This is a genomic window from Caloramator sp. CAR-1 (genome assembly GCF_030546345.1).
Lineage (GTDB): Bacteria > Bacillota > Clostridia > Clostridiales > Caloramatoraceae > Caloramator > Caloramator australicus.
In genome coordinates, this window is the sequence record NZ_JAUONW010000016.1 from 115,343 (window position 1) to 173,013 (window position 57,671).

A 57,671-nucleotide genomic window follows, 5' to 3' on the forward strand; every position below is an offset into this window, starting at 1 on the left:
TTTCTCTTTTTGCTTCATCATTATATACTAAGTTTACATATTTCTTAACATCATCCACATTGTAATATCTATATTTATCTATAAACGAATGAGCCGATGCCCCAACTCCATAATACTCTTCTTCATTCCAATAGGTTAGATTATGAATGCATTCATATCCCGGTAAAGCAAAATTCGATATTTCATAATGCACAAATCCCTTGCTTTTTAAAAAATTTACTGAATAATGATACATTTCTCTATCGATATTTTCATCAGCAACGTTAAGTTGTCCCATATTATATAATTCGTAAAAGGGCGTTCCTTCTTCTATTATCAAACTATAGCACGACAAATGTTCAGGTTTAATTTCTGCAATTTTCTCCAATGTTTCCTTCCAGTCATCCATTCCCTGTCCAGGAATATCAAACATCAAATCAACATTAATATTATTAAAACCTATTTTCCTTGCCATTTCATAGTTTTCTAAAAAATCGCTAAAGGTATGAATTCTCCCTAGACTTTTTAAAATCTTATCTTGAACAGCCTGAAGACCAATAGATAGCCTATTGACTCCATATTCTTTTAGCACTATCAATTTTTCTTTTTCCAAAGTTCCAGGATTAGCTTCAACAGTAAACTCCGTAAATTGAAATTTGCTTAAACTTCTTAACAGTTTTTCAAGGCTATTTTTAGATAAAACGGTGGGGGTTCCCCCACCGATGAATATTGATTTTAATTTGTTGTCTTCAATTCTTTTTATTTCGCTTATTAAAGCATCTATATAATCATCCTGCAAAGACAAATCTGAAATAGAATAAAAATCACAATACAGACACTTTCTTATACAAAATGGGATGTGAATATATAAAGCCCTTTCCATTATTCCACCTTCAATACAGCCATAAATGCTTCCTGTGGAACCTCAACAGTTCCAATTTGCTTCATCCTCTTTTTACCTTCTTTTTGCTTTTCAAGAAGCTTTTTCTTTCTTGTAATGTCTCCACCATAGCATTTTGCAAGAACGTCTTTTCTCAAGGCCTTTACAGTTTCCCTTGCTATAATTTTCGAACCAATTGCAGCTTGGATAGGTATCTCAAAAAGTTGCCTTGGAATAATTTCCTTAAGCTTTTCACATATTGCTCTGCCTCTTTGATATGCCCTTTCCTTTGGAACAATTTGAGATAAAGCATCTACTGGATCACCATTTAGCAATATATCAAGTTTAACAAGGTCTGATTCCTTGTATCCTATAAGTTCATAGTCAAGGGAAGCATATCCCTTTGTTCTAGATTTTAAGGCATCAAAGAAATCATATATAATTTCATTTAATGGCATCTCATAATGAAGCATGACCCTTGTTGTTTCTATATATTCCATATTTTTAAATATTCCCCTTTTATTTTGACAAAGATCCATTACCGCACCAACATATTCTGAAGGAGTTATAATAGTTGCCTTAACATAAGGTTCCTCCATAAATTCTATTTCTGTTGGCGATGGCATATTTGTCGGATTTGTAAGTTCAATTACCTCTCCATCCGTCTTAGTAATTCTATATATAACGCTTGGAGCTGTTGTTACTATATCAAGATTATATTCCCTTTCCAATCTTTCCTGAACTATTTCCATGTGAAGAAGTCCCAAAAATCCACATCTAAATCCAAACCCTAAAGCTACAGATGTTTCTGGCTCAAATATTAGGGCAGCATCGTTAAGTTGAAGCTTTTCCAATGCTTCCTTTAACTCCTCATATTTTGCACTATCTGTTGGATAAAATCCGCTGAATACCATCGGAATGGCAGGGCGATAACCTGGAAGCGGTTCTTTAGCTTCCCTTTCAGCTTCAGTAATAGTATCACCAACTCTTGCATCCCTAACATTTTTTATGCTGGCACAAACATATCCAACATCTCCAGCCTTTAGTTCTGCAACTTCCATATATTGTGGCCTAAAGATTCCTACTTCGGTTACTTCATATTCCTTTTTAGATGCCATAAGCTTAATTTTCATGCCCTTTTTGATAGTTCCCTCTTTAACCCTAATATAACATATAACTCCTTTATATGAGTCATAGTAGCTATCGAATATCAATGCCCTTAGTGGTGCGTCCTCATCGCCCTCAGGGCAAGGTATCTTTTCAACAATTGCCTTTAAAACATCCTCTATTCCAAGTCCAACCTTTGCAGAAATTAATGGAGCATCAGAGCAATCAAGGCCTATTACATCTTCTATTTCCTTTTTAATCTCATCAGGCCTTGCACTTGGAAGGTCTATTTTATTAATTACAGGAATTATTTCAAGATCATGCTCTAAAGCTAAATAGCAATTTGCAAGGGTCTGAGCTTGTATTCCTTGTGTTGCATCAACAACTAAAAGAGCCCCCTCACAAGCTGCAAGGCTTCTTGAAACCTCATAATTAAAGTCTACATGACCAGGGGTATCTATAAGATTTAGAATATATTCCTCACCATCTTCCGTTGTATGAACAAGTCTTATGGCCTGAGCTTTAATCGTTATTCCTCTTTCCTTTTCAAGCTCCATTGTATCAAGAACCTGATCTTCCATTTCTCTTTGGGTTAAAGTTCCTGTTTTTTCAATCAATCTATCAGCTAAAGTTGATTTTCCATGGTCAATATGCGCAATAATACAAAAATTTCTTATCTTCTTTTGTCTATCACTTGGCATATATATCCTCCTCATAGGTAGAGTGCAATCTTTTCTTCGATTTTGCTATTAAATAATTATATATTAAAATTTATTTTATGTAAATAAATGAAAGGAAATTAGTTAATCTATGCATTCTGCTAAAACCCTCGCAATAACCTTTGCAGAATTAATGGCTTCCTCAAGGGAATTTTCGTTTGACCCTACCTCTATCAAAACTATTTTTGAAGATAAATCCTGGTTATAATGACTTTTGGATTGTTTATACATTATTCCCCTTGAAAATCCTGGATATAAATAGTTAAACTTATCATTTATCTTTGTTGCTAAGACATTGTTCCTTGTGTGATTTCTATTTAAAGTATCGACAACAAACATAACCCTCCCATATCTTTCATTACCTATAATTGCAGTAGATTTATTTTTTCCTACATTTGCGTCCCTATGTAAGTCAATTATAATTTTAAAACTATCGTATTTTTTAAGATATTTTTGAACTGTTGGTCTAGACTTAAGATATGCTCCCTCACGTTTGGGAATATCATGAAAAGTCGTATCATGGATTGTTGATATACCATACTTTTCTTCAAGTTCCTTTTTTATTTCTGCCCCAACCCTTATTAAATTTAAATTTGAATCCGTTGTAAAGTTTTGTCCCTTACCATCAGGATTATAGCTCTCTGTGGTATGAGTATGATAGATTAAAATTAAAGGCTTTTTAGGATCAAGTTTTCTCTTTTGGGGCGGATTTGATTTTGCTTCCTCTATTATATTTATAGCAGTTTCCTCTTTTTCTTGTGATGAATTGTTTATTGCTTCCTCATCTTGAATTTCCTCTTCATCCTCCAATGCAACCTCTGTCCTTGGTATTACAACGATAGGTCCACTTTCTTTTATAGCTAAAATTTGTTGTTCAACCTCACCCATCATTGGAATACTACTTATTAATAACGTTTTATAATCATAAAAATCAATTCCAGTTAAATTTTTTGTTATTACAGAAAACCAATTTATGTCTTCTTCGTCATCTTCTTGATACATAGAAAGCATAGGTGTTGCTTGAATTAAAAGGAATTGATATGTATTTAACTTATATTTTGAATTAAAAAATATAAGCATGATGGGTAAAACATAACTTAATAAAAGTTTTAATAGAATAAGAAATACTCCTATTTTCCCTAGATATTCTAATATTAACGTCCAATTTAACCTCTTATGCATCCCCATCTTCCCCTTTACAATTTACTCTTAATATTTATATGTTCAAATTTATAGTATTAAAACAAAAAATAAGACACCTTATCGGTGTCCTTTTAATGAATGTATTTATTAATGTCCTCTAACTCAATACCAGGATGAACGGCAATATTTATCGCATTTGCTATAACTTTTGAAATGTCTTCAATTAAACTATCGATTTCCTTAGGAGTTACCATAAGATCACCAATATAAGGATTTAGTATTTGTCTTATTAAGGCATATTTTTCATCCTTATTGACATTTTTAAGCATATTATAAAAATCCTTATCATTAGACGTCTGTTTAATTAAGGAATCTATCATAAGATCAATAGTATCGTTAGCAAGAGTTGCAGCATCTACAACAGTTGGAACACCAATAGCTATTACAGGGATTCCTAAGGTTCTTTCGGATAATTCCATTCTCCTGTTTCCAACACCTGAACCAGGATTTATACCTGTATTCCCTATTTGAATAGTTGTTACAACCCTTTCCATTTTCCTTGAGGATAATGCATCTATCGCTATTACAACATCTGGTTTTACCTTTTCCACTACTCCTTGAATAATCTCAGCAGTTTCTATTCCAGTTATTCCTAAAACTCCTGGAGAAATTGCACATACTGGATTAATTCCTTCTTCTAAATATTGGGGCATATATTGTTTTAAATGCCTAGTTACAAATAACTTTGACACAACCTTAGGGCCTAATGAATCAGGTGTTACGTTCCAATTGCCAAGACCAACTACTAATACAGTTCCATCCTTCTTTAAATTTATTAGTTCTGCTAATTGTTTAGCCAAAGATTTTCCTAATCTATCATGAAATTCGGCATCATAGTGCCTAATTTTGGGAACCTCCATAGTAATATAGCTTCCTATTGGTTTCCCGATTATTCTTGCTCCTCTTTCATCTAAAACCTTAACAATGGTTATTTTAATATCTTCATCCTTATGATCAACGTCCACCGCAACACCTGGGACTTCTCTATTGCTGCCTTCCCTATAAATTTCCCGTGCTTCTATCGCAAGATCTGTTCTAATATTAAACATCGAACCACCCTCTTTTACAAAATTCTATTTATAGATTTCCCATAATTTTTTTTCATATACTATTTGTGCCTACGAGCAAAATTATTGGACAAAAACTATATATTTTTCTTGAAATACATAAATATTAATGGTATAATATCCTTTGTTGTAATATGTAGAACCCTTCGCAGATTCCCCATCTGCTGGTATAAATAATTTATTTTTGAGGAGGGTAGTCAATGGCAAACATAAAGTCAGCTATAAAAAGAATAAAAATTACCCAAAAAAGAACATTAAGAAACAAAATGGTTAAGTCTTCAATGAGAACAGCTATAAAGAAGTTTGAAGCTGCATTAAACAGCGGCAACTTAGATGATGCAAAGGTTTTACTCGTTGAAGCTATCAAAAAAATCGACAAAGCAGCTGCTAAGGGAGTAATTCATGCTAATGCAGCAGCAAGACACAAGTCAAGACTTACTTTAAAGCTTAACAAAGTTTCAAATCAATAATTAAAACACCCATTTAGGGTGTTTTTTACTTTTATTTGCATATATTTAAAATCAAAAGTTCTAATGCCAATTTACTATCTTGAAGTTTTCCAGACTTTATACTAAAATCCGTTTCCAAGCACAAATTAATATTTTTAATTATCTCATCTCTATTAAATTTTTGGTGCTGAATTCTTAGGTTTTTAATAATAAATCTTTTCTTACCATCCAAGGATAAATTTCTCAATATCTCATCCTCACCCATTCCCTTATGTCGTTCATCTATAATCTTCATCAAATATAACAATCTAAATTGCCTTATTATCATTCCCAATATTTTAAGTTCCGATTCCTTTTGATTTATGAGTGTATTTAAGATAGACAATGCAGTGTGAGCTTCCTTTTTGCCTATACTATCAACCATTTTAAAAATATTGCTTTCTAGTGTTTTAGTAACAATATCATCAATATGCTGAAGGGTTATTTTTGGCTCATCAAGGGTATAATCTATTAGTTTATTAAGTTCATTATAAACCTCCTGAGTTGAATAATTTATTGACTCTAAAAAATAATTAATCTCCGCTCGCCCTGCTTTTTTATATTCTTTGTTTACAAGTTTTTCAACGAAACTTGGTAAATCCTGCTTTGTAATAACAAAATGGGCCAAGCATCCTATTTCAGATACTATTTTACTTATTTGATTAGAAAGATCTATTTGTCCATCTATCGTAAATAATAAAACTGTATCAGAATCAACAATTCTAATAAGTTCAACTAATTCCTTTATTATGCCTTTATCAATATTTATTTTTTCTTCTTCTGTTCTCGCTTTAATTATATTAAAATTTTTAACATGAACCAATTTTGTTGTTACAAAAAAAGTTGAAGTAAAAATAGCATTTTTAATATCATCAATAGATGTATTTTCAAAATCTAAAATTCTAATATCATATCCATTTCCATCATAAAATTTATAAGCTTTTTTTAATGATAAATCAATATCATTTTTATTAGTTCCACCGATAATAATAACTCGGTTTGATTGTAATTCCCTTTCAAAGGATTTTATATCATTAACTATCATCAAAATCACCTTTTATAAAATATTTTTTACCATTAGTATGTATTGTAATATTACCATTTATATCAGTTCTAAAAATTCTAACTCCCCTTTGGTAAAGGTATTCCATCAATAAGTTCGATGGATGTCCAAAATTATTTTTACCAACTGATACAACAGCAACACTAAATTTATATTTTTCAGCCGTATTTATATCAAAGGATTTTATTGAACCATGATGTGGAAGTTGAACTATATCATAATTCTTATTTTCTAAATCTATATTATCTAAATCTACATCCGAAGGCAATAGCATATAAAAATCTTTAAAAGATAATTCTAAAACAATAGCATTTTCATTTTTATCATCCTTTTGTTGTAAAACTTCTGGATATAAAACCTTGAGAACAACTCCATCCACCACAACCTCATCCCCCTTTAAAAGCAGAGTAGATTTTATGTTTTCTATTTTAAATGGTGCAGCGATATTATAAACATTAAAATTATTTAAAATAGTATGAAACCCAGAGAAATGATCCTTATGGGGATGGGTAATAATAAGTAGGTCTATTTTATTATATCCTTTCCGTTTAATAAATGGAACTATTCTTTCTTTTGCAGCAATATAGTCATCAAAACTTGGCCCTGTATCTATCAAAATTACTTTTTTATATGGAGTTTCAATTAAAATGCTATCTCCCTGTCCGACATTAATAATGTTTACTTTTAAATTTTTAGGATTATACAAAATTGAAGATATTAAAAATAAAACCAATATATAGTTAAATTTTCTATATTTCTTTTTTATTAAGTTTATAAATATTAATAAATAATAACTAACTAATGTAATGTAGTTCATGCTAAAAAACATTTGAATATTATATTTACTAATTTTTGTTATAATCTCAAATAACTTTATCCCAAAAAATAAGGGTGGAAAAAGTAAAATGTCCAATTTAAACACTAAAAATATTATAGAGGATAAAAAAGATAAAATCGTTAATATACCAATAAAAGGTGATAATATAATATTCAAAATAAGGCTATATATTGAAAAATAACCATTATAAATTAAGGATATCGGCGTTATAAACAAAAAAGTAGAAAGAGCAGCTGATATATCATTATTAGCATTCTTAATGTAATGTCCTAATATCAGGATTGAAAACGTTGCTAAATACGAAAATATAAATCCTCTATTAAAAATTAAATATGGGTTAAAAAGTAGCATCAATAGTGCTGCTATAAAAAAATTGTTTAATCCTAACGATGGTCTTTTTACTATCTTTGAAAGGCTTACAAAGGCAATCATTATAAACGCTCTTAGAACTGAAGGTTCAAGTGACGAAATTAAAACAAATATGAAACAAATAATTAGGGATAAAATTTTTCTTAAATTTGCTCCAAAGCATTCAAAAATTCTATTAAAAAACAAAAATATAATTCCAAGATTAAACCCAGATACAGCTAAAAAATGCGATAATCCTAAATCATTGAATATTTTGTATTCCTCTTTCATATTTGATGTATATCCAAATAATATTGCAGCTATTAACCCTCCTGCCTTTTTGTCAATTAAAGTTAGTCTATTTATCAAAAAATACTTAATTTTAACTAAAGATGATAAAACTGTTTTTTTATTTATAATTGTAAAATTTTCATTTTCTTTTATTTTTCCTATAATTCCCCTTGAATAATAATTTTTCTTTTTATAAGTTTGAATGGGTTCAAATTTTGAATATATTTTTATATAATCTCCCGGTGAAAACTCCTTAGTAGTATATAACAGAATCTTATAATTTTCTTTATAATTTACAATCAAATAACTATCTGAATTTTTTTCAGCAATATATCCATCAAAAATATTATTATTCCTTAACAATTCCTCCTTCTTCACAAAATTACTGTGTTTAAAATTAGCAACCAATATTCCTAATACTAAAAATGCTATTAAAAAATATATCAAACTCCTCTTATTGATAAAAATCAAAAAAAGTGCAGTTAAAGCTGCACTAATTAAAATAATGCTTCCTGAAAAATAAATCAAAACTCCTAAAATAAAAAATAAAGTCAAATAAGGGATTAGCAAAGCTATTCACCTCTCGCTTTATTGAGCATATCTGGGACAGGACTTGCATCCGTATGATCATTATCAAGATAATGTAGTTCAGCCTTTATATCAACAATATGGCCATTTTTATTATGCTTTATTCTCACATTATCAAATCTTGCATCATCTTGATATTTAGAAAGATAATTTCCTAATATCTCAATTGCATTATATTCCGTCACGCTATCATAAACACTAAAATACTCACTTTCAGGTATTTGAAGGGTTATTTCATAAAGTCCATCCCTTTGAATCCTGGTTTCTCTAATTCTATTTAGCATATTTTCTTCACCTCCAAATTACTATTAATATTTTTTCCTAACTAATCAAAATATAAACAAAAAACCTAAAGGCAATTTCGCCTTTAGGTTCAATTTACTTTATAACCTTCTTTAAAGTCCTTGAAAGTGGAATAGCAACAATGGCACTGACAATCGCCTGAACTAAGTTACCTGGGACAGCAGTCATTGCAGTTGCAAAACCATAAAGAACAGTTTCATATATAAAATATCCCAATACCATCCAAAGACCCGCTATAAAATAAGCCGAATAAATAAAATAAGGATTAAATTTCCTATCAAATATTCTAAGCAATGTCCCTGCAATAAATCCTTCCAAACCCTTAATTATAAATGTTCCGGGTGCATATATATTATACCCTAGGTAAATATCTGAAAAGGCTGACCCTATACCTCCAGAAATAAATCCAATATTACTTCCTAATATACTTGAAATAACAAAAATAAAAATATCTCCAAAATTAATATACCCCTTTACATACGGGATTTTAATAACTATTGTTGCAACAAAAACAAGCGCAATACCAAAACCTGAATAAATTATTTTTCTAAATTTTTCTGTCCTCATAATCCCCCTCCTATTGTATCGATACATTTAATCAATTGTTTATTCATATATATAATATTCAAAAAAATAAGTTTGTCAATACAAAAAAATGAACTATAGCAAAGCTATAGTTCATTCTTTTCTAAATAATTTAACTATCTCAACTACTACTAGTGGAGCTATTGAGCACAATAGGACCACTACAAGTTGTTCTCTATTTAATAATGTTACTTTAAATATCCTTCTTAAGAAGGAAGTCGATAAAACCGTAATTTGAATAAATAAAGATATTAGAACAGCAAGATTTAAGTATCTATTTTTAAATATGCCACTTGCAATTACTGACTTTAATTCATATCTATTATTATAAGCATGAACTAACTGTGATAAACTTAAAGTAAAAAATGCCATGGTTCTTCCAATTAACTCATATTCTTCAAAGGAAAGGCCTTGCTTTTTACCATAGTTAACACCATATACATAAGCAATAAGAGTTAAAGCTCCTATCAATATACCTTGCATCAATATTCTAAAACCCGTCCCTTTAGAAAAAATTCCTTCATTAGGATCTCGTGGCGGTTGTTTCATTACTCCTTCTTCAGCAGGTTCCATTCCTAATGCCAAAGCTGGGAGGCTGTCCGTTACAAGATTTACCCAAAGTATGTGAATAGGCAATAAAGGTTCAGCCCATCCTAAAAGCGTTGCAACAAAGAGTGTAACTATCTCTCCTATGTTACATGATAACAAATAGCTTATGGACTTTTTAATATTAGAATAAATCGTCCTTCCTTCCTCTACTGCCGCTACAATAGTTGCAAAATTATCGTCAGTGAGGACCATATCAGCAGCTTCCTTAGCAACATCTGTTCCGGTTATCCCCATCGCTGCACCAATATTTGCAGTCTTTAAAGCCGGTGCGTCATTAACTCCATCTCCTGTCATTGCAACAATTTGACCATTCTTTTTCCATGCTTCAACGATTCTTACCTTATGCTCTGGTGAAACCCTCGCATAAACGCTATACCTAGTTACATTATTAAACAACTCCTCATCGCTCATTTTTTCAAGTTCTACACCGGTAATAGCTTCTTCATCACTGTTTAAAATTCCAAGTTCTTTAGCAATAGCAATTGCTGTTGTCTTATGGTCTCCTGTTATCATTACAGGCTTGATACCAGCGGTTTTACACTTTTTAACAGCATCCTTTGCTTCTTCCCTTGGAGGATCTATCATACCTATTAAAGCGACAAAAATTAAATCCTTTTCAGCATAATTAATATCCACTTCATTTGTGTTTTTGTATCCTACTGCTAAAACCCTTAATGCCTTAGCAGCCATCTCTTCATTAGCTCTTTTTATTCTTTCAATATCGTCAATTGTTATTTCTCTCACAGCATTGTTATCTAAAATAAACTTACATTTAGATAATAATATATCTGGCGCTCCCTTTACATTAACTTCTATCTTATCTTCATATCTATTAAATGTTGTCATTAGTTTTCTATCTGAATCAAAAGGTATCTCATCAATCCTTACATACTGCTTTTCTAACTCCCTTTTATCAATTCCTGCCTTTAATGCTATATCAACTAAAGCTGTTTCTGTCGGGTCCCCCAAAGTGACTATCTTTCCATTTTCCTCAACAACTTTAGTATCGTTGCAAAGATTAGCAATTATTAAAGCCTTTTTAGCATCTAATATATCATCTGCATAACCGTTTACTGTAAATATTTCTTTTACTGTCATCTTGTTTTGGGTTAAAGTTCCGGTTTTATCAGAACAAATTACAGTAGCGCATCCTAAAGTTTCAACCGCAGGCAATTTCCTTATTATAGCATTCCTTTTTATCATTTTTTGAACACCTACAGCAAGAACAATTGTAACTACTGCAGGTAGTCCCTCAGGAATTGCAGCAACAGCAAGGGAAATTGAAGTCATAAACATATCAAATAATTCATGACCTCTTAATATTCCAATTAAAAACATAACTGCACAGATAACTAATGCCGTTATTCCCATCCATTTGCCTGCTTCTTCTAATTTTACTTGTAAAGGTGTCTGTTCCTCTTCTACATTAGAGAGCATATCTGCAATTTTACCTATCTCCGTTTTCATACCAGTTGCAACAACTACACCCTTGCCTCTTCCATATGTAACCATGGAGGACATAAAGGCCATGTTCTTTCTATCTCCAATTGAAATATTTTCATTATCTAATGCTTCACTACTCTTTTCAACCGGAACGGATTCACCTGTTAATGAGGATTCTTCTATCTTTAAATTTACTGCTTCTATAAGCCTCAAATCCGCTGGAACAAATCTACCTGCCTCTAGCACTACTATATCTCCAGGAACAATTTCCCTAACAGGAATCTCTTTTGAAATTCCATTTCTTACAACTACAGCAAGAGGTGCTGCCATCTTTTTTAGTGCACTAAGAGATTTTTCTGCTTTGTTCTCTTGAATAACGCCAAGAACAGCGTTTAAAATTACTACAAATAAGATTATTATTGAGTCAGCAATCTCTCCAACAAATCCAGATATTAAGGCAGCAACTATTAAAATTATTACTAAAAAGTCCTTAAATTGATCTAAAAATCTTTGAAATAATGATTTTGTTTTTCTTTCCTTAAATTCGTTATACCCAAACTCTGATAACCTCCTTTTGACTTCTTCATCCGATATACCATTTTCATTTGTATTAAGTTCTGAAAATATTTCTTGTTTAGTAAGCATATAGAACGGCTTCATATAATCCCTCCTTAGAATATTTTTTCAAAAATAAAAGACCTTTATCCATGGATATCCATAGATAAAGGTCTTACTCACAAGGTTTCCCTTGCTAACCGACCGGGCTTTCGCCGAGGTGACGATCGGTTAAGGCTTAGGCCGAGTTACTCCCCTTTACATGTATAATTATAGTCACTTTCTTTTTTTTGTCAATCTGTCATTATCCTCCTCAAATTCGACTGCTTTAATTTTAGTAGAATATCTTTTATAAATAAAAGGTATTAAACTCAAAAGCAAAAGTAAAAGTATTGCTATATAAAATTCTTTAGACTTTATATTTTTAAGGGAACTACCAAAGTAGCTATAAATAAAAGTCCCAGGAATAATGCCTATTATAGTTCCTAAAAGGTAATCCTTGAATGTTATGTTAGAAATTCCACAAATATAACTTACAGCATCAAAGGGTAGTATTGGAACAACCCTTAAAATAAATGTAATAATAAATCCGTTTTCCTTTGAATTTATTTTTATTCTGCTGTATCTTCCTTTTAATAACCTATCCACCAAATCCCTTCCAAATTTTTTTGCTAAAAAATAAGCAATTATTGAACCTAAAATACTTCCAACCAAAGTATAAAAGGTTCCTAATAATGCACCAAAAATTAATCCTCCCAATGTTGAAAAAATACCAACTGGTAAAAGTAGAAGTGGTCTTACGGTGCATAATATTAAAAATATAAAAGGTGCAATAACTTTATTATAACCAATTATGCCTCTTAACTTATTTATATCATAGAGCTGATATTTAATTAATAAGAACAATGAAATAGATAAAAACAATAAAATAATTAAAACATTTCTTTTTATACTTTTTTCGCCTATAACCTCTTTATGCATCAGTTTAACCCCTTTACTCATCCTTTTTAGTTAATTTTATCATTTTATGTGTATTATTTCAATTAAATTAAATATTTTTCAATTCATTGTATATTTTTATGTTTATTGGAAATATTATTAACATCACCAATATAAGTTAGGAGGTTTTTTTATGGCAGACAAATCTATAATCTGCAAAGACTGCGGTAAAGAATTTATATTTACTGAAGGTGAGCAAAAATTCTACAAAGAAAAGGGATTTGAAAACGATCCAGTAAGATGTCCAAGATGTAGAAAAGCAAAAAAACAAGAGCGAAGACCTTCAGCAAGATAAGGGGAGTTATCCCCTTTTTTTATGTTACATAATTTTTATTAGATTTTTCATAGATTTAATGTTATAATAACCTTAAAATATTAGGAGGTTAATTTATGGAAAAAGTCGCTCTTGTTACCGACAGCTCATGTGATCTTCCACAAAGGATAATAGACGAATACGGAATTAATGTAATTCCTCTAAGGATCATATATAAAAACAATGAATATAAAGATGGAATGGATATTAAACCTATTGAAATTTATCAAAACTTAGATATTGAGGTTCCCAAAACGTCAATGCCATCTCCTTATGATGTTGTTTCAAAACTAAACGAATTAAAACAAAAAGGATTTACCCATTGCATTGCGTTAACTATATCTTCAGGCTTAAGCGGCACATATGATATGTTCAAACTTGTTAAGGAAGAAATCAGCGATATTTATATATCAGTAGTAGATTCGAAAATTCTTTCCTTAGGACTTGGGCTTTTAGTCTATGAAACAGCTAAAATGATAAAAAACGGATACCATTATGATGAAATTTTAGATAAAATAGAAGTTTTAAAAAATAGAGTAAAAGGATTTTTTACAGTTGATACATTAGAATATTTAAAAAAGGGCGGGAGAATTAGCAGTTTTGCTGCTAAAATAGGATCTTTATTAAATCTTAAACCAATAATTTCTGTAGATGAACATGGCAAATATTATATGTTTTCAAAGGTCAGGGGTAAAAACCAAGCCGTAGCAAAGATGATAGATGAATTACTTTTGTATTCTAAAAATTATAAATCTATAATAGTTGGTATTCCCCATGCAAATGTAGAAAATGAAGCCAATGAACTTGCAAATAAAATTAAAAATATATCTTCTGTTAAAGAAATTATAGTAAACGAAGTAAGTCCTGCTCTTGGAGTGCATTCTGGGCCTGGACTTATAGGTTTAACTTTTTTACCAATAGAATAAGGGGCACAAGCCCCTTAAATTATTTTATTCTTAAAAAAGTCTTTCAAAAATAATCCCTCTACTTTTTTACGTATTTTATCAACATCAGTAATATAAAGATTTAATTCCTTCATCCTTTCAAAGTAAACAGCCCCTGCAAAGGTATATCTTTGCTTTAAACCTTCAATAGTTTGTTTGCTTTCATTTTCAAATTTTATTATATCCCCAACAGCAAGCGAAGTAGGAAGTTCTACCAAATTCAATCCAAGCCCTGCTCTTACTGCATTATATCCTGCCAATGTTCCCGTTACAATAGCTTCTGTATGTCCAACAAAGAGCCCGCTCTTTTCTCCACCTACAAATAAATTGTCAATACCAACTACCTTCATATGATTATCCCTTGGTGCCATTGATAGATACCTTATTGAATTAGCTTTGCCTCCTGAATAGGGGTCTATAAATCTTGCTCTTTCAAATCCAGGAATTTTTCTAAGTTTTTCTAAAGGATAATAGCTTGTCATTAGTTTTGCATGGCCTGTATCTAATAAGACAATATTTTCAGCAAATTCCTTTAGAGCATATTGTTGACAGACTTTATTTTTTAATTTATCTAAATTTATATCTTCTTTAGGAACCGGAATAACTACTACTCCATCTTTATCTAGTTGTTCTTGTAATTCTTTAGAGAGGGAATCCTTTTCTAATTTGCAGGATCCGCTCATGGCACCAAAACTTTCATCCCCTCTAAGTCCTTGAAGATCTTCAACCCCCGCCCTCATTGAAATACTTATTCTTGGTCCATAAGATGGGCAACGCAATATACACATTGAACAACCGTTTCCATATCTTAAACAATTCCCAATAGGTCCCGTAGATCCAGTAGTCTCAATAAAAACATCACCCTCAATTTCGGTTCCATCGTGTAAATAAACAGATTTAATCCTTCTTCCTTCCATTTCTACATCTACAACTCTATTTTCAAACATAATATTAATTCCCATTGAATATAAATATTTTCTAACCTCAGCTTCAATAATATTAACATCATATAAAGTTGCATGTTTGTGGCCTGGGAATTCAACATTTTTGTGCCTTGCACATCTATCAGCTATTTCAAATAGGTCTCCTCCTCCTAGGGCTATCATCTCTTCTGCGGCTGTCCATCTACCATTATTTCTAATTATCCCTCCAACATTTCCAAGTCCCAAAAGCATATCAGTTTTTTCAATAATTAAAACCTCAGCACCACATTTTTTAGCCTGTAATGCAGCTGCACAACCTGCCCATCCTCCACCTATAACAATTACCATCATATATTAACATCCCCTTTTATATTGATGAAAACCTCCGCAGGATTATATTGTTGTTTACATCCCCTAATAACTTGTCCGTTGCAAAGTTTTAATTGACAACTCCCGCATACACCCTCACCACACGTCATCAAAGCATTATTTACCGTTGCAAATTTTAAATTTTTATTTACTGAATAAATATAATTAAGATAAAGTCTATGAAACTCATCGCTGCCACCTGACATAGTTACTTTAAAATCATGCTTCCTCATCAGCTCATTAATTAGTTTCTTAAACTCATCCTTAAGTGTATAATTTGAATAGTCTATCATGTTGACATCGTATACTTTGCATCCTAAATCTAAAAATTCTTTTTTGGCAAAATTTTCGTTACTACGTCCTTTGTCTAATATGACAATTACATTATTATTGTGTTTTTTTAATTTGTTCGCCACCATAACACAGGGCGATGCAGCAACTCCCCTTGCAGATATTAATATTTCACTATTTTTTAAATTTTTTAAAAATATCTGACCTTGAACTCCATTCCAGTATGGACCTTTAATCTCAACTTTTTCTTTGCAATCTAAAATATCTTTTGTTTTTACCCCCAATATTTTAATTGCCATTGTAATTACATTATTTTTTATATCGCTTTTCATAATCGAAACTGGCATTGCAAAACAGTGAGGGGATTTAGGCTTTTTTAAAAATACATATGATCCGATATTATTTAATTGTTTTGCTAAATATGGGTTTACAAATACCTCCATTATAATCAAATCATCTCTTAGAAAATTGATGCTCTTTAGGACATATTCTTTAAAATCTCTTGCTTTTTTGGCTTTATTATTGTTCCACGTATATTCTTGAAATATGCAAGTTCCCTTCCAGTTTAGGCAATCACAAAAGGCCCTTCCTTTTAATTGAGAACAAATAATGCACTCACCCTTTTCTGCTAAATAGCAAGGACAATATTCCGTGCCAGCATCAATGCAGTCTACAAATTTAAACATAACCGTCCCCCCTTCCCATATAATTAAAATATTCATTATTGTTAATTTTGGTTACAAAAAATGAGCTGTTATTTTCTAACAGCTCGTAAAAATACATCCTTTATCATGTCTATAAAGTTTTTTCTTCTAACATCTCTATCACTTATCAAAGGGGACTTTGATATAATAATATCATCAATTTTCACTACAACATTCCCCACTATCTCATCTTTTGCTATAGGCGCAAATAGCACCGAAGGTGAAAAAAGCTCAACTTTGATTTTATTCTTTTCTTCTGGAAGAATAGGTAAATATAAGTCTGATTTTGTTTGGGCAAAGATATTTTTTTCGGTTCCTCCATAAAGCGGAATATTTTTTATTATTTCATTTCTATCAAAAGCTTTTATAAAAATATATTTTTTTGATGCATATTGCACTAACTTCTCTGCATCCTTCCATCTATCCGCACTATTTAAAACTACACAGATATATCTTCCAAACTTGTGTCTAACTGATGCTACTAAACATTTGCCTGCATTACCAGTGTATCCCGTTTTAACACCATCAGAGTTATCAACTCTAAACAAAAATTTATTTATATTGTTATAAGAATACTTAAAAGGTCCTGTAATTCCACTAGAAATTTCTTTTGTTGCAACTATTTTTGCAAATAAATCATTTTTCATTGCATATGCAGTTATTTTTGCTAAATCATTAGCAGTTGTAAAATGATCCTCTGCATCTAGCCCATGGGGCGTAATGAAACTTGTGTTTAATGCCCCAATTTCTAATGCTTTATCATTCATCAGTTTAACAAAATTTTGCACATTACCAGCGATATGTTCAGCAATAGCAACTGCAGCATCGTTTCCCGATTTTAGCATAAGTCCATAAAGAAGTTCTTCTAAAGTCACTTTATCGCCTGCTCTAAGACCAGCTGAACTTCCAGGCACAGATGCTGCTTTAGTTGAAACTGTAACTACGTCTTTTATATTTCCCCTCTCAATAGCCACAATGGCAGTCATTATCTTAGTAGTGCTTGCCATTGGCAATATTTTGTTTCCATTTTTGCTATACAAAATTCTACCAGATTCTTGATCTAATATTGTGGCCGCCACACAATTTAAGTTTAATTCTTTAGAATTTGCTAAAACATTTAAGCAAGGGACTGAAAGAATAAATAAAGAAAAAATAACTAAAAAAATTCTTCTCAATTTTGTCCTACCTCCATAGCCTTAATTTATGTTGCATTAAAACCTCCATCTTCGCTTGAATATGCATTTTTTATATTTACACTTTTATCTTTTTTAAAATAATTTACAATATCTTCAATAAGATCAGGTATTCCATCTATAATTCTTTCAATTGAATTAGCTTGATTTACAGGAAGTAACTTTACCGAATCCTTTGAAACTACTAAAAATGCTACTGGACTTACAGCCATCCCTGCACCGCTTCCACCGCCGAATGGAAATTTTGCTTTTTCATCGATTTTCCCTTCCCTTGCAAATTCACTTCCTCCAGATGCAAAGCCTATGCTAACCTTCGAAATGGGAATTATGACACTTCCGTCCTTAGTTTCCACTGGATCGCCAACTATCGTGTTGACATCTATCATCTCCTTGAGGCTATCCATTGTAGTTCTCATTAATGCTTCTATTGGATGTTCCATACCTAAAACCACCCTTTCCTTTTTTCTTTATGTATTTTGATAAAAAAATTATTGACATCCATATTAAATAAAGATTTTGAATTTTTATTAGAATATCTAATTTAAGATCATATAATTCTTTGTCGAATACAGGAGTAATATTTATTTTTTGATTATAATTTTTAAATGTATCTTTTAGTATTGGATAAAGCGAACCTAAAAAAGAATTCATCATACCATAAAGTATAGCAGTAATATGCGGTTCCTTTGTCCCAAATAAAAAATCTATATCTAAATTTACATCAAGACGGTGAAGTATATTACTTATTAAAGCCCTTACTAATTCTAATATTTCTATATTACCCCTCGTTCTTTCTTTCCTGATAGATTTAGTTTTGTTTTTCTCTTTAATATTTTTTTCAAATAGTTTTATTTTTATAACATATAAAAAATTTAATTTAATATTTAGTTTGTTTAAATCAAAATATATTTCTATATACGTTTTTGAAAATATGACTACAATAATAAAAAAAATCAATAATAATAGAAAAAATTTCATATAATTCACCCCATAAAAAAAGGAAGAATAAATATACCTTCATATATTTATTCTTCCTTTTTTTCCAAATTAAATTCAATTAAATTTGGTAATTCACTTAAATTTTTAAATCCAAAATACTTTAAAAATTCTTCCGTTGTTTCATAAATTATTGGTCTTCCAACTGTTTCTAATCTACCAGCCTCACGAATTAATCCATATTCTAATAAGGTTGAAATTGCCTTATCGCTTCTTACTCCTCTAATCTCATCTATTTCAGATTTAGTTATAGGTTGTTTATATGCAATAATTGCTAAGGTTTCTAAGGCAGCCTGCGACAAATTATGTTTTGATTCAGGCCTAAAAAGCTTTCTTATAAAACTGCTGTATTCAGGTTTTGTAGAAAACTGAAGCTTATCATTAAATTCCAATATAAAAATTCCTCTTTTTTCGTTTTCATATTCATCAATCATTTCCTTAATAATCCATTCAAAATCCTTCTCATCAATATTTAATACATTGATCAAATCCTTTTTTAATACTGCTTCACCTGAAACAAACAATATGCTTTCAATGATACCTTTTATTCTATCTATATCCCTCTGCGTTTTTAAATCAAATAAGTATTCATCCATCAATCTACCATCCCCTCGATTAATATATCTGAAAAATTATCCTCTTGAAATACCCTAATATGTCTTAACTTAATCAACTCCAGCATAGCTAAAAATATAACTACAATTTCCAGTTTTGTTCTTGCACTAGTAAAAAATTCGCTAAATTTCATCCTCTTTTTATTTTTTAAAAGTCTCAATATCTCATCCATCTTATCTTCAATCTTATATTCGTCGTGATCTATGTTTTTGGGAATGCTACTTCGCTTATTATACCTTTTTTTGTATGAATCCATTACCCTTTTAAAGGCATGCATAATATTTTCTAAGTTAACATTTTTTAAAAAGATGTCTTTATTTTCTTTAATGTCATCAATAACTTCAGGTTCCTTGAAATATAATTCATAATCCTGAGTTATTTCCCTTAAAAAATTAGCAAACTCTTTAAATTTTTTATATTCTACTAGTTTTTCAACAAGTTCTATTCTTGGATCCTGATCAGCAGCCTCTTCTTCATTTATTTTTGGCTTTGGAAGAAGCATCTTAGATTTTATCTCCAATAAAGTTGCAGCCATAACTATAAATTCACTGGCTATTTCTAAGTCTAATTCCTCCATAGCCTTAAGATACTCTAAATATTGTTCAGTAATCTCAGCTATTGGTATATTATAAATATCAACTTCTGCCTTTTTAATCAAATGCAATAAAAGGTCCAAAGGGCCTTCAAAAACATCAAGTTTTATATTAATTGACATATAATCACCTGCTAACTAATTGTATTGCAATAACAATTACTCCATTAAATACAAATTCTATTAACCTAGCTATAAAATATTTAAAAGGTGGAAACATCAATAGTAGGAACAAAATAAATATTCCTTTGCCTTCAATTGAATAAATTATTTCAGCTATTTTCCCCCTAAATAATTCAGCAAAAATCTTTGAACCATCAAGGGGAGGAAATGGGAGCATATTAAATACAGCAAAACCAACATTGATCAAGATTAAATCCTTTAAAAAATAAATAACCGCATAAGATTCAGGCTGAAACTTAAAATAAATAATTGCAGCCAAGAATGATAGCAATAAATTAGATACCGGTCCTGCTAATGATGTCAAAATAGTCCCAAGTCTTTGATTTTTATAATTAGAAGGATTTATAGGAACTGGCTTTGCCCAACCGAACTTAAATAAAAATAATGATAAAAGTCCTAATAAGTCCACATGGGAGAAGGGATTTATAGTTAATCTATTATAATATTTGGGAGTTTCATCCCCTTGGGCAGTTGAAATCAATGCATGGGAGTATTCATGAACAGTCAAAGACAAAACTATAGCAATTGCAGTTAATATAAAAGTTCCAAAATCATAATTGTTCATCTTATTCTCTCCCCCAAAATTCCAATAATTTTTCTATTTTATAACTCACTATATCTTCCTTTTCAAATCCTTTAAAGTCATATTTAATCCTATCTATATTTCGAATATAATTGGCAATACTTTCATATTTACTGAATAAACAATATAATACTTTTTTATTGATTTTATTTATATTTATTATTAAATACCTATATAATTCCTTAACATTATCGCCTATTAACTTATTAACCTGCTTTAGCAGTTCACAATTTAATTTAAAATTATTACTAAGGTTTAGGATTTCCATTGATTTTAAGATAGTTTCTTCATCATTTTTATAAAATAAAACAATAAATTTTTCTTCATCTTTAAGAGTGTTGAACTCTTCCACATCAAAATTCATATTTAGTGTAAAATCCTCGCCGATTAAAGTATTAAACAGTTTTAATTCCTGTAAGATACTCAAAGTATATTTAATATTTTTTTCTTTTAATGCTGCAATAATCTCATTTCTAAGTCTATTTCCTGGCAATAAATTAACATATCCAGTAGATAAAGCAAGTTTAATCAAGTCAAAGGTCCTTTTGTCGAAATTAAAGTTAAATCGTGAAGCATATTTTATTCCCCTAAAAATTCTTGATGGATCATCTCTAAAGCTCAAATCATGCAATACCCTTATCCTTTTCTCCTTAATATCCTCTAACCCATTAAAAGGATCAATTAAAATTTTGCCTTTTAAGTCATAGGCTAAAGAATTTATAGTAAAGTCTCTTCTTTTTAAATCTTGATAAATATTTGTAGGAAATACAATTGGTTTAGATGCAGGGACAGGATAAAACTCCCTTCGCGACATAGCTAAATCTATTCTTTTATCTTTATATTGTAAAATTGCCGTTCTATAGTGCTTATGATACTTAAAATCAAAATTTAATTCCTTTGAAAGGCTTTCCACAATATAAAAATAATCATCTTCTTCTGCTTCTACAACAAAATCGTAGTCCACTGGTTCCAAAGTAAGAATTTTATCCCTTATAGCTCCCCCAACTAAATAAAACTTAAAATCATATCTATCAAACAACTTTTTAAAATAACTTATAATTTCATCATTTTCAATATTAATATTCATGTCCATCACCCTAAAAATGAGCATCTACTTAAGTATATAATTTTTATTTAAGAGATTCAAGAGATAATTTAAACGGGTAGAATTGCCTACCCGTTTACTATCTTAAGTTTAAATATATTTTAAACATCTTCTCCAGCAAATCAAAATAAGTTGCCTTATTAATATCTTGGTCTACAATAACTTGTGCTTGAGCATAAACCTTTTCCCCTTCAACTGCTTTTATAATCCCAACAGCATCACCCTTTTTAATCGGAAGCTTTAGATCTTTAAAAAGTTCAATTTTTGTTTCATAATTAATCTTCGTTCCTTTTTCCAATAAAATTTTTAAATCTTCATTAGCTATTAATCTTACTTTTTCAGGCTTTGCCATTGGCAATTTAATTTCCCCAACAATATCACCCTTTTTTACAACGGTAATAGATTCATACTTTGCAAATCCAGTATCCAATAGCTTTGCTGCCATCTCATTTCTTTCCTTTGCTGATGGAGCACCCATTATTACTGCAATGAACCTTATTCCATTTCTTTGAGCTGTTGCTGATATACAATACATAGATTCCTTTACATACCCAGTTTTTAATCCATCACATCCATGATAGCTTTTTATCATTTTATTTCTATTAACAAGAGTAAATGGTTCCTTTCGACCTTCGCTAATAGTTTCCATCCATATTTTGGTATAATCTAAAATTTTGGGGTATTTTAAAAGTTCCCTGGACATTATAGCTACATCCAAAGCTGAGGTATAATGATTTGGATCAAAGAACCCTGTGCAATTTACAAAATGGGTGTTATTCATACCAAGTTCCTTTGCTCTTTTGTTCATCTTCTCAACAAACGCTTCCTCTGTTCCTGCCAAAAATTCTGCAAGGGCAACCGACGCATCATTTGCTGATTCTATTGCAACACCCTTTAAAAGTTCCTCAACAGTTCTTATTTCACCCTGCTCCAAAAACATAGTGCTTCCGCCCATGGATTTTGCTCTTGGACTTACGACGACCTTATCAGTAAGTTTAATATCTCCCCTGTCTATGGCCTCCATAGTTAGTAGCATTACCATTATTTTAGTTACGCTTGCTGGATAAACCTTCTCATTTGCATTCATTTCATATAAAATTTTGCCTGATGAGTTCTCCATAAGCAGAGCTGATCTGCAATCCAATTTTAATCCATCAGGATTTTTAGCAAAAACTTGGGTTGGAGTTAATAGCATTATTAATGATATTAGTAAAGCTATGTATCTTCTCATTAAATTCCCTCCCTGTTTTTTATCTAATTTTATTATTCCCTGCTTGAATCTTTTTATTATCTTACTTAGGAGGTATTCTCAATATAAAAAGCACGATATAAAACTATATCGTGCTTACAGATTCTAGACAAACTCTCATTGGTGTTTAGACTTTACAAGAGCCCCGTGAATGGATTTCAAAAAGGCATCTCTCATGAGTTTTAGCAATTCTTGCTTTTCGACTTTTCAAAAGTCCGTAATTCTGCACACGGAAGTGCAGAGCCGAGTGGCCGACAAGGATGTCGGCTCACGAGGGTAGGACTTTTGAAAACAAAGAAAAGCTTAGAATTGCTTAACGAAATGAGCGAATGCCAGGGAAATCCTTCACGGGGCTTATCAAAAAACAACTTTTTCAACAGTCTGAAAGCACGATATAAAACTATATCGTGCTTAGTATCTTTGTATTCCTTCTTTTGTAACAACACCAAAAATAAGTGGTCTGTGTTCTGGTTTTTCCTTTGTTATTTGGAAGGCCCTCTTTAATCTTTCTTCACAATCCTTTAATTTGCTCATATCGTTTACATGAATATAAGCAAGCGGTTCTCCCTTTTCCACATAATCTCCAACCTTCTTATTTAAAACAACTCCAACTGCAAGGTCTATTTGGCTTTCCTTTGTTTCCCTACCTGCTCCTAAAACAAGGGCAGCTAAACCAACTTCAATTGCCACTATTTTATTTACATAGCCGCTTTCTTCTGCCTTAAACTCTATAATGTGTTCTGCCTTTGGTAAAAGTTCTGGATTATCTATAACTTCAGGATCTCCACCTTGAGCTGCAACAAATTCTTTGAATTTATTTAATGCTGCACCAGTTCTAATTGTATCTTCTAAAATCTCTCTTGCTGTTTCTACATTATCGGCCTTCTTTGCTAAAATAAGCATATATGAACCGAGGGTCATGCAAAGCTCATATAAATCCTTGGGGCCTTTTCCCTTCAGTGTATCAATCGCTTCCTTTACTTCTAAAGCATTACCAACAGCAAATCCAAGAGGTTCATCCATATCTGAAACTATGGCAATAGTATTTCTTCCTACATTAGTTCCGATATCCACCATCTCTTGTGCAAGGGCAAAGGAATCATCTAAAGTCTTCATAAATGCTCCTGCACCAGTTTTAACATCTAACACAATGGCATCAGCACCTGCTGCAATTTTTTTACTCATAATACTTGAAGCAATTAAAGATATATTATCAACAGTTGCAGTAACATCTCTCAAAGCATAAAGTTTTTTATCTGCAGGTGCTAAATTAGCAGTTTGACCTGCTACTGCAAGTTTTACTTTATTTACATTTTCAATAAATTTTTCCTTAGGCATTTCAATGCTAAGACCTTTTATTGATTCAAGTTTATCTAAAGTTCCACCAGTATGTCCAAGACCTCTTCCTGACATCTTTGCAACAGGTGCTCCTGCTGCTGCAACCATAGGCCCAAGAACTAAAGTTGTTGTATCTCCAACTCCCCCCGTTGAATGTTTGTCAACTTTGATTCCTTCAATTGCAGATAAATCAACAACTTCTCCTGAATTAACCATAGCCATTGTAAGGTCTGCAGTTTCCCTTTTATTCATCTTTTGAAAATAAATTGCCATAAGAAGGGCTGAAACTTGATAGTCTGGAATTTCTCCCTTAGTATACCCATTAACTACAAATTCAATTTCTTCTTTTGTTAGTTCTCCACCATTTCTTTTCTTCAAAATAATATCATACATTCTCATAGGATTATCCCCCTATTACATGGATTTGATGATTTCCTTAACTAATTTAACAAATTTTTCTGTTGCCTTTGCTGCTGTAGCAACAACCCTTTCATGATCAAGGGGCTCTAAATTATCTGGAATAGCCATGTCAGTAATACAAGAAATACCAAGAACCTTCATACCACCATGGTTTGCAACAATAACCTCAGGAACTGTTGACATTCCTACTGCATCTGCCCCAATATATCTTAACATTCTAAGTTCTGCCGGTGTCTCATAATTGGGTCCTGATACAGCAACATATACACCCTTTTGAACTTTAACATTTATCCTTTGGGCACATTCTTCTGCAAGCCTAATAAGTCCTCTATTATATGCCTCCGACATATCAGGAAACCTTGGCCCAAGCTCCTCATAGTTTTTACCTATAAGTGGATTAGCTCCTATCATATTTATATGGTCTGTAATAATCATTAGGTCACCCGCTTCAAATTCTGGATTCATTCCACCAGCTGCGTTTGTAACGATTATCTTTTCAATGCCCAATGCCCTCATAACTCTTATAGGCAAAGTCACGTCCTTTAAATCGTGTCCTTCGTAATAATGGAATCTTCCATTCATGGCCATAACATATTTATCTCCAATGTATCCAAAAATAAATTCACCAGCATGCCCTACTACTGTTGATTCTGGGAAATGCGGAACTTCGCTGTATTTAATAACCATTTTGTTTTCAATTTCGTCAGCAAGTTTTCCAAGTCCTGATCCCAATATAACAGCAACATCAGGTGTCCTTTCAATCTTGGATTTTATGTATTCCTTTGCCTCCATTATTTTTTCTAAATAATTCATTCTTATCCCTCCTACATTTTACTTACAATTCCTCTAACAAGCTTTATAAACTTTTCTCTAACCTTCATTGAAGTTTCAATAACTTCCTCATGATTAAGAGGTTGATCTAATATTCCAGCTGCCATATTAGTTATGCAGGAAATGCCTAATACCTTTATTCCTGAATGATTTGCCACAATAACCTCAGGAACTGTTGACATACCAACAGCATCTCCACCAAGCTTTCTTATTGCTCGTATTTCAGCTGGAGTTTCATAGTTAGGTCCTGTTAGCATAAAGTATACACCTTCGACAACAGGAACATCAATATCCTTGGAAACATTTTTGGCTATTTCTATTAATTCCTTATCATAAGGATTAGACATATCTGGAAATCTTGGTCCAAGCTCTTCAATGTTTCGTCCTATTAATGGATTAGCCATTGAAAAATTAATATGGTCCTTTATAATCATAAGATCCCCTGGCTTAAAGTTTGTATTTACCCCACCTGCCGCGTTCGTAACAATTAGCTTTTTAACTCCAAGCATTTTAAATACTCTAATAGGAAGCGTAACTTCCTTCATAGAATAACCTTCATAAAAATGGAATCTACCATTCATGAGCAATACATTTTTATCCTCTAATCTTCCAAAAATAAATTTACCCGCATGGCCTGCAACAGTGGAGACAGGAAAGTTTGGAATATCGCTATAAGGTATTTCAATTTTATCCTCAACTTCATCTGCTAATATTCCTAATCCAGAGCCTAGTATTATAGCAATTTCTGGAACATGTGGGATTTTGCTCTTTATAAATTCTGCTGCTTCCTTGATTTTAGTTAATTCCTGCATGATATCACCTCTTATTTCAATATTTCCTTTGCAAAACTTTCACCGTTTATGTTTGCATTTACATTTAAAAGTTCAGCTATTGTTTTTCCGATATCAGCAAAAGTTTTTCTTGTCCCTAAATTCACTCCACTTTTAATTTTTTTACCGTAAATTAATATTGGAATATATTCTCTTGAATGGTCTGTGCTTTCTGTGGTCGGATCACAACCATGATCAGCTGTTATTATAAGAACATCATCATCCCTTAAATTATCAATTATTTCAGGAATCCTTGCATCAAAATCCATTAAGGCTTTAGCATATCCTTGGACATCATTTCTGTGCCCATAGAGCATATCGAAGTCAACTAAATTAGTGAAAATTAATCCCTTTGTATTCATCTTCATATATTCGATTGTTTTATCTACTCCATCCATATTATTTTTAGTATGCACTGCCTTTGTTATTCCATATCCATCATAAATATCTTCTATTTTTCCAACTGCACATACATCCATTCCACTTTCTTGAATATAGTTTAACAATGTTTTATTAAATGGTTTCAAAGCAAAATCTCTTCTGTTGGATGTTCTTTTATAGTTCCCTGATGTTCCTATAAAAGGTCTTGCAATTACTCTTCCTACGCCATGTTCTCCAACGAGCATTTCTCTTGCAATTCTGCACATTTCATAAAGCCTTTCAAGAGGAATAACCTCCTCGTGGGCTGCAATTTGAAATACGCTATCTGCAGATGTATAAACTATTGGATAGGCTGTCTTAACATGCTCATCTCCTAATTCCTCTATGATAGCTGTTCCAGATGCCGGTTTATTCCCTAGAGTTTTCGTTCCTATTCTTCTTTCAAATTCTTCTATTAACTCTTTTGGAAAGCCATTTGGATATGTAGGGAAAGGTCTTTCAAGAATAAGCCCAGCAATTTCCCAATGTCCTGTAGTAGTATCTTTACCTTTAGACATTTCACCTGATCTTCCATAGCTTCCTTCTGGTGCATCAACAGGCTCAATACCCTTTATGTCATCTATATTTCCAAGGCCTAATCTTTGCATATTTGGAAGTTTTAATCCCCCAATTGCCTTAGAAATATTACCTAAAGTGTCACTACCTTGATCGTTATAAGTATGAGCATCTGGTAATTCGCCTATTCCAACGCTGTCCATAACTATCAAAACAACGCGGTTAATCATAAAATATCCTCCTTCGCACAGCCAGTAAATATTTTTGGAATTTTATTATACAACATTTTTAAAAAAATAAAAAGGGCATTATGCCCTTGGATGCGATTTTTTATAAACTTCACCAATTTTATATTTATAAAGTTCTGCATAAATTTGAGTTGTTGATATATCTGAATGTCCTAATAATTCCTGTAAAGATTTTAAATCCGCTCCATTTTCTATCAAATGTGCTGCAAAGGAATGCCTTATTATATTTGGGGTTATTTCTTTTTGTATATTAGCCAAATTAGCATAATACTTTAATATTTTCCAAAAACCTTGTCTTGTCATCCTTTCTCCTTTATTGTTGACAAAGAGTGCTTTTTCTTCCTTTCCTGCCAATAATTTATCCCTCAATGTCATATATTTTTCTAGGGATTGTAATGCTATTTTCCCCAAAGGTATAATCCTTTCTTTACTGCCATTACATCTTAAATATCCCAATTTTAAATTTACATCATCTACATTAAGATTTATTATTTCTGAGACCCTAATACCCGAAGCATATAAAACTTCAAGCATTGCTTTATCCCTTATTGCTTTAAAATCTTCTCCTTTAGGCATTGCAAGTAACATTTCAATTTCTTCTAAGGATAAAATAGATGGAAGCTTTTTTTCTATTTTAGGGGTTTCAATCTCTAAAGTAGGATCCGATTGAATTAATGATTTTTTATAAAGCATCCTATAAAAGGATCTAATTGCTGCCAAGCTTCTTGATATAGACGAAGTTGCTCTGCCCCTTTTTTGCATATTTAAAAAATATGCTATAATATTCGACTTTTTAATATTCTTATAATCTAAATTATTTTCTTCCAAATACATCAAAAAATTTTTAATATCTCTAACATAAGATTCCAATGTATTTTCCGATAATCTTTTGTTCTTTAAAAATACATTAAACTCCTTTAACAACTCTTCCATCGTAAAATCCCCTTTATTTTAGATTTAAATACATCTATCTAGGAATATTTATTATTTTTTTTACTATATCTAACAACCCTTTATCATCCAAGCCATAGTTTACAACAAAGATAGCATCATCTTTATTGATGTTATGATTTTTTACCAATATTGAATTTATAAGGAGAGGAAATACAACACCAATTGTCAATATAATAATTAGTATCTTTAAAAACAATTTTATTTTTTTCATTCCATCACCTTACTGAATTACTAAATATGTAGATAATGCTTTAATAATCTTTGTTATCACAAAGGATTCTAATATGTTGCCAATAAATATAATGAAAAACAAAGCTAAAATGTTAAAAGAATACCCTATAACATCATTTTGATTTCTAAAACTACTTTGTTTTTTAATTAAGTTTAAGCTATAAGCAAAACTAAAGGAGCAAATAAATAAATAGGCAGGGATATAAAATAAGTTTTGTGGTAAAAATGATAATAGTATAAATAAAAATCCCTTCATCCCAAAGGCTTGAAGTATAAAGGCTACATTAAAGCCAATGATAAATCCTTTAAAAAGGGATACTAAATTTGAAAAAATTAACCCTAAATATGTCAAGCTTAAAATCCATAATATAAAAATTATTATAAAATTATTCTTTAAAAGTTTCAAAAATATTATAAAACTATTAGTATTTTCTTTATTAATTACCTGAAAAAAATTATTTAAATACATTACAAGTTCCTGTTTTTCTGTGTAATTAATTCCCTTTGCACTTAAAGCTCCTAATGCGATACCAAAGGTAAACATTAGGGTTATTATAAAATAAATCCATAGGTTGTCCTTAATATTTGTATATATTTTATAATTTACTCCTTTTCTCGTAACAACCCCCCCTTTATTAAATGTTCCCTACAATAATATATGTGAAAGGGGGGGGTAAAATGATTAAATATAATCTTTAGCTAGTAATATACCAATAATTGTTTTTGCGTCCTTGATTTCTCCTGTTTTTATCATGTTAAATGCTTCCTCCCATGTCACTTCAAAAGTCTCAACATGTTCCCCTTCATCTAAGTTAACCTTTCCATTTTCTAATTTATCACTAAAATAAATATAAAGTATTTCAGAAGAATATCCTGGCGAAGGATAAAATTTAGTCAATAATTTTATTGATTTTGGAATTTTTCCCGTTTCTTCCTCAAGCTCCCTTATCGCACATGCTTCAGGATCTTCATTAAGTTCAAGCTTACCTGCAGGTATTTCTATCAAAACTTCCTCTGTAGGCTTTCTAAATTGTTTTATAAGCAATATCTTCCCTTCATCTGTTATAGCAACAACACCTACTCCTCCATTGTGTTGAATAATCTCCCTTGTTGCCTCTTTTCCATCAGGCAATAATACCTTATCTTTCCTTACACTCAAAATCCTTCCCTTATACTTTACCTCAGATTCTATTGTTTTTTCATAAAAATTCATATATAACACCTCTTTAGAACTACATTAATAAGGCCATTCCTTTCGGAATAGCCTATTTTTTATCCAAGTTTCTGTTTTAATCTTAATTTGTCAGCAATCATGGCTATAAATTCAGAATTTGTCGGTTTTCCCTTGTCATTATGAACTGTATATCCAAAAATTCTATTAATCGTTTCCACTTTTCCTCTTGACCAAGCAACTTCAATTGCATGTCTTATAGCTCTTTCAACTCTGCTTGCTGTTGTATTATATTTTTTAGCTATTGACGGATATAATTCCTTTGTTACTGCACTTAATAACTCTATATCATTTACAACCATTTGTATTGCCTCACGCAAATATAAATACCCCTTTATATGAGCTGGAACCCCTATTTCATGTATAATATTTGTTATTTCTGCTTCTAAAGAATTTGAATTATTTATATGTATGGTTTCTGATACACTAACATTAGTTCTCCTTACTTCTGGTGCTGATCCTGAAGATGCAAAGAGTTGTCTGATTCTTTTGCTAAATATATCCATGTCAAAGGGCTTAACTACGTAATATTCTGCTCCCAAGTTAATAGCCCTTTGAGTAATCTTATCTTGTCCAACTGCAGATAAAATTATTACCTTAGGCATTGGAATATCATCCATCGAATTTAACTTTTCCAAAACACCCAATCCATCCAAATGAGGCATTATTATGTCTAAAACTAAAACATCCGGTTTATTAGCTGCTACAAGCTTAACTGCCTCAATTCCATCCTTTGCAACACCAACCACATCAAAATCCTCTTGAGTCCTAAGGTATTCACTGAGAATTGTTGTAAATTCTTTGTTATCGTCTGCAATTACAATTTTTATTTTTCTATCCTCCATCGAATAACCCCCTCACATTTCCATTATCTAACAATATATCTATTCGACAAATCAAATAAAAATCCTGCTAACAAATTAAAAAATTTTTTAAAAATTGAAATAAAATGAAAAAAAACTGTTAAAAAAATTAAGGGGACTATAAATCATACCCTTGTTCTTTAAGCATCCATTCTATATATATTCCATATCCCATATCAGGTCTATTAATAAAAACATGGGTTATTGCCCCTACTATTTTCCCATTTTGTAAAATTGGGCTACCACTCATTCCTTGAACAATTCCTCCAGTTTTTGCTAAAAGTTCAGGATCTACTATTCTAATTATCATGCTTTTAGGACTTGGTTTTGTTTGTTGAATAATTTTTTCTATTACAATATCATACTCCTTAACTGTATTTCCGTCTAAAGTTGTTAAAATTGTAGCTGGTCCTTCCTTAACTTCATATTGATGTGCTATTGGCATCGGATTTTCGTATATATTATTATTATAAACTTTTAACAATCTTCCGTAAATACCACAAACAGTATTTTTTTCAATTTCCCCTAATGAAGAATCATCCATGAATATCCCCTTTAATTCTCCTGGTTTGCCTCTAAGTCCTTGTTCTATTGCTATTATATTGGCATCATATATCTTTCCCTTTTTTAACGGAAATAGCATCCCTGTATCAACATCATTTATAGGGTGTCCTAAAGCTCCAAAATTTTTGTTTTTAGGATCATAATAGGTTAATGTTCCTATGCCTGAAGTTGAATCTCTAACCCACAATCCTATTTTATAATCATTGTTTTTTGCCTTTATAGGCTTTAATTTTATGATTTTAATATCTCCTTTTCTTTTTATTCTTAGCTTTATTTCTTCTCCTTTTGAGTTTTTAACAATACTTAGAAGGTCATATACGTTTTCTAATTCCTTGCCTTCAGCTTCTATTATAAGATCTCCTATCTCAACGCCACCTATTGCAGCAGGACTTTGTTTAAATCCTTCACTGGTTTCTATATCCGAAAAGCCTACTACTATTAGGCCATAACTATATATCTTAACTCCGATCGGCTGTCCACCTGGAAATAGCCTAATTTCAGGAGTAACATTTACCGTCATTGTTTTAACTGGAATTAACCCTAACAACTTTATCTTAAAATCAATTTTGGGTTGATTTTTATTTATATTCCCCTCTACTTTAAATAAATATTTATTCTTTAAAACATTTTTATAAAGAAATTCACTTGATATTTCGTTTTCTGTAGCATTTATAGTAGAAGGCATATATAAAATTTCACTTACTATTATTAAGGATAGGAATAAAGTTATATATATAAACTTTTGTTTTAAGCTTTTCAAACATTTCAAATTTATCACTCCTTATTCCTTTTTATTCCTCTCACCTTCCTTTCTCTATATCTAAATTAACCTTTTTATTGTCCATATATACTAGAATAATACTGTCATATTGGGCATTCTTGGACAATGTCTATTTTATCTATAAAATTAAAAAAGACTAGTAGAAGATATTAAATTCTTCCACTAGCCTTTATTGTTTGTTTCAATCTATTCGCTATTTCAATCATTTCCTTAGCATGTTTTATAGTTAATTCTGTTACAATCGCCCCACCGACCATTCTCGCGATTTCATTAACCTTTTCGTTATCATTAAGGTGATGAACAGTTGTTGTCGTTTTCTCATCACTTGTCTCCTTATTAATTACAAAATGTTTGTCTGCCATTGCAGCAATTTGAGGTAAGTGAGTAACACAAAGTATTTGATGAGTTTTTGAAATAAGGCACATTTTCTCAGCAACTGCTTGGGCAGTTCTTCCACTTATTCCCGTATCAATTTCGTCAAAAATTAGAGTTGGAATCTCATCTATATCTGCAATAACTGTTTTTATAGCTAGCATAATTCTTGAAATTTCTCCACCTGATGCAACTTTATTTAATTTTTTTAAAGATTCACCTGGATTGGCGCTAAAAAGAAACTGAACTTCATCTTTACCGTTTTGTGAAAATTTATCCATTTCATTAACACAAACAAAAAATTTAGCTCTTTCCATACCTAAATATCTTAATTCTTCTTCAATCCTTCTAGATAGATTTTCTGCTGCTTCTTTTCTTAATTTAGTCAACATATCAGCATAATGAGTTAACTTATTGAAGCATTCTTCACGTTCCTTCAATAGCTCGTCTATTATTTTTTCACTGTTTTCTATATTTTCATATTCATCTTTTATTTTTTCATAATATTCCATTATCTCTTCAATACTTTTTCCATATTTTCTTTTAAGCCTATTAATTAAGTCCAGCCTTTCTTCAATTAAGTTCAATTCATCTGGATTAAATTCGATTTTTTCTTTAAAGTCCCTTAATCTATCTATTATATCTTCAAGCCTATAATAAACATCCTCCAAATCCCTTTTTAAATTTTGGTAGGAATCATCAAATTTACTTATGTTATCTATTTGGGAAAGGCTAAAGGAAATTTCATCAAATGCAGAATAGCCTTCACTTTTTTGATAAAGACTTTCATAAGCATTTGCTAATGAAGAATAAATTTTCTCAGCATTTGAAAGTAAATTTCTTCTTTTAATAAGTTCTTCCTCTTCTCCAATTTTTAAATTAGCTCTTTCTATTTCATCAATTTGAAAAGACAAAATATCTAATTTTTGAAGCTTATATTGTTCATCTCTTTTTAACTCTTCTATTTTTTTGTCTATTTTATTAAATTTTTCATAATGTTCTACATATTTTATTTTAATAGAACTAAGTTCCTCACCAGAATAAAAAGAATCTAATATGTAAATATAATTTTCTTCATTTAAAAGGGACTGATGTTCATGCTGTCCATGGACATCGATTAAATATTGAGCTATTTGCTTTAAAAAGTTTACAGTTATCGTCCTACCATTTATCCTGGATATATTTTTTCCATTAATATTAATTTCCCTGGAAATTATTACATGTTCGTCAAAATCAATTCCGAAATTCCTCAATTCTTCTTGAAGTTTTTCATTATTACATAAAAATACGCCTTCTACATAAGCAAAATCCTTGCCTCTTCTTATTATATCTTTATTTTGTTTTTCTCCCAAAAGAAAATTAATACTATCTATTATAATTGATTTTCCAGCACCAGTTTCTCCTGTTAATATATTTAAATTGTTGGAAAATTCTAATTTTACCTCATCTATTAAGGCAAAGTTTTTTATATATAACTCAAGGAGCATTAATCTACCTCCTTATTTAAAATCCTTTTCATCCTCAGAGCAATCTCCTGAGCCTTTTCGTTAGTTCTTGCAAGAGCAAATATTGTATTGTCCCCCGCTATTGTCCCAACTATTCCATCAAATTTCAAAGAATCAATAGACTCTGCTGCGGCTGAAGCTGAACCTGATAATGTTTTAATCACTATCATATTTCCAACACAGTCTATATCTAAAACAGTTTGTGAAAAGATACTAACAAGTTTATCATAAAGTGCATTGTTTTGATACGAAAAGGGAGCATATTTATATTTGCCATCCTTTGTTTGCACCTTTATAAGCTTGAGTTCTTTAATGTCCCTTGAAACTGTAGCTTGAGTAACATCGAATCCCTCTTTTTTTAATTCATCAACAAGTTCCTCTTGAGTCTCAATATCTTTTTGGGTTATTATTTCAAGTATTTTTGAATGTCTGGTAATTTTCATAATAAAACCCCTTTCTTCCCTCAGCTGGAAAATTCCTTTAATTTTTTTTGCAAAACTTCAAAAAAACTTCTATTGTAAAGTTTTATAAACTCTGCGTTATAAGGAGCCTTTGTTATCAATACCCTATCCCCTCTTTCAAGTTCTAATCCTAATTGGCCATCGGCGGTTAGGCAAACACCTTCATTTGCACTTACAATATTTATTTCTAAAGTTTTATTGCTCCCTATTATTATTGACCTTGAATTTAAGCTATGTGGACATATAGGGGTAACAACAATAATATCAAGCTCAGGATAAACGATTGGTCCTCCTGCAGAAAGGGAATAGGCAGTTGAACCTGTAGGAGTAGAAACGATAAGGCCATCTCCCCTATATGTTTCCATTACCTTATCATCTATAAATGTGTCAAGTTCAATTATTCTTGATAATGTTCCTTTAGTAATACAGATATCGTTTAGACTATAAAGCTCCTTTATTAGTTGCTCTTCTCTGTAAATTTGTGCCTTTAACATCATTCTTCTTTCAATTTTAAAATCATAATTTAGAAGTTTTGAAAGAGCGTCAAACATAAACTCTTTTTCCACTTCCGTAATAAAGCCTAAATGTCCAAAGTTAATGCCCAATATTGGCTTTATAAAAGGAATTTGTCTTCTTGTAACATTTAATATGGTTCCATCTCCGCCTAAAACAACTAAATAATCCGAACTTTTAAAGATATCTTCTTCATTATATCCTAATCCTTCTAGGTTAAGCTCGCCTGCTATATCCCTTTCTAAAATAACATTACAATTTCTTTCTATTAACCAATTAACAAGCTTTCTTGTTACTGTTAAATTGAAATCCTTTGTTCTATTTACTAATACTGCTATGTTCATCATGTTCATCCCATCTTTTCATCTATTTTAATTCACTATGGGCTTCATTTACTATATTTATTATTAATGATTCTAAGTTTTCGATGCCGTTATCGATATTTTTAGAAAGGTAAAGAAGATATTCTATATTCCCCTCCGGACCTTTAATTGGTGAAAATTGCAATCCTTTTATCGTTAAATCGATCGATTTTGCAAAATCGATTATTTCTTTTATCACTTCCCTATGAACATCAGGATCCCTTACTACTCCCTTTTTCCCAACCTTTTCCCTTCCTGCTTCAAATTGAGGCTTTATCAATGCAACTATTTCGCCTTCATCTTTTAATAAACCTTTTACCACAGGTAGCACTAATTTGAGGGATATAAAGGATACATCTATTGATGCAAAGTCGGCAAATTCTCCTAAATCTTCAGGCTTTACAAATCTTATATTTGTTCTTTCCATAACTACAACCCTTGGGTCATTTCTTAAATCCCATGCCAATTGACCATACCCAACATCTATAGCAAAAACTTTTTTTGCACCTTTTTTGAGCATACAATCTGTAAATCCACCAGTTGAAGCTCCAATATCAATTGTAACTTTATCTTTTAGGTTAATGTTGAAACTTAATAAAGCCTTTTCTAATTTAAGTCCACCTCTACTAACATAAGGTATTGCGTTTCCTTTTATTTCAATTTCTGAATCAATATCCACCTTTTCCCCCGCTTTATCAACTCTAACTCCATCAACAAATACCAATCCTGCCATTATATTTTTTCTTGCCTTTTCCCTTGTATCGAAAAACCCCTTCTGAACTAATAATACATCAATTCTTTCCTTGCTCATAATCACCTTACCCTTTTCCTAAATTTCTTTTAAAATAGTGTTGTATAAGCCCTCAACATCCAAATTATACTTTTTGTAAAGTAAACTTATATTCCCATGTGTTACAAACTCATCAGGATAACCAATGTTTCTGATTTTACCTTTATAATTTTTCTTAGCTGCATATTCAAGAACTGCAGAACCAAACCCTCCACTTAAGTAATGATCTTCAATTGTAAAAATTATATTGTAATCTTTAAAAATCTCATCCAACAATCTATTGTCTAACGGTTTTATAAACCTTGCATTAATCAAAGTTGGAAAAATATTATGTTTATTTAGCTTTTCTATAACCAATTTAGCGTTTTGTGTTAATCTTCCTGTTGATATTATACATACATCCTTGCCTATAGTTAATTCTTCCCATCTTCCATAGTTTATCTCATCATACTTTTCAAATTGAACATTTAAATCTCCACCTCGTGGATATCGTATAGCAATTGGTCTATTAAAATCTATAGCCCATTTAATCATCATTTTAAACTCTTCTATATCCTTTGGAGATATTATGGTTAAATTTGGAATTACCCTTAAAAATGATATATCTAAAATTCCCTGATGAGTTTCTCCATCCTCTCCAACAACTCCTGACCTATCTATTGCTAAAACCACAGGTAAATTTTGAAGACATATGTCGTGAACCACTTGATCATATGCTCTTTGAAGAAAGGTTGAATAAACAGCAAAGATAGGTTTTAAGCCCTGCGTTGCAAGACCAGCAGCAAAGGTAGCAGCATGCTGTTCTGCTATTCCAACATCAAAAAATCTGTCCTTAAAATGTTCTGAAAAGGGTTTTAACCCTGTTCCATCAGGCATTGCTGCGGTTATAGCGACTATTCTTTGATCTTCCTTTGCAAGTTTAATTAACTCCTCTCCAAAAACCTCAGAATATGTAATTTTAGATTGAGTAAAATTGTTTCCAGTTGCAACCTCAAAGGGCCCTACTCCATGATAAACATCCGGTTGATCCTCTGCATAAATATATCCTTTTCCTTTTTTAGTAATAACATGAATTAATATTGGCCCCTTTAATTTTTTTGCTCTTTGGAAAACATCAAGTAAATTTTCAATATTATGCCCATCTATTGGTCCTAAATATGTAAATCCTAATTCTTCAAAAAGCATCCCAGGTATTACAAGTTGTTTAACTCCCTCTTTTATTTTTTCCATCGACTTATATATGTTATTACCCAAAGCAGGTATTTTTTTTACTAAAAGCTCTATATCATTTCTTATTGTTATATATTTTGGACTTGTTCTTATCTTACTTAAATACATAGCCAAACTTCCAACATTTTGTGAAATAGACATTTCATTGTCATTTAAAACCACAATAAGGTCGTTTTTTGATGCCCCTGCATCATTTAACGCCTCAAGGGCCATACCTCCAGTTAAAGCACCATCTCCAATAACTGCAATAACATTAAATTTTTCTCCCTTTAAATCCCTCGCCTTGGCAATTCCAAGGGCAGCAGATATAGATGTGCTGCTATGACCAGCACCAAAAACATCATATTCACTTTCTTTTCGAGTAGTAAAACCACTCAAACCGCCATACGTTCTTAATGTATCAAATCTATACTTACGTCCTGTTAAAATCTTATGGACATAACACTGATGACCAACATCCCAAACAATCTTATCCTTAGGTAGATCAAAAATCCTATGTAAAGCTATTGTAAGCTCAACAACCCCTAAATTTGATGCTAAATGTCCCCCTGTTTTAGAAACTTTATCTATTAAAAATTTTCTTATCTCATTAGATAGAATATTTAATTCCTTTAAAGATAAATTTTTTAAATCTTTAGGATAATTTACCTTTTCTAGCACCGCCATTATCCTTACCTCTTTTTCTTTTGATTTTTTTTCTTTTTAGTATTCCTTCTAAAAAATATCCAAAGTAAAAAACAATATTATTAGCTTGAGTAAAAGCAAAATTTTTCCCTATAGCCTTTCCGCCAATTGTCAGTGCTGCAATAATTGAACTTATTATTAATGCTATTAATGACTTATTTATATAAAAAACATAAACTGATAAATTAGCTGCTATAACAGCACCAGTTGCCCCACTTATAATACCTACTATATCACCAATAACATCATTACAAAAATTTGAAACTCTATCTGCATTTCTAATAAGATAAACTGCCCAACTTGCCCCCTTAACCTTCCTCGATGCTAAGGAATGAAATGGTTCTTCATCAGCAGCAGTAACTGCAACACCTATGATATCAAAAAAAACACCAATTGAAATTATAAAAAGTAATAGGACAATCGCACTCAAAATGCTTACATTTGGAACTAAAAATTCAGTTAATGAATTTATAACAAAAGCAATAATGAGAGTCCAAAAAATAATAACCAAAATCCATCTAATATTATTCTTATTATTAGTTTTTTTCTTATAAAGCTTTATTTTTTTATTTTTCCCCATGTCATCACCTTTATTTAATTTAGGTGGCAGCAGGATGAGTTAAGTTTGCGGCTTAGGTCTAGCAGGCTTTCCCATTTTCAGACCCAGGCGTCGCCGCCTAGGCGGTTTCCCTTTAACTGAAAATTCACACCGTTGCCGAATGTGAGGCTAGATTACCACTTAGTCCACACTGCAATCCCCATCCTGCCTCAAAACGAACAGTCTAGGAGCTTTCCTCGACGGCATTATCTATTCCTAGCCTCTTTTGCAAAAATGGTTTCCTATAGCGATAATCCATATTCTTAGGCCCTTATGAATATGGATCTGATCTATCCTCCACCATTCTTGCTCAAGGCAGGCTACGCTGCACGCAGCTTAACACCGCTTTGCAGGTTTAATCCCTTGCCGTAGGTTTCCCCACGCACAAGGGTCTCCGCGGGGGTAGGGTCGATTGCGCATGCCATTGCGGTCGCCCCATCCCCCTTACTCCCAGCACCAACCCACCACTGGGCGTAGCGAGCCAGCACAAGGAACTTCATCGATGTGCCCTTTAGCGGATTTTTAGCCCCGCCTTCAGAATAGACTAGCCGACTAGAATACTGCGCCACCTATTTATAGTATAATCCAATCATTAGCCCCAATATTGCTCCAGCTAAAACCTCAATCGGAGTATGTCCTATTAACTCCTTTAATTTTTCTTGTTTTAGTTTATTATGCATTAGATCATCGATAATTCTATTGAGAATTTCTGCTTGCTTACCTGCAGCCCTTCTAACACCTGCTGCATCATACATTACAACAAGTGCAAAACAAAATGCAATAGCAAACTCAACGCTATCATAACCTTTTAAAGAACCTATTCTTGTCGCTAAGGCAACAACAAAAGCAGAGTGGGAACTTGGCATTCCGCCTGATCCAACCATTCTTGATAAATCAATTTTCCTATGTTTTATAGAAGCAATGATTACTTTTAAAAGTTGAGCAACAAACCATCCTAAAACAGCTGTAAGCAGCACTTCATTTCTTAGAATTTGAAGCAAACCCACTTTTTCCACCTAACTTTCACGATTCAAAAGGTATTTTGTTAAGTCTTTTAGAAATCCTGTATTATCTATTTTATTAGCAAGTTCTACAGCTTTCAAACTAAATTCCTTAGCTAATTCCCGCGATTTTTCCAATCCATATAAAGTTACATAGGTAGGTTTATTATTTTTCGCATCTTTTCCAACACTTTTACCTAATTTCTTCTCATCTCCTATAACATCAAGAATATCATCAACTATTTGGAAGGCTACACCAAGGTTTTTACTATATTCCCTTGTTATTTCTAAATATTCGTATCTATTTGCTATTATTGCCCCTACATTACATGAGGCTTCTATAAGCTTTCCAGTTTTCCTTTCATGCATTGAAACCAATAAATTCTCGTCTATAATATTGCCAACGTTAGTAATATCTATAACTTGACCTCCAATCATTCCCGTAATGCCACTGGCTTTTGCTATCTCGAAGGCCGCATCTACAAATCTTTTGTCATTTTTTCTTTTAAGAACTTTTAGCAATGTCTCAAATGCATAATTTAAAAGACCATCACCAGCTAAAATCGCAATAGCATCTCCATAAACTTTATGATTCGTCAATTTACCCCTTCTATAGTCATCATTATCCATTGCCGGTAAATCATCATGAATTAACGAGTATGTATGAATCATCTCAATGCTACAAGCAACATCCAATACATCCTCCAAATTCCCCTCTAAAGCCTCACATACTGCAATGCATAAAATAGGCCTTATTCTTTTTCCTCCTGCAAACAAACTGTATTTCATTGCCTCTATAATAATTTGAGGAGCATCAACATATGAAAGAAGTTCTTCAAGCCTTTTATTTATAAGTTGTTGTTTATCTTTAAGTGCTTTTTTAAAGTCCATCTTATTCCTCCTCGAGTTTAAACTCCTCTTCTGTTACTTCACCATTTTGACCCTTCAATATAATATTGATCTGTCTTTCAGCTTCATCAAGTTTTTTATTGCAATAATCTGAAAGCTCAATTCCTTCTTTAAACAATTTTAGTGACTCATCTAAAGATAAACTATCGCTCTCTAATTTTTTTACAATATCCTCCAGCCTTTTTATCGCCTCTTCAAAGTTCAAATTAATCTGTTCCTTCATAAATTTACCTCCATCTTCTCTAGAACATCGCAATTTAATTTTCCATCATTAAGATGTAAAACTATTTTATCTCCTATTTCTACTTCATTAATACTCTTAACTATATTATCATCCTTTTGAACAAAGGCATAACCCCTAGTTAATATTTTTAATGGGCTCAAAGCGTCCAGCTTACCAACCAAAGCAGAAAAATCTCCTTTGCGTTTAAACAAAATATTTTTTCCTATATTACTAATTTGGGTCTTTTCCAAATCTAATTTTCTTTTTTGTTCGTCGATTTTTCTAGTTATAACATGAATAATTTTATTATGCAAATTATCAATATACTGGACATTTTGGACAATCCAATTATTGGGTGAATAGCTTAAAAGCTTTTGATTTAAAGTTTCAATAAACATTTGATATCCTTTAATCTTGTTTTTCAAAGACCTGTATAAAGCTTCTTGATAACTATCTATCTTAAATTTTAATTCATCAAATTTGGGAACTGCCATTTCTGCAGCATGGGATGGAGTTGATGCCCTTACATCAGCAACAAAATCTGCAATTGTATAATCAGTTTCATGTCCCACTGCTGAAATTACAGGAATCCTACTTTCAAATATTGCCCTTGCCACAATTTCCTCATTAAAAGCCCAAAGCTCCTCTATTGAGCCTCCACCTCTTCCTATTATTATAACATCTATGTCATCTCGCGTATTAAAATATCTTATCCCTTCAACTATGCTTTCAGCAGCTCCATCTCCTTGAACCTTTGCAGGGTAAAGAAGAATATTAATTCCACAAAAGCGTTTTGAGGATACATTAATAATATCTCTAATGACAGCACCTGTGCTAGATGTTACTACTCCAATCTTTCTTGGGAAAACTGGCAGTTTCTTCTTGTATTTTTCATCAAAAAGTCCTTCCTTTAGTAATTTTTCCTTCAATTGTTCAAATGCAAAATAAAGGCTTCCATACCCATCGGGTTCCAGCTTGCTACAATAAAGCTGGTACTGCCCATCCCTCTCATATACAGTCACAGAGCCATAGGCAATTATGTTCATCCCATCCTCTGGCATAAATTTTAGTCTAGAAACATATCCCTTAAACATAACGCATTTTATTTTTGCTTCATTATCTTTTAAAGTAAAATACATATGCCCTGAAGAATGTAATTTAAAATTTGATACTTCTCCCTTTACTATTACATCACTTAGCACTTCATCAAAATCAAACACTTCTTTTATATATCTTGTTAACTGACTTACACTGAAAATCAAATTATCCATATATTCCCGCTGCCTCCAGAACGTTTTCTATCAGCATTGTTGTAGTCATCGAACCTACGCCACCTGGAACAGGAGTTATCATCGAAGCTTTTTTTGCTACATTTTCAAAATCCACATCTCCTACAAGCTTTCCCTCTACCAAAGTTGTTCCGGCATCAATGACTACAGCACCTTCTTTAATCATATCTGCAGTTATCAATTTAGGTTTACCAACAGCACTAATAACAATATCTGATTCTATTAAAATATCCTTTAAATTTTTAGTCTTAGAATGGCAAATAGTTACTGTTGCATCATTGTGGAGCATCAAAGCAGCAACTGGCTTTCCAACGATATTGCTTCTTCCAACTACTGCAGCCCTTGCACCTTTTATTTCAATTTGCATTTCCTTTAAAATTCTTAGTATGCCTTTAGGAGTGCAGGGCATTAAACATCTTTCCCCTCTATAAAGTTTTCCTGCATTGATAGGGTTAAAACAATCAACATCCTTATTTACTGCTATTGCATTAGCTATTTTGTCTTCATCAATATGTTTTGGCAATGGAACTTGGACCAAAATCCCATGAACAGTTTCATCATCATTCAATTTTTTAATCAAATCGAGTAGTTCTTTTTCTGAGGTACTTTCAGGCAATTCATATGTAATGGATTTTAGTCCTGCCTCAATACAAACCTTTTCTTTATTTCTAACATAAGAAACAGATGCAGGATCTCCGCCGACTATAATAGTCGCTAAGCATAATTTTTGTCCATTCTTATCCTCATACTCTCTAATTTTAACCTTTAACTCTTCCCTTATGTTTTTAGCTATTGATTTACAATCTATTATTAAGGCTGCCATTATATTTCCCCCTTTAATATTTTATTTAATCCAATATATGCTACCCCAACTGCATTATCTGAAGCAAATCTTTTATTGGAAAAATAAATATTATTACCAAAGATCTTTTCTAACCTTCCTCTTAAAAATTCGCTTGAAGCAACACCTCCTAATAAAAGTATAGGCAATTTATATTCAATTATCAAATTGTTTATTAATTTTTCCAAAGTTTTAGCTACACAAGTCATAGCTGCATGTGCTATTTCTTCTTTTGATTTAGCTTCAGCTATATACTTTAACGCTAAGGTCTCTTGCCCCGAAAAATTAAAATCAAATCCATCTACCTTGGATGGTATTCTTAAAGGGCTATTTCTTACACCCATAGCTAATTGATCTAAATATTTTCCTGCTGGAAAATCAAATCCAAGTGCCACTCCTATCCTGTCTAAAAATTGACCTATACTTATATCCCTTGTTCCGCCAATCTTTTTTATTGTATAATCTATAAATCTATCAACCATCAAAACTTCAGAAGTTCCTCCTGAAATATGTAAAGCTATAAAACGTTTTAAATTGAGATTAGCTGTCCTTATTGCAGCTTCAATATGTCCCTCTTGATGGGTGGTAAAAAATAATGGAATTGAATTAGTAACAGATATCACCCTCCCAAAGGATTCTCCTGCCCTAAATACGGGCATATATGACCCCTCCACAGGTCTTGGTGCTATGCTTACACAAACAGCATCTAAATTGCTGCAACTTAAATCTTCAAATAACGTAGGCAAATTCATTACATGTTGAAAAAGGGCTTCAGATTGCCTTAAGCCCCTTTCACCCATCTTAACATTTAAAATTTTTCTTGAATCTAATTCTATTCCATTTTCACTAACGACTGCAATTGAAGTTGTATAATTGCTTGTATCAATTCCTAAAACTCTAACCATACAAGCCAATCTCCTCAACAACTTTAGCTAATACCCCATTAATAAATGCCGGTGACTGGTCAGTTCCATATATCTTTGCAAGTTCAACAGCCTCATTTATTGCAACCGGAGTAGGCACATCTTCTCTTTCCATTATTTCATATATAGCAAGTCTCATTATCGATAGATCCACCTTAGCTAATCTGTTAAGTTTCCACCCATGCGCATGCTTGTCAATCAATTCATCAATTTTAGCTAAATTTTTTTCTACTCCATAAACGCAATCCTTTATGTATTCAATATCTTCATTAGAGAATTTTAATTCATTGTTATCAAAAAAGTCCCTAATTATCTCATCTGCTGGATAATTTGTCAATTCCATCTGGTAAATTAACGTCATAGCTTTTTCCCTTGCATTTTTTCTTCCCATGATCATTCCTCCATATTATCTCCAGGTGTTTAATATATTTTGTATGTCATTTAGAAGATTTTCATTATTATCTATCTTCTTACCTATATAATAACCAAAAAATATGCAAATAACAATAAAAATAGTTTTAAAAAAGCCTATAACAAGGACAAGAATAGAAAATAATAAACCTAAAAGGGTTCCTATAAATTTACCCGTATGGTTTTTAAACAAATTGATTAAATATTCTTTCCACATAACTATCCCTCTATTCCATTCGAAGCTTCGTATTGCTTGCAATTTCATCTACAATTACCTTAACTTCAGCAACAGGGATCTCAGCAACAGACTCTAGGTAGGTTTTTGTAGCCGTTTGAACTTGTAATACTAAATTGGGAATGTTGTGATCCGGAAATACTATGGCTTTAATCATTACACTTAATTTATCTTTGTTGGGTTTTAGAAACACCTTAAAATCCTTTAATCCTTTTACGTCACTTAGTGATTTCGAAATTAATGCTTTTATAGCTTCATTTGATATAATAAGTTCTCCTTCAGAAGTATATCTTGAAACACCAAGCTTAAAATTTTCCCTCTTAAAAAGATTTAATAAAACAATTAAATTTATAACTAAAACTATAAAGGCGAAAATAGTCACATAAAAATTTTTATTAGCTTCCTTAACAAAGCTTACAATAAAATCATTAGATAAAATATTTAAAGGCATCAACCCTACGACAAAAACTAAAATAGAAGTTATTATTAAATAAAAAAACAGAAAAAATTTGTTTAAACTGTTCATTCGTAACACTCCCTATTCATAAATTAACCAAAATTAACCCTCTGCAAGCAGAGGGTTAATTTTGGTTATTTTTTTAACTTATCGTCATCCTTTACTTCTTTTTGAAAGTTTACGCCTTGAATATGGACATTTACTTGAGTTACATTAATTCCTGTCATTGTTTCAACAGAAAGCTTTACCTTCCTTTGAACTTCCTTTGCAAGTTCAGGAATAACCACTCCATATTCAACGATTAAATAAACATCTATTAAAACTTCATTTTCTCCTAATTGAACCTTTATGCCCTTACCTGGTGATTTAACACCTACCTTTTCAAGCATATCCCCAGTAAAGCCAGCAGTTAAATCTGAAACTCCTTGAACTTCACTTACAGCCATAGACGCTATAAGGGATATAACCTCAGGAGCTATTTTTACTTGCCCCATTTCATTCACATTTATTTCTGTTTCCATTAATTACACCTCCTGTCGTATCCATCCTTATCATTAGTTTATTACTATTAAATAAAAAAATCAAGTAAAAATTATTTCTGTCTTACAGTAATTCTTGATGGCGATATTCCTGTAGTTTTTACTATTATATCCTTTATTTGATTAGCCTCTTCACTTGTTAGTGGATTATCAGCTCTTACGCAAACCTCTACACCATTATCATCGATAAAACATAATGCATCTTCAAATCCCTTTTCTTTAATAAGAGTCTCAATCTTGCTCTCCTTAAGTGCTCTGTCGTTAAGCTGCATTAATTTAGTTGTGGCAGCTTCCTTTGCAGACTTTGTTGCCTCCTGGCTATTTATTATTTTTTCAAGCTCTTGTTTTACTACGCTTCTTTCCTGTTGCCTTGTGATCCTGCTTTCTGCAAAATAATTAGTAGCTTCTAATTTTTCAGCATTTTTACCTATTGTAGTTAAATAAGCCGAATCGTTAAATCGCTTAGCTGCCCATCCCGCCACTGCTATTAACATTATTAGCACAGCAATTATAGCAGTTTGTCTTTTTACATCAGACATAGTCCCCCTCCTAAAATATAATCTAATAAATTTATATGATATATATAATTTTTATATAATTAATTTTTCATAGGAAGAACAGATACTTTATTTGCTGGAATGTTTAAACCAGTTTTCACCGCATTTATGATTTGTTCCTTAATTAAAGGACTCTTAGCTCCCTCTGCTACTACAATAACACCTCCAATCCTTGGGCGAATTTCTTTTATAATAAAAGGTTTATTCGAAGTCCCCTCATTCATAAGAACAACATTTATATTTCTGCTATTTTCTGTAGTAATTCTTGTTCCTCCTTGGTTATCTTTTTCTTCTATTTTTCTTATGCTATTATTTTCATTGTAGGCTGGAACTGTGCTTGCACCCTCTTCAAAATAAATCATAGCATTAACTTTTCCTACACCATCTATTTGCATTAATATATCTATTAAATCCTTCTTTAACTTTTCCTCGTATGTAAGCTGTGGAGCATATGTTGAAACCTCAATAACAGACTTTTCCTCCTTTTTCTTTTTGTCTGCTAAATTGATACTTTTATAAACATTTGAGATAAGCATCATCAAAATACCTATCAAAATTACTATAATCATGTTTAAAATAAACTTCTTTGGATTTTTCATATTTTTATCTAAAAGGCCCTTTAAATCCATACCCATCCCTCACTTTATAACAGTTATTTCATCTTGACTTATTTTAAGATACTCAGATAAATATTTTTTTACCTTTATTGTCTCAGCATCTTCCTCATTTGTCCTTCCTATTACTACCTTTTCAACTGGTTTTATATTACTTTTGTAGCTTCTAATTAAAGTTAAGGAATATACCTTACCAAAGCTTAGTGAACTCATGTTTTCATCAATTTTTATATCTTTAACAACATATTCAAGGTTTAACCTATTTTTTATATCCTCTTCTATTCTCTTTGATAAATTATTTTTAAACTCCAAAATTAATTGCTTATTGTATTCATTCAAATTAGTATTATTGCCATCCTCTAAACTATATTTTTCATAATATGACGCGACGGTATTTTCAACATCAATATTTTTGCCTATAAATTGAAATATAGGCATAATTATTGTAATTAAGATTATAAAGCCTAAAACAAACCTAACATATTTTTTAAATTTATTTGTAGGCAAGACTATTTCTACTAAAGTAGCGAAAATATATATACTCAATATCATCTTAACCCAAGAACTTAAAAAACTCAGCATACCCATCACCCAACATTAACAATAACTTTGCCAGCAGAAGCTAAAATAGTTATCATTATAAAAAACATAACAGCAACGGATAAAACAGCGGCAAACACAATCGTTAAAGATTTACTAGCTGCATTTAAACCCTCTACAATTTTTTTGTCTACTATAGGTTCTAAAACTACACAAGTGAATTTATAAATTAAACTAATAACCATTATTTTTATAAGAGGAAAAACACAAATTCCAACAATCATAACTACACCGAATACGCTCAAAGCATCTTTTAAAATTAAAGAATAGCTTGCAACAGTTGCAACAGCATCCGAAAGAGCACCGCCAACAATTGGGACCAACTTATCAACAGCAAATTTAGTGCTTTTAAGAGCCACTTCATCAAAGGTATTAGCTGTTATTCCTCTAACTGTAATAATCGCTATAAAAACCGTCATTAAAAATCCTAATACTAAAGTATTTATTGTATTTATAAAATCCCCTAATTTCCCAATTTTTATATCATCGCTTAAATTATCTACTATATGGACAGCTACCACGATTATCGTAACTGGTAAAACAAAGTTTTTTATTATATCGCTGGAAAACTTTATGAAAAACATAATTATTGGATCTAAAGTTGTTGCTGTTGCTACGCTACCTGTTCCAATCAAAATACTAATCATCGACGGAATCAATGCATTCATAAATTCAACCATATCAGTTATAGCTTTAGCTGCAATTGAAATAGCATATGTAAAACTTTTAATTATAATAGTAGTTATTAAAAGAAATATTGCAAAATTAGCGATTTTAGCTATACTATTTTCATCAAAGGAATTTTGAAGGTTATGCATAAGAGCCGAAATAATTCCAATTACCAAAAGTTCAATCAACAATTTATAATTAATCAAGATTTCTTTAATCGAAAATCCAATAATATTCTTAGTAAAATCCTTAAAAGTTAACTTCAACGATCCAGAACTTTTATAATCATCTAGAATCTTTTTTAAACTTAATTCTGGGAAATATTCATACGTTTGTTGTAACGATTTCGATACTTTTTCTAAAGAAGAAAAATCAGTATAAGTTGGATCTTTATTCATAGAAAATACATATATGTTAATAAAAAACAAAAACAAAAATATTAATGCTGATGTTTTTAACATTATTTTCATATTTACCACATCCTATGGTAGAATTTTAATTATTAAGTCGATTACCGCAAGCATTATAGGCAAGGATAAAATCAATATCAATATTTTCCCAGCAAATTCAATTTTACCCGCAATAGAACTTTGACCTGAATCTTTACAAATTTCAATCCCAAAGGAAGCCAAATATGCTATTCCAATTATTTTAAAGACAATGCTTAAATATGTGTAGTCTATATTAGCCTTTACAGCAATTTGTTGAATGGCTTGTATTACTATAGTAAGTTTAGAAATCATCATAAAAAATATTATTAAACCTGTAACTATACTCAAGTGAACTGCATACTCAGGCCTGTCTTCTTTGATAAATAATATTAATACTGAAGCTATAAAAGCAATTGAAATAACCTTTATTATTTCCATGAAATCACCTTCTAAAATTGGAACATGGATTTTACAGTATCAAAAAGTTTTATTAGCATATTTATTGTTAAGAATAAAATTATAATTATTCCCCCTAGTGTAGTTAAGGTAGCAAAATCGCTTTTACCTTGGCTATCAAATATTTTATCGAGAATAATTATTACAATTCCTATCATTCCAATCTTAAAGATAATATTAACATCAAACATAATCCCCCTCCTAAACTAGTATAACAACTATAAGTATTCCTGAAGCAAACCCTAAGTATTTAACCAGTTTATCATTTCTTTGTCTTTTATCATCCGCCTTCTTTTCAAGCATATCTAGTTTTTTCATAGTTAAATTAAAATTCTTTTTTTGTCCCTCTAAATCGCTTGTCCCTAAACTAGAAAAGAAACTAACTAAAACCTCAATTTCTTCCTTTTCTAGCAAAAAGCGATCCTTGTGTCTGTCAAAAGAATTTATAAATATATCATGCAATGTGTCCTTCTCAAAATCCTTTATTGAATTTGCTAAATCTATGAAAAGAGCTTTTAATGGTTCATTTACTTTTAACGATAAATTTGATAATGCCACATATAAAGGTTCTGCCGAATAAATTATCTCACTTTCTAAAATCTGAAGAGCATATTGCAGTTCCCTAAGCTGCCTTACCTTCTCATAAAGCAAATGAGATATGTAAAAACCTGTTATAGTAGATGCTATAATAATAATTAATCCCCCTATTAACTTTAGCATTTTACCCCTCCTTTATGTTAGGTAAATAATTTTTTCTATTGTGCCCGGTCCCCTTTTATTACTTAAAATTATAACTACATCAAAAAAACTATTTTCTATCATTTCCTTAAAACCAGCTCTTACCTTAATCTCATCAAAAGTTCCTGCATGGGCAGTTGCAATAATTTTTACTCCTGCCTTTAAAGCATCCTGAATTGCTTTTGTATCATCTAATCCACCTATTTCGTCAACTGCAATAATTTCAGGTCCCATAGACCTTAAAAGCATATAAATTCCTAATGTCTTTGGACAGGAATCTAATACATCCGTCCTTAAACCCACATCAAGCTGTGGAACTCCTTGATGACATGCTGCTATTTCTCCTCTTTCATCAACAACACCTATTCTATATCCTCTTACATTTAATCTCTTATTGCCATCACTTAAATTTCTTATTATATCCCTTAAAAGGGTTGTTTTACCACATCCTGGTGGTGATATAATTAAAGTATGCTTTATACCATCTGAATATAATTTTTTTACAATTGCATCAGAGCAACCCTTAATTTCCCTTGCAATTCTTACATTTAATGCAGAAATATTCTTAAGCGTTTTAATACCTTCACTGCCTAAAACCGTTCTCCCTACAATTCCTACCCTATGACCACCTTTTAGTGTCAAATAGCCATTTCTAAATTCATCTTCAAAGGAATACAAAGAATAATTTGTCATCCTTTGAATCGTCCTCTCAATATCCTTAATATTAACTAAAAACGCACTATTACAATCATAAGTAATGCCGCCATTTATCCCAATAAAAAAATCTGAATTGTTTTTTACAATCATGAGGGGCTTATTTGCTCTTAGCCTTATTTCTTGAATGCCTTGCATATCGTTAGGCTCTGTCCTTCTAAAAACTAATGATATTTCTTCAGGAAATATTTCTATTATTTCTTTCGTTAAAATCAAACATATCCCCCCTTTCTTAATATAAAGTTTATTATTGTCCTCAATTTTTTATGATAAAAAGTTACTTATTATTTTACGCATAAAAAAAGAGTCCCTAAAAATTTAGGGACTAACAATTGCAATTTTCATCATCACAGTTGCATTCATCTTTTATAAAAATAGGTTCGCTGCAGTTAGGACATATAATTTCATCTTCATCCTCATCTTCAAAAACATCTTCATCAAGATATATCTTCTCATGGCAGTGTGGGCATTCAACTTCAACAAATCCGTCGTCCTCATCATCCTCATCATATATTTCATCCTCTAATCTTGTTAAATCTTCGTCTATTGCATCAACATAATCCTCAAGATCAGACTGTTCATCGTATATTCTTTCTATTTCCTCTGCGATTTCATCCAAAACATCGATTATAGCTATTAATAGCCTGCCTTCCTTTGTATCTTCATTGATCCCAAGACCATCAGCCAACCCTTTTAAGTATGAAACCCTTTCCTTAACTATGTTCATAAAATCACCCCATTTTAAAATTTAAGCAGTGGTATTTACCACTGCTTAATAATAGTATGCATCAAACTCTGCTCATATATTCACCTGTTCTTGTATCAATTCTTATAACATCGCCAACATTTACAAATAGCGGAACCATAAATGTAGCACCAGTTTCAACTGTTGCTGGTTTTAATGCGTTAGTTGCTGTATCACCTCTAACACCTGGTTCAGTTTCAACAACTTCTAACTCAACAAATGTTGGTGGTTCAACTGAAAAAGCTTCTCCTTTGTAGAACTTGATTATAGCAGTCATATTTTCCTTTAAATATTTGATAGCATCTTCTACCTTATCATAGTTTAATGGAATTTGTTCATAAGTTTGAGTGTCCATAAAGTAATATAAAGTTCCATCATTGTAAAGATATTGCATTTCCTTTCTTTCAATAACTGCTTCTGGGAACTTTTCAGTTGGGCTAAAGGATTTTTCAATAACTGCTCCTGTTACTACATTCTTTAGCTTAGTTCTTACGAAGGCAGCTCCTTTTCCAGGCTTTACATGCATAAAATCAACAACTGTAAAAACTTGTCCATCGAGTTCAAAAGTAGTTCCTTTTTTAAAATCACCAGCTGAAACCATGAATATTATCCCTCCATATTGTGAATTTTATCTAAATTATTAAAAATTACTCGATTTCAATTAAATGCTTTGGTGAATGAGAAAGAACTCTATATCCATCTTTAGTCACAACAACTAATTCTTCAATTCTAACTCCACCAAAGTCTGGAATATAAATCCCTGGTTCATCAGTAATAACCATTCCTGCTTCTAAAACTTCATTGCTTCTAAAGTTAACCCTTGGAAGTTCATGAACCTCCATTCCAACTCCGTGTCCTAAACCATGGCTAAATCTTTCCCCATATCCTCTTTCAGTTATTATATCCCTTGCTATTTTATCAAGGTCAAAGCAGCTAATACCTTCCTTTACTGCCTTTAATGCCGCTTCATTTGCATCTAAAACTGCATTGTATATCTCCTTTTGCTTTTCTGTTGCCTTACCAACAACAATTGTTCTTGTCATATCAGAACAATATCCATTATATATACATCCAAAATCTAAAGTTACAAAATCCCCATACTCTAACTTTTTATCAGTTGGAGTTCCATGTGGCAAGGAAGACCTAGCACCTGAAACTACTATTGAATCAAAGGACAGCCCTTGTGCACCCTGCTTTTTCATAAAGTATTCTATTTCTAAAGCAATATCTCTTTCTGCAACTCCTGGCTTGATAAATTTTAAAATATGTTCAAAGGCCATATCGGCAATTGAAGCAGCCTTTGCGATAAGTTCTATTTCTTCTTCTTCCTTTATCATTCTTATCTTTTCAATAGTATGATTTAGTTTAACTATTTTTATGTCTCCTAATTTTTCTTTATATATTTCTAGATCTTGAAATGTAAACCTATCTTCTTCTACTCCTAAAACCTTTACATCGTTTTCTAACAATATGTTTTTAACGGCATCGTGTATAGGTGGCTTATATTCTATAACTTCGTAGCCTACAACTTCCTTGTGAGCTTGTTCTATGTATCTACCATCAGTTAGAAAGTAAGCTTTATCCTTTAAAATGACTGAAAAACTTTCATGGCCTGTAAATCCACTTAAGTAATTTCTGTTGTAGTCACCAATGATTAAAGCAGCATCAATTCCTAATTCATCAAAATGACTTCTAAAATTTTCTAATCTTTTTAAAATATTCATACTTCTTCCCCCTTTGTAAAATAAAAAATTGCCAAAATATATGAATAATAGCCAAAACCACTTATTTGGCCAACACAAGCAGGAGCAATAACCGACTTTCTTCTAAATTCCTCCCTCGAATAGATATTTGTCAAATGAACTTCAATAGCTGGTATTTGAATAGACCTTAATGCATCATAAATAGCGATACTATAATGTGTATAAGCACCTGGATTTATAATAATCCCATCATAGATTCCCTCAGCAGAATGAATTTTATTTATTATCTCACCCTCTACATTGCTTTGATAAAAATCAACTTCAACATTATGCTGTTTAGCAAAATCAGATATCTTTTGGCACAATTCATCGTAAGTTAATTCTCCATAAAGGTCTACTTCACGTTTTCCAAGCATGTTTAAATTTGGTCCATTGATTATTAAAAGTTTCATAAGATCACATCCTCTTAAACAACAATTGTATTTTATCAAATTTATGCCAACAATGCAATTAATATTTGTCTTTTAATCTGCTTAATGTATCAAGATATATTCTTTTAAGCTTTAATGCATCTTCCGCCATGTTTTTTCTTGATTCACATATTATCCTCAATGATAAATCTTTTTTAACGAGAACTATTGCAAGATCCTTAAATTCAGGACCAAAGTCTATATCGTCAATCGTCCAATGCTTTTTTTCACCTGCATTTGTCCACTCTATTCTGCTAAAATGGCAATGGATATCTTTAACTCTATCTTTTCCAAGTTTCTCTTCAACTTTATTTATAATATACTCAAAATCATCAACGCTATTTAATGCTCCTCGTCCTAATGCATGAATATGTCCAAAATCTATTGTGGGAACTATTTTTTCGTCAAACTCACAAATCTCTAAAATTTCATCTAAAGTTCCTATTTGGTTTTGTTTTCCCATAGTTTCAGGGCATATCATTATATCTGGATATAGTCCTTCTTTAATAAGCTCATCTATTGCTTCATATATTCCTCTTTTACAATTATCAAAGGCTCTTTTCCTATCTGTCTTTGCTGAAGAACCTGGGTGAAAAACTACCCTATCTGCTCCCATTATTTTAGCAAAATATGAACTTTTTTTTAAGTATCCTATTGATTTTTGGACAATATCTTCATCTTCGCTTGCAAAGTTAATATAATATGGTGCATGAATAGATAATTGAATACCATATTTTTTGGAATTCTCTCCTATTTTTATTGCTGTTTCTTCCTTTAAATTTATTCCCCTACCAAAGGAATATTCATAAAGTTCCAATCCCATCTTATTTAACCACATTGGATAATCAATAGATGATTTATAACCATCCTCATAAAAAGAATCAGAAATCCCCGACGGTCCAAATTTTGTTGTCATATTAAACCTCCCGTTTAACAATCATCATTATATGCTTTGCAGTTTCATAAGCTGATTTATCATTGATAACTAAAAAGTGTGCACATTTTTCATATATTTTATGCCTTTTGTTATATAGCTCATATATTGCATTAGGATTATCCTTCAGCAAAGGTCTTTTTTCTATATCAATATCCTTTAATATATCCTTTAAATCTCTTTTTATATAAAAGACTAAAGAATTTTCCCTCAATATCTCTATATTTTCTTCAACTGTAATAACGCCCCCGCCTGTGGCTATCACTTTTTTTGATCCTGCTATAATCTCTTTTAAGGATTCTGATTCTAATTTTCTAAAAAATTTTTCTCCAAAATTTTCAAAAATATAATCAATTCTCATCCCACTTTTATTCTCAATGTATTCATCTAAATCAACAAAATAGTATCCTAATCCTTCTGCTAATATTCTTCCAATTGTAGTTTTCCCACAGCCGGGCATTCCTATTAAAGAAATATTCTTCACTCGTTAACCTCCTAATCATTTTTAATGGTTATCTGCTCACTTAAATAAGTTAAATAATCATTATAAACTCCCTTAACAGATATATTGTAAGTAATGTATCCTACTCCGTTAGTGCAGATTATCTTTATATAAACATATCTTTTACCAAGTAGGGTCTGTGAAACGTTAATATAGTCACCTTCGAATAATAAATAAAATTGCCTGTTTCCAGTAAAAATCTTATTTTTAATCCCTTCTATTGCATAATTAAGTCCTATTTCAGCATAGTATTTGGATTGAGTTTTATTTTTTATTTGATATATCTCATTGAAATTATTGTAAGCTGTATTTAATGCAAAAAATGATATACTCATTAAGACAGCAAAAATAATTATAAGGATTAGTTCTACAAATCCTTTTTTACCGTTTTTTAATGATAACTTTATTAACATAGTTTCCCGATGATATATGAATTTCATAAACTCCCCTTCCAAGATCTATAACGTTAAAATAATTTATTTTATCTACTACTGGAGTAGAGTTATATTCATAGATTAAAACATCTTTGTTTAGATAAATTTTTTTGTTGTCAACCGTCAAAATACCATTATTAAAGTAAATATTTTTAGAACTAAGTATTTTATCTTGTAAAAATTCGGTAGCAATTCTTGTATTTTCTCTGCCCTCTAGACCTTTAAAAATATTTTTATATAACTTGTTTGAAAACATATAAAATTCAATAATCAGAATAAATATCAAGTTAATTACTAAAAAATACATAATAACTTCAATTAACAAGTAACCTTTGTTTCTCATAATGGTTTAGCATAAAAAAGCTCTACCTCACCCCTTATTCCTTTACATTTAATTTTAAATATTTCAAAACCATAATTATTGAATACTTTTATCATCAATTGATATCTTTTATCTTCTTGAACATTAAAATTTACATTTAAAAAATTTCTAACACCAGATAAAAGTATTTCACTTTTCAATTCATCAAAATCATCAAATGGGACGATAACTTCTAGTGGCCCTATCCTTTCTTCTTCAGATTTATACAACTCAACAATGCTTCTACATGTATTTAGCATATATTCAATTTCATCGGCTTTAAATATATTGTTTAACATTTTATTATTTAAATTAATAAATGACATTAAAAGAATTGATACAATCCCAGCAATCACAATTGTCCTAACAACAATAAACCCCTTTTTCATAATCATCACTACTTATCTGTAATCCTCGTAAATCCAATTGTTAAAGTTATCTTTTTTGTCGTATTAGTTTTTTTATTTATTAAAACAATCGTGCAGGCATAAGGAGAAACACTTCCATTAGAATTAAAGGTTAATAGACCACTAGTTGGAATAGTGCTTAAACTTTTTGAAATAATTATATCCTTCGGAAAATAGGTCTTTTTTACAAACTTAAGTCCCTGTGAAATATTGTAGCCAATGTAGTCGTTGGATTTATCATCTTTAATAAAAGCAAAAGTAACCTCCACTCCCTTTGAATATGCCATAATTTTGCTAAGTTTTAAATCGCTTATCAGCATATTCTTCGAATATCCCAAAAAAATATTACTATAATTTTTAAAAGGGAAAACAAGTCCTGAAAAAACTAATAGCATAATTGATATTGATAAGGTAAATTCTAATAAAGTAAAACCCTTTTTCATAATCACCACTAAAACAATAATTTATTAATTATAAACTCCCCAAACAAAATAGAAATTACTGCTCCAATCGAAATAAAAGGACCAAATGGGATATAATCCTTTCTTGATTTAATTTTTAATATTATTAGGACACCTCCGACAATTCCACCAATGATAAAAGATAAAAATAAAGTAACTAATGTCAACCTAACTCCCAAAAATAGACCAATAATGAATAAAAGCTCTGCATCTCCCCATCCCATTCCATTAGTCAATAGAATAATCAATGAAATGACTCCTCCGCCGATTAAAGAGCCAATTATATAAATCATAATACTTCCTTCAACAAAGAAACTAATAATTGCAAATGCTATTCCTACAATTAATCCCACAATTATAGTATTAGTATAAATATCAGTAGTAAAATAATCGATAACACCAATTACAATAACTAAAGATGTCAAAAAAGCAAATTTTATAAACTCTAAACTAAGTCCATATTTAAAATAGATTAAAAGATATAAGAATGCATTTAAAAATTCAATAAATGGATAAACAGGAGATATCCTGGCTTTACAATATCTACATCTGCCTCTTAAAACCGCATAACTAATCAAAGGAATTAAATCTTTCCATTTAAGGTTTAATTTACAGTTCGGACAATGGGAGGGGGGAAAAACTATCGATTCCTCCCTTGGAATTCTATATATACAAACATTTAAAAAACTTCCAATAATAAGGCCAATAATAAAAATCAATATTGCCAAAATAATTCCCCCTATATTTATAAATTAAAATTATTTAAAAGTTCAAACATCGGAAGCATTATAGATAAAACCAAAAAACCTACATGCACTGATATGATAATTATGATTATAGGATTTATAATATTTACTAACGATTTTAGTCTTTTTAAAATCTCTGCATTTAAAAAATTCGATATATTTTTCAGTGAATCTTCCAGTTCACCAGTTTCCTCACCAACTGAAATTAATTCAATAAAAAACAAAGGAAAAGTTCTACTTATATTGAAAGCTTCTGATATACTTTTCCCCAGTTTAATGTCATTTATTGCTCCTTCAACATCTTCATACATAATTAGGTTCCCTATAAGTTTTTTTGATGATTCAAGAGCTTCTATAATGGAACCTCCACTTTCTAATATTAAAGCTAAACATTTTGTGAATCTTGATATTTCTAAATTAGTTTTTATATCTTT

The 57,671-nt window shown here is 31.2% G+C and carries 69 protein-coding genes (2 of these 69 running past the window's edge); 3 read left to right on the forward strand and 66 right to left on the reverse strand.

Annotation, left to right across the window (positions count from 1 at the left end; all coding sequences use genetic code 11):
- The 4 genes from hemW to gpr form a co-directional block, all read right to left on the reverse strand.
- On the reverse strand, positions 1-862 hold the 5' portion of the coding sequence (gene hemW, locus Q3V94_RS05240; RefSeq protein WP_303525751.1) for a radical SAM family heme chaperone HemW. The gene continues 242 nt to the left of window position 1, outside the view; 862 of the gene's 1,104 nt are visible here — the first part of the coding sequence; it begins with the start codon at positions 860-862; its stop codon lies beyond the left edge, outside the window.
- Complete coding sequence (lepA, locus tag Q3V94_RS05245) at positions 862-2,667, reverse strand: translation elongation factor 4 (protein WP_303525753.1); 1,806 nt, start codon at positions 2,665-2,667, stop codon at positions 862-864. The genes hemW and lepA overlap by 1 nt, the downstream gene beginning before the upstream one ends.
- A gap of 102 nt (positions 2,668-2,769) precedes the next feature.
- Positions 2,770-3,867 (reverse strand): stage II sporulation protein P, encoded by a 1,098-nt coding sequence (gene spoIIP / locus Q3V94_RS05250; protein WP_303525754.1) that lies wholly within the window; start codon positions 3,865-3,867, stop codon positions 2,770-2,772.
- Positions 3,868-3,959: 92 nt separating this feature from the next.
- Positions 3,960-4,937: a GPR endopeptidase gene (gene gpr / locus Q3V94_RS05255; protein ID WP_008909647.1), complete on the reverse strand. Its 978-nt coding sequence runs from the start codon at positions 4,935-4,937 to the stop codon at positions 3,960-3,962.
- A 218-nt stretch (positions 4,938-5,155) separates the two neighbouring features.
- Between gpr and rpsT the strand changes: the two genes are divergently transcribed.
- A complete protein-coding gene (rpsT, locus tag Q3V94_RS05260; protein WP_008909648.1) occupies positions 5,156-5,425 on the forward strand; it encodes a 30S ribosomal protein S20 in 270 nt (89 codons plus the stop codon).
- Positions 5,426-5,456: 31 nt separating this feature from the next.
- On the opposite strand, the gene holA is transcribed toward rpsT, so the two are convergent.
- The 6 genes from holA to Q3V94_RS05290 all read right to left on the reverse strand — a co-directional run bounded on the left by holA (position 5,457) and on the right by Q3V94_RS05290 (position 13,047).
- Positions 5,457-6,488, reverse strand: a complete 1,032-nt coding sequence (holA, locus tag Q3V94_RS05265) for a DNA polymerase III subunit delta (protein WP_303525757.1) — start codon at positions 6,486-6,488, stop codon at positions 5,457-5,459.
- The gene (locus Q3V94_RS05270) at positions 6,478-8,553 is read right to left on the reverse strand and encodes a DNA internalization-related competence protein ComEC/Rec2 (RefSeq protein WP_303525760.1); all 2,076 of its coding nucleotides are present in this window, start codon (positions 8,551-8,553) and stop codon (positions 6,478-6,480) included. The genes holA and Q3V94_RS05270 overlap by 11 nt, the downstream gene beginning before the upstream one ends.
- A gap of 2 nt (positions 8,554-8,555) precedes the next feature.
- Positions 8,556-8,855 carry a hypothetical protein gene (locus tag Q3V94_RS05275; protein WP_008909651.1) on the reverse strand — a complete coding sequence of 100 codons (300 nt, stop codon included), beginning with the start codon at positions 8,853-8,855 and terminating at the stop codon, positions 8,556-8,558.
- A gap of 94 nt (positions 8,856-8,949) precedes the next feature.
- Positions 8,950-9,441 (reverse strand): ECF transporter S component, encoded by a 492-nt coding sequence (locus Q3V94_RS05280; protein ID WP_274767869.1) that lies wholly within the window; start codon positions 9,439-9,441, stop codon positions 8,950-8,952.
- A gap of 111 nt (positions 9,442-9,552) precedes the next feature.
- A complete protein-coding gene (locus Q3V94_RS05285; protein ID WP_303525958.1) occupies positions 9,553-12,156 on the reverse strand; it encodes a calcium-translocating P-type ATPase, PMCA-type in 2,604 nt (867 codons plus the stop codon).
- A gap of 186 nt (positions 12,157-12,342) precedes the next feature.
- A complete protein-coding gene (locus Q3V94_RS05290) occupies positions 12,343-13,047 on the reverse strand; it encodes a TVP38/TMEM64 family protein (RefSeq protein WP_303525764.1) in 705 nt (234 codons plus the stop codon).
- A gap of 151 nt (positions 13,048-13,198) precedes the next feature.
- Between Q3V94_RS05290 and Q3V94_RS05295 the strand changes: the two genes are divergently transcribed.
- Positions 13,199-13,360 (forward strand): zinc-ribbon domain-containing protein, encoded by a 162-nt coding sequence (locus Q3V94_RS05295; protein WP_303525766.1) that lies wholly within the window; start codon positions 13,199-13,201, stop codon positions 13,358-13,360.
- A 95-nt stretch (positions 13,361-13,455) separates the two neighbouring features.
- Positions 13,456-14,304, forward strand: a complete 849-nt coding sequence (locus Q3V94_RS05300; RefSeq protein ID WP_303525767.1) for a DegV family protein — start codon at positions 13,456-13,458, stop codon at positions 14,302-14,304.
- Positions 14,305-14,318: 14 nt separating this feature from the next.
- Here Q3V94_RS05300 and Q3V94_RS05305 read toward each other — a convergent pair whose 3' ends face one another.
- The 56 genes from Q3V94_RS05305 to Q3V94_RS05580 all read right to left on the reverse strand — a co-directional run.
- On the reverse strand, positions 14,319-15,596 hold the full coding sequence (locus Q3V94_RS05305; RefSeq protein ID WP_008909657.1) for an FAD-dependent oxidoreductase: 1,278 nt from the start codon (positions 15,594-15,596) through the stop codon (positions 14,319-14,321).
- Positions 15,593-16,591 carry a sulfide/dihydroorotate dehydrogenase-like FAD/NAD-binding protein gene (locus Q3V94_RS05310; protein WP_303525769.1) on the reverse strand — a complete coding sequence of 333 codons (999 nt, stop codon included), beginning with the start codon at positions 16,589-16,591 and terminating at the stop codon, positions 15,593-15,595. The genes Q3V94_RS05305 and Q3V94_RS05310 overlap by 4 nt, the downstream gene beginning before the upstream one ends.
- Before the next feature lie 68 nt (positions 16,592-16,659).
- Positions 16,660-17,688, reverse strand: coding sequence for a D-alanyl-D-alanine carboxypeptidase family protein (locus Q3V94_RS05315; RefSeq protein ID WP_303525770.1), 1,029 nt, complete (start codon positions 17,686-17,688; stop codon positions 16,660-16,662).
- Between the two features lie 122 nt (positions 17,689-17,810).
- Positions 17,811-18,242, reverse strand: a complete 432-nt coding sequence (ytfJ, locus tag Q3V94_RS05320) for a GerW family sporulation protein (RefSeq protein ID WP_008909660.1) — start codon at positions 18,240-18,242, stop codon at positions 17,811-17,813.
- A complete protein-coding gene (locus Q3V94_RS05325; RefSeq protein ID WP_303525771.1) occupies positions 18,199-18,780 on the reverse strand; it encodes a DUF2953 domain-containing protein in 582 nt (193 codons plus the stop codon). Before Q3V94_RS05325 ends, ytfJ begins: the two co-directional genes overlap by 44 nt.
- Before the next feature lie 47 nt (positions 18,781-18,827).
- Entirely contained in the window at positions 18,828-19,394 is a 567-nt protein-coding gene (gene scpB, locus Q3V94_RS05330; protein ID WP_303525772.1) for an SMC-Scp complex subunit ScpB, read from the reverse strand.
- The gene (locus tag Q3V94_RS05335; RefSeq protein WP_303525774.1) at positions 19,394-20,128 is read right to left on the reverse strand and encodes a segregation/condensation protein A; all 735 of its coding nucleotides are present in this window, start codon (positions 20,126-20,128) and stop codon (positions 19,394-19,396) included. The genes scpB and Q3V94_RS05335 overlap by 1 nt, the downstream gene beginning before the upstream one ends.
- 4 nt (positions 20,129-20,132) lie before the next feature.
- Positions 20,133-20,753 (reverse strand): site-2 protease family protein, encoded by a 621-nt coding sequence (locus Q3V94_RS05340; RefSeq protein ID WP_303525776.1) that lies wholly within the window; start codon positions 20,751-20,753, stop codon positions 20,133-20,135.
- Position 20,754: 1 nt separating this feature from the next.
- Positions 20,755-21,858: a hypothetical protein gene (locus tag Q3V94_RS05345; RefSeq protein ID WP_303525777.1), complete on the reverse strand. Its 1,104-nt coding sequence runs from the start codon at positions 21,856-21,858 to the stop codon at positions 20,755-20,757.
- 97 nt (positions 21,859-21,955) lie between these two features.
- Positions 21,956-23,107: a D-alanyl-D-alanine carboxypeptidase family protein gene (locus Q3V94_RS05350; protein WP_303525779.1), complete on the reverse strand. Its 1,152-nt coding sequence runs from the start codon at positions 23,105-23,107 to the stop codon at positions 21,956-21,958.
- A gap of 429 nt (positions 23,108-23,536) precedes the next feature.
- Positions 23,537-24,862: a pyrimidine-nucleoside phosphorylase gene (locus Q3V94_RS05355; protein ID WP_303525781.1), complete on the reverse strand. Its 1,326-nt coding sequence runs from the start codon at positions 24,860-24,862 to the stop codon at positions 23,537-23,539.
- Between the two features lie 15 nt (positions 24,863-24,877).
- Complete coding sequence (locus Q3V94_RS05360; RefSeq protein WP_274767942.1) at positions 24,878-25,696, reverse strand: purine-nucleoside phosphorylase; 819 nt, start codon at positions 25,694-25,696, stop codon at positions 24,878-24,880.
- 11 nt (positions 25,697-25,707) lie between these two features.
- Positions 25,708-26,526, reverse strand: a complete 819-nt coding sequence (locus Q3V94_RS05365) for a purine-nucleoside phosphorylase (RefSeq protein ID WP_274767943.1) — start codon at positions 26,524-26,526, stop codon at positions 25,708-25,710.
- 11 nt (positions 26,527-26,537) lie between these two features.
- Positions 26,538-27,710: a phosphopentomutase gene (locus tag Q3V94_RS05370; protein ID WP_303525789.1), complete on the reverse strand. Its 1,173-nt coding sequence runs from the start codon at positions 27,708-27,710 to the stop codon at positions 26,538-26,540.
- Between the two features lie 78 nt (positions 27,711-27,788).
- Positions 27,789-28,661, reverse strand: coding sequence for a site-specific tyrosine recombinase XerD (gene xerD / locus Q3V94_RS05375; protein WP_303525791.1), 873 nt, complete (start codon positions 28,659-28,661; stop codon positions 27,789-27,791).
- Between the two features lie 34 nt (positions 28,662-28,695).
- Positions 28,696-28,893, reverse strand: a complete 198-nt coding sequence (locus tag Q3V94_RS05380) for a hypothetical protein (RefSeq protein ID WP_008909817.1) — start codon at positions 28,891-28,893, stop codon at positions 28,696-28,698.
- Between the two features lie 9 nt (positions 28,894-28,902).
- Entirely contained in the window at positions 28,903-29,508 is a 606-nt protein-coding gene (gene spoIIM, locus Q3V94_RS05385) for a stage II sporulation protein M (RefSeq protein ID WP_274768188.1), read from the reverse strand.
- Positions 29,509-29,595: 87 nt separating this feature from the next.
- Positions 29,596-30,126 carry an NUDIX domain-containing protein gene (locus Q3V94_RS05390; protein WP_274767944.1) on the reverse strand — a complete coding sequence of 177 codons (531 nt, stop codon included), beginning with the start codon at positions 30,124-30,126 and terminating at the stop codon, positions 29,596-29,598.
- A gap of 59 nt (positions 30,127-30,185) precedes the next feature.
- Positions 30,186-30,989 (reverse strand): sporulation transcription factor Spo0A, encoded by an 804-nt coding sequence (gene spo0A, locus Q3V94_RS05395; protein ID WP_274767946.1) that lies wholly within the window; start codon positions 30,987-30,989, stop codon positions 30,186-30,188.
- Positions 30,990-31,125: 136 nt separating this feature from the next.
- Positions 31,126-32,340 (reverse strand): SpoIVB peptidase, encoded by a 1,215-nt coding sequence (gene spoIVB / locus Q3V94_RS05400; RefSeq protein ID WP_008909821.1) that lies wholly within the window; start codon positions 32,338-32,340, stop codon positions 31,126-31,128.
- A 161-nt stretch (positions 32,341-32,501) separates the two neighbouring features.
- A complete protein-coding gene (gene recN / locus Q3V94_RS05405; RefSeq protein WP_008909822.1) occupies positions 32,502-34,211 on the reverse strand; it encodes a DNA repair protein RecN in 1,710 nt (569 codons plus the stop codon).
- The gene (locus Q3V94_RS05410; protein ID WP_008909823.1) at positions 34,211-34,672 is read right to left on the reverse strand and encodes an arginine repressor; all 462 of its coding nucleotides are present in this window, start codon (positions 34,670-34,672) and stop codon (positions 34,211-34,213) included. The genes recN and Q3V94_RS05410 overlap by 1 nt, the downstream gene beginning before the upstream one ends.
- 20 nt (positions 34,673-34,692) lie before the next feature.
- Positions 34,693-35,547 (reverse strand): NAD(+)/NADH kinase, encoded by an 855-nt coding sequence (locus Q3V94_RS05415; RefSeq protein WP_303525794.1) that lies wholly within the window; start codon positions 35,545-35,547, stop codon positions 34,693-34,695.
- A 22-nt stretch (positions 35,548-35,569) separates the two neighbouring features.
- Positions 35,570-36,376 (reverse strand): TlyA family RNA methyltransferase, encoded by an 807-nt coding sequence (locus Q3V94_RS05420; RefSeq protein WP_303525795.1) that lies wholly within the window; start codon positions 36,374-36,376, stop codon positions 35,570-35,572.
- 18 nt (positions 36,377-36,394) lie between these two features.
- Positions 36,395-38,251, reverse strand: a complete 1,857-nt coding sequence (gene dxs, locus Q3V94_RS05425; protein ID WP_303525796.1) for a 1-deoxy-D-xylulose-5-phosphate synthase — start codon at positions 38,249-38,251, stop codon at positions 36,395-36,397.
- A complete protein-coding gene (locus Q3V94_RS05430) occupies positions 38,220-38,849 on the reverse strand; it encodes a hypothetical protein (protein WP_303525799.1) in 630 nt (209 codons plus the stop codon). Before Q3V94_RS05430 ends, dxs begins: the two co-directional genes overlap by 32 nt.
- 587 nt (positions 38,850-39,436) lie before the next feature.
- Positions 39,437-39,874 (reverse strand): divergent PAP2 family protein, encoded by a 438-nt coding sequence (locus tag Q3V94_RS05435; protein ID WP_303525960.1) that lies wholly within the window; start codon positions 39,872-39,874, stop codon positions 39,437-39,439.
- 9 nt (positions 39,875-39,883) lie between these two features.
- Complete coding sequence (locus Q3V94_RS05440; protein ID WP_303525800.1) at positions 39,884-40,759, reverse strand: polyprenyl synthetase family protein; 876 nt, start codon at positions 40,757-40,759, stop codon at positions 39,884-39,886.
- Position 40,760: 1 nt separating this feature from the next.
- Positions 40,761-41,000, reverse strand: coding sequence for an exodeoxyribonuclease VII small subunit (gene xseB / locus Q3V94_RS05445; RefSeq protein ID WP_008909829.1), 240 nt, complete (start codon positions 40,998-41,000; stop codon positions 40,761-40,763).
- Entirely contained in the window at positions 40,997-42,271 is a 1,275-nt protein-coding gene (gene xseA / locus Q3V94_RS05450) for an exodeoxyribonuclease VII large subunit (RefSeq protein ID WP_303525805.1), read from the reverse strand. Before xseA ends, xseB begins: the two co-directional genes overlap by 4 nt.
- Positions 42,264-43,112, reverse strand: a complete 849-nt coding sequence (locus Q3V94_RS05455) for a bifunctional 5,10-methylenetetrahydrofolate dehydrogenase/5,10-methenyltetrahydrofolate cyclohydrolase (RefSeq protein ID WP_303525806.1) — start codon at positions 43,110-43,112, stop codon at positions 42,264-42,266. Before Q3V94_RS05455 ends, xseA begins: the two co-directional genes overlap by 8 nt.
- The gene (locus Q3V94_RS05460) at positions 43,112-44,035 is read right to left on the reverse strand and encodes a hypothetical protein (RefSeq protein WP_008909832.1); all 924 of its coding nucleotides are present in this window, start codon (positions 44,033-44,035) and stop codon (positions 43,112-43,114) included. Before Q3V94_RS05460 ends, Q3V94_RS05455 begins: the two co-directional genes overlap by 1 nt.
- Complete coding sequence (nusB, locus tag Q3V94_RS05465) at positions 44,028-44,444, reverse strand: transcription antitermination factor NusB (RefSeq protein WP_008909833.1); 417 nt, start codon at positions 44,442-44,444, stop codon at positions 44,028-44,030. The genes Q3V94_RS05460 and nusB overlap by 8 nt, the downstream gene beginning before the upstream one ends.
- 15 nt (positions 44,445-44,459) lie before the next feature.
- Complete coding sequence (locus Q3V94_RS05470) at positions 44,460-44,681, reverse strand: DUF2273 domain-containing protein (protein ID WP_008909834.1); 222 nt, start codon at positions 44,679-44,681, stop codon at positions 44,460-44,462.
- Between the two features lie 10 nt (positions 44,682-44,691).
- Positions 44,692-45,225, reverse strand: coding sequence for an alkaline shock response membrane anchor protein AmaP (gene amaP, locus Q3V94_RS05475; RefSeq protein ID WP_008909835.1), 534 nt, complete (start codon positions 45,223-45,225; stop codon positions 44,692-44,694).
- A gap of 65 nt (positions 45,226-45,290) precedes the next feature.
- Positions 45,291-45,677, reverse strand: a complete 387-nt coding sequence (locus Q3V94_RS05480) for an Asp23/Gls24 family envelope stress response protein (protein WP_008909836.1) — start codon at positions 45,675-45,677, stop codon at positions 45,291-45,293.
- Between the two features lie 71 nt (positions 45,678-45,748).
- A complete protein-coding gene (locus tag Q3V94_RS05485) occupies positions 45,749-46,234 on the reverse strand; it encodes a SpoIIIAH-like family protein (protein WP_008909837.1) in 486 nt (161 codons plus the stop codon).
- 59 nt (positions 46,235-46,293) lie between these two features.
- Positions 46,294-46,881 carry a stage III sporulation protein AG gene (gene spoIIIAG, locus Q3V94_RS05490; protein WP_274767961.1) on the reverse strand — a complete coding sequence of 196 codons (588 nt, stop codon included), beginning with the start codon at positions 46,879-46,881 and terminating at the stop codon, positions 46,294-46,296.
- A gap of 9 nt (positions 46,882-46,890) precedes the next feature.
- Positions 46,891-47,448 (reverse strand): stage III sporulation protein AF, encoded by a 558-nt coding sequence (gene spoIIIAF, locus Q3V94_RS05495; protein WP_303525817.1) that lies wholly within the window; start codon positions 47,446-47,448, stop codon positions 46,891-46,893.
- A gap of 5 nt (positions 47,449-47,453) precedes the next feature.
- The gene (gene spoIIIAE / locus Q3V94_RS05500; RefSeq protein WP_303525820.1) at positions 47,454-48,605 is read right to left on the reverse strand and encodes a stage III sporulation protein AE; all 1,152 of its coding nucleotides are present in this window, start codon (positions 48,603-48,605) and stop codon (positions 47,454-47,456) included.
- A 12-nt stretch (positions 48,606-48,617) separates the two neighbouring features.
- Complete coding sequence (spoIIIAD, locus tag Q3V94_RS05505; RefSeq protein WP_008909841.1) at positions 48,618-49,004, reverse strand: stage III sporulation protein AD; 387 nt, start codon at positions 49,002-49,004, stop codon at positions 48,618-48,620.
- Between the two features lie 11 nt (positions 49,005-49,015).
- Complete coding sequence (spoIIIAC, locus tag Q3V94_RS05510; RefSeq protein ID WP_008909842.1) at positions 49,016-49,213, reverse strand: stage III sporulation protein AC; 198 nt, start codon at positions 49,211-49,213, stop codon at positions 49,016-49,018.
- A 10-nt stretch (positions 49,214-49,223) separates the two neighbouring features.
- Positions 49,224-49,742 carry a stage III sporulation protein SpoIIIAB gene (gene spoIIIAB, locus Q3V94_RS05515; RefSeq protein ID WP_008909843.1) on the reverse strand — a complete coding sequence of 173 codons (519 nt, stop codon included), beginning with the start codon at positions 49,740-49,742 and terminating at the stop codon, positions 49,224-49,226.
- Between the two features lie 12 nt (positions 49,743-49,754).
- A complete protein-coding gene (gene spoIIIAA / locus Q3V94_RS05520) occupies positions 49,755-50,690 on the reverse strand; it encodes a stage III sporulation protein AA (protein WP_008909844.1) in 936 nt (311 codons plus the stop codon).
- A gap of 109 nt (positions 50,691-50,799) precedes the next feature.
- Positions 50,800-51,201: a CD1247 N-terminal domain-containing protein gene (locus Q3V94_RS05525; RefSeq protein WP_008909845.1), complete on the reverse strand. Its 402-nt coding sequence runs from the start codon at positions 51,199-51,201 to the stop codon at positions 50,800-50,802.
- 61 nt (positions 51,202-51,262) lie between these two features.
- Positions 51,263-51,820, reverse strand: coding sequence for an elongation factor P (gene efp, locus Q3V94_RS05530; protein ID WP_008909846.1), 558 nt, complete (start codon positions 51,818-51,820; stop codon positions 51,263-51,265).
- Between the two features lie 46 nt (positions 51,821-51,866).
- Positions 51,867-52,943, reverse strand: a complete 1,077-nt coding sequence (locus Q3V94_RS05535; RefSeq protein WP_008909847.1) for an aminopeptidase P family protein — start codon at positions 52,941-52,943, stop codon at positions 51,867-51,869.
- Positions 52,940-53,374 (reverse strand): type II 3-dehydroquinate dehydratase, encoded by a 435-nt coding sequence (gene aroQ, locus Q3V94_RS05540; RefSeq protein WP_008909848.1) that lies wholly within the window; start codon positions 53,372-53,374, stop codon positions 52,940-52,942. Before aroQ ends, Q3V94_RS05535 begins: the two co-directional genes overlap by 4 nt.
- A 58-nt stretch (positions 53,375-53,432) precedes the next feature.
- The gene (locus tag Q3V94_RS05545; RefSeq protein ID WP_303525832.1) at positions 53,433-54,308 is read right to left on the reverse strand and encodes a TIM barrel protein; all 876 of its coding nucleotides are present in this window, start codon (positions 54,306-54,308) and stop codon (positions 53,433-53,435) included.
- 1 nt (position 54,309) lies between these two features.
- On the reverse strand, positions 54,310-54,810 hold the full coding sequence (locus Q3V94_RS05550) for a shikimate kinase (RefSeq protein ID WP_303525834.1): 501 nt from the start codon (positions 54,808-54,810) through the stop codon (positions 54,310-54,312).
- Between the two features lie 11 nt (positions 54,811-54,821).
- Positions 54,822-55,268, reverse strand: a complete 447-nt coding sequence (locus Q3V94_RS05555; protein ID WP_303525836.1) for a hypothetical protein — start codon at positions 55,266-55,268, stop codon at positions 54,822-54,824.
- Positions 55,210-55,605 (reverse strand): hypothetical protein, encoded by a 396-nt coding sequence (locus tag Q3V94_RS05560; protein WP_303525837.1) that lies wholly within the window; start codon positions 55,603-55,605, stop codon positions 55,210-55,212. Before Q3V94_RS05560 ends, Q3V94_RS05555 begins: the two co-directional genes overlap by 59 nt.
- The gene (locus Q3V94_RS05565) at positions 55,602-56,012 is read right to left on the reverse strand and encodes a hypothetical protein (RefSeq protein WP_303525839.1); all 411 of its coding nucleotides are present in this window, start codon (positions 56,010-56,012) and stop codon (positions 55,602-55,604) included. Before Q3V94_RS05565 ends, Q3V94_RS05560 begins: the two co-directional genes overlap by 4 nt.
- Positions 56,013-56,020: 8 nt before the next feature.
- On the reverse strand, positions 56,021-56,473 hold the full coding sequence (locus tag Q3V94_RS05570) for a hypothetical protein (RefSeq protein WP_303525841.1): 453 nt from the start codon (positions 56,471-56,473) through the stop codon (positions 56,021-56,023).
- An 8-nt stretch (positions 56,474-56,481) separates the two neighbouring features.
- Entirely contained in the window at positions 56,482-57,222 is a 741-nt protein-coding gene (locus tag Q3V94_RS05575; RefSeq protein ID WP_303525961.1) for an A24 family peptidase, read from the reverse strand.
- 14 nt (positions 57,223-57,236) lie between these two features.
- Positions 57,237-57,671 carry the 3' end of a type II secretion system F family protein gene (locus Q3V94_RS05580; RefSeq protein WP_303525844.1) on the reverse strand. It continues 666 nt past the right edge of the window, so only the last 435 of its 1,101 coding nucleotides appear in the window; its start codon lies beyond the right edge, outside the window; the stop codon is at positions 57,237-57,239.

Excerpts from the sequence above, each read along its gene's own strand:
- Q3V94_RS05570 (WP_303525841.1), bottom strand. The coding sequence starts at position 56,473 with ATGAAAAAGGGTTTTACTTTATTAGAATTTACCTTATCAATATCAATT.
- spoIIIAF (WP_303525817.1), bottom strand. The coding sequence starts at position 47,448 with ATGCTGAGTTTTTTAAGTTCTTGGGTTAAGATGATATTGAGTATATAT.
- Q3V94_RS05470 (WP_008909834.1), bottom strand. The coding sequence starts at position 44,681 with ATGTGGAAAGAATATTTAATCAATTTGTTTAAAAACCATACGGGTAAA.
- Q3V94_RS05355 (WP_303525781.1), bottom strand. The coding sequence starts at position 24,862 with ATGAGAATGTATGATATTATTTTGAAGAAAAGAAATGGTGGAGAACTA.
- Q3V94_RS05410 (WP_008909823.1), bottom strand. The coding sequence starts at position 34,672 with ATGAAAATTACCAGACATTCAAAAATACTTGAAATAATAACCCAAAAA.
- Q3V94_RS05350 (WP_303525779.1), bottom strand. The coding sequence starts at position 23,107 with ATGAGAAGATACATAGCTTTACTAATATCATTAATAATGCTATTAACT.
- Q3V94_RS05325 (WP_303525771.1), bottom strand. The coding sequence starts at position 18,780 with ATGAAATTTTTTCTATTATTATTGATTTTTTTTATTATTGTAGTCATA.
- Q3V94_RS05275 (WP_008909651.1), bottom strand. The coding sequence starts at position 8,855 with ATGCTAAATAGAATTAGAGAAACCAGGATTCAAAGGGATGGACTTTAT.
- Q3V94_RS05290 (WP_303525764.1), bottom strand. The coding sequence starts at position 13,047 with ATGCATAAAGAGGTTATAGGCGAAAAAAGTATAAAAAGAAATGTTTTA.
- holA (WP_303525757.1), bottom strand. The coding sequence starts at position 6,488 with ATGATAGTTAATGATATAAAATCCTTTGAAAGGGAATTACAATCAAAC.
- Q3V94_RS05365 (WP_274767943.1), bottom strand. The coding sequence starts at position 26,526 with ATGCAGGAATTAACTAAAATCAAGGAAGCAGCAGAATTTATAAAGAGC.
- Q3V94_RS05360 (WP_274767942.1), bottom strand. The coding sequence starts at position 25,696 with ATGAATTATTTAGAAAAAATAATGGAGGCAAAGGAATACATAAAATCC.
- nusB (WP_008909833.1), bottom strand. The coding sequence starts at position 44,444 with ATGGGAAGAAAAAATGCAAGGGAAAAAGCTATGACGTTAATTTACCAG.
- Q3V94_RS05310 (WP_303525769.1), bottom strand. The coding sequence starts at position 16,591 with ATGTTTAAATTTGTAGACTGCATTGATGCTGGCACGGAATATTGTCCT.
- Q3V94_RS05535 (WP_008909847.1), bottom strand. The coding sequence starts at position 52,943 with ATGAATATTTTAAAAAGATTAGAAAATTTTAGAAGTCATTTTGATGAA.
- Q3V94_RS05565 (WP_303525839.1), bottom strand. The coding sequence starts at position 56,012 with ATGAAAAAGGGGTTTATTGTTGTTAGGACAATTGTGATTGCTGGGATT.
- dxs (WP_303525796.1), bottom strand. The coding sequence starts at position 38,251 with ATGGCGGTGCTAGAAAAGGTAAATTATCCTAAAGATTTAAAAAATTTA.
- Q3V94_RS05285 (WP_303525958.1), bottom strand. The coding sequence starts at position 12,156 with ATGCTTACTAAACAAGAAATATTTTCAGAACTTAATACAAATGAAAAT.
- Q3V94_RS05280 (WP_274767869.1), bottom strand. The coding sequence starts at position 9,441 with ATGAGGACAGAAAAATTTAGAAAAATAATTTATTCAGGTTTTGGTATT.
- lepA (WP_303525753.1), bottom strand. The coding sequence starts at position 2,667 with ATGCCAAGTGATAGACAAAAGAAGATAAGAAATTTTTGTATTATTGCG.
- Q3V94_RS05525 (WP_008909845.1), bottom strand. The coding sequence starts at position 51,201 with ATGAACATAGTTAAGGAAAGGGTTTCATACTTAAAAGGGTTGGCTGAT.
- spoIIIAC (WP_008909842.1), bottom strand. The coding sequence starts at position 49,213 with ATGTTTGATGTTAATATTATCTTTAAGATTGGAATGATAGGAATTGTA.
- xerD (WP_303525791.1), bottom strand. The coding sequence starts at position 28,661 with ATGGAAGAGTTGTTAAAGGAGTTTAATGTATTTTTAAAGAACAAAAGA.
- Q3V94_RS05480 (WP_008909836.1), bottom strand. The coding sequence starts at position 45,677 with ATGGAAACAGAAATAAATGTGAATGAAATGGGGCAAGTAAAAATAGCT.
- spo0A (WP_274767946.1), bottom strand. The coding sequence starts at position 30,989 with ATGGAGGATAGAAAAATAAAAATTGTAATTGCAGACGATAACAAAGAA.
- Q3V94_RS05460 (WP_008909832.1), bottom strand. The coding sequence starts at position 44,035 with ATGGTTAGAGTTTTAGGAATTGATACAAGCAATTATACAACTTCAATT.
- Q3V94_RS05335 (WP_303525774.1), bottom strand. The coding sequence starts at position 20,128 with ATGTCAATTAATATAAAACTTGATGTTTTTGAAGGCCCTTTGGACCTT.
- recN (WP_008909822.1), bottom strand. The coding sequence starts at position 34,211 with ATGCTCCTTGAGTTATATATAAAAAACTTTGCCTTAATAGATGAGGTA.
- Q3V94_RS05380 (WP_008909817.1), bottom strand. The coding sequence starts at position 28,893 with ATGAAAAAAATAAAATTGTTTTTAAAGATACTAATTATTATATTGACA.
- rpsT (WP_008909648.1), top strand. The coding sequence starts at position 5,156 with ATGGCAAACATAAAGTCAGCTATAAAAAGAATAAAAATTACCCAAAAA.
- amaP (WP_008909835.1), bottom strand. The coding sequence starts at position 45,225 with ATGAACAGTTTAAACAAATTTTTTCTGTTTTTTTATTTAATAATAACT.
- spoIIIAG (WP_274767961.1), bottom strand. The coding sequence starts at position 46,881 with ATGGATTTAAAGGGCCTTTTAGATAAAAATATGAAAAATCCAAAGAAG.
- Q3V94_RS05560 (WP_303525837.1), bottom strand. The coding sequence starts at position 55,605 with ATGAGAAACAAAGGTTACTTGTTAATTGAAGTTATTATGTATTTTTTA.
- ytfJ (WP_008909660.1), bottom strand. The coding sequence starts at position 18,242 with ATGGAACATCCAATAGAAGCATTAATGAGAACTACAATGGATAGCCTC.
- Q3V94_RS05545 (WP_303525832.1), bottom strand. The coding sequence starts at position 54,308 with ATGACAACAAAATTTGGACCGTCGGGGATTTCTGATTCTTTTTATGAG.
- Q3V94_RS05485 (WP_008909837.1), bottom strand. The coding sequence starts at position 46,234 with ATGTCTGATGTAAAAAGACAAACTGCTATAATTGCTGTGCTAATAATG.
- Q3V94_RS05370 (WP_303525789.1), bottom strand. The coding sequence starts at position 27,710 with ATGATTAACCGCGTTGTTTTGATAGTTATGGACAGCGTTGGAATAGGC.
- spoIIP (WP_303525754.1), bottom strand. The coding sequence starts at position 3,867 with ATGCATAAGAGGTTAAATTGGACGTTAATATTAGAATATCTAGGGAAA.
- Q3V94_RS05430 (WP_303525799.1), bottom strand. The coding sequence starts at position 38,849 with ATGGGGAAAAATAAAAAAATAAAGCTTTATAAGAAAAAAACTAATAAT.
- Q3V94_RS05305 (WP_008909657.1), bottom strand. The coding sequence starts at position 15,596 with ATGATGGTAATTGTTATAGGTGGAGGATGGGCAGGTTGTGCAGCTGCA.
- xseB (WP_008909829.1), bottom strand. The coding sequence starts at position 41,000 with ATGAAGGAACAGATTAATTTGAACTTTGAAGAGGCGATAAAAAGGCTG.
- Q3V94_RS05300 (WP_303525767.1), top strand. The coding sequence starts at position 13,456 with ATGGAAAAAGTCGCTCTTGTTACCGACAGCTCATGTGATCTTCCACAA.
- Q3V94_RS05420 (WP_303525795.1), bottom strand. The coding sequence starts at position 36,376 with ATGAGCAAGGAAAGAATTGATGTATTATTAGTTCAGAAGGGGTTTTTC.
- Q3V94_RS05295 (WP_303525766.1), top strand. The coding sequence starts at position 13,199 with ATGGCAGACAAATCTATAATCTGCAAAGACTGCGGTAAAGAATTTATA.
- scpB (WP_303525772.1), bottom strand. The coding sequence starts at position 19,394 with ATGGATGAATACTTATTTGATTTAAAAACGCAGAGGGATATAGATAGA.
- xseA (WP_303525805.1), bottom strand. The coding sequence starts at position 42,271 with ATGGATAATTTGATTTTCAGTGTAAGTCAGTTAACAAGATATATAAAA.
- Q3V94_RS05390 (WP_274767944.1), bottom strand. The coding sequence starts at position 30,126 with ATGAATTTTTATGAAAAAACAATAGAATCTGAGGTAAAGTATAAGGGA.
- aroQ (WP_008909848.1), bottom strand. The coding sequence starts at position 53,374 with ATGAAACTTTTAATAATCAATGGACCAAATTTAAACATGCTTGGAAAA.
- spoIIIAD (WP_008909841.1), bottom strand. The coding sequence starts at position 49,004 with ATGGAAATAATAAAGGTTATTTCAATTGCTTTTATAGCTTCAGTATTA.
- spoIIIAB (WP_008909843.1), bottom strand. The coding sequence starts at position 49,742 with ATGCTAAAGTTAATAGGGGGATTAATTATTATTATAGCATCTACTATA.
- Q3V94_RS05415 (WP_303525794.1), bottom strand. The coding sequence starts at position 35,547 with ATGAACATAGCAGTATTAGTAAATAGAACAAAGGATTTCAATTTAACA.
- Q3V94_RS05455 (WP_303525806.1), bottom strand. The coding sequence starts at position 43,112 with ATGGCAGCCTTAATAATAGATTGTAAATCAATAGCTAAAAACATAAGG.
- Q3V94_RS05555 (WP_303525836.1), bottom strand. The coding sequence starts at position 55,268 with ATGAAATTCATATATCATCGGGAAACTATGTTAATAAAGTTATCATTA.
- Q3V94_RS05340 (WP_303525776.1), bottom strand. The coding sequence starts at position 20,753 with ATGAACAATTATGATTTTGGAACTTTTATATTAACTGCAATTGCTATA.
- Q3V94_RS05345 (WP_303525777.1), bottom strand. The coding sequence starts at position 21,858 with ATGAATATTAATATTGAAAATGATGAAATTATAAGTTATTTTAAAAAG.
- spoIIIAE (WP_303525820.1), bottom strand. The coding sequence starts at position 48,605 with ATGAAAATAATGTTAAAAACATCAGCATTAATATTTTTGTTTTTGTTT.
- gpr (WP_008909647.1), bottom strand. The coding sequence starts at position 4,937 with ATGTTTAATATTAGAACAGATCTTGCGATAGAAGCACGGGAAATTTAT.
- Q3V94_RS05440 (WP_303525800.1), bottom strand. The coding sequence starts at position 40,759 with ATGGACTTTAAAAAAGCACTTAAAGATAAACAACAACTTATAAATAAA.
- efp (WP_008909846.1), bottom strand. The coding sequence starts at position 51,820 with ATGGTTTCAGCTGGTGATTTTAAAAAAGGAACTACTTTTGAACTCGAT.